The 57,671-nt window shown below is 70.0% G+C and carries 51 protein-coding genes and 1 pseudogene (2 of these 52 cut by a window edge); 34 read left to right on the plus strand and 18 right to left on the minus strand.

Features of this window, described 5'->3' with window-relative positions; translation table 11 throughout:
• The 3 genes from ACFOW8_RS21510 to clpX all read left to right on the plus strand — a co-directional run.
• A protein-coding gene (locus ACFOW8_RS21510) for an ATP-dependent Clp protease proteolytic subunit (RefSeq protein ID WP_229740108.1) crosses the window boundary here: on the plus strand, positions 1-47 show its 3' end. It extends 529 nt beyond the left edge of the window; 47 of the gene's 576 nt are visible here — the last part of the coding sequence; the start codon falls outside the window, past its left edge; it ends in the stop codon at positions 45-47.
• A gap of 43 nt (positions 48-90) precedes the next feature.
• Positions 91-753, plus strand: a complete 663-nt coding sequence (locus tag ACFOW8_RS21515) for an ATP-dependent Clp protease proteolytic subunit (protein WP_378552948.1) — start codon at positions 91-93, stop codon at positions 751-753.
• A 240-nt stretch (positions 754-993) separates the two neighbouring features.
• Positions 994-2,274, plus strand: coding sequence for an ATP-dependent Clp protease ATP-binding subunit ClpX (gene clpX, locus ACFOW8_RS21520; RefSeq protein ID WP_378552950.1), 1,281 nt, complete (start codon positions 994-996; stop codon positions 2,272-2,274).
• A gap of 70 nt (positions 2,275-2,344) precedes the next feature.
• Here clpX and ACFOW8_RS21525 read toward each other — a convergent pair whose 3' ends face one another.
• A complete protein-coding gene (locus ACFOW8_RS21525; RefSeq protein WP_378552952.1) occupies positions 2,345-3,154 on the minus strand; it encodes a hypothetical protein in 810 nt (269 codons plus the stop codon).
• A 451-nt stretch (positions 3,155-3,605) separates the two neighbouring features.
• Between ACFOW8_RS21525 and mihF the strand changes: the two genes are divergently transcribed.
• Entirely contained in the window at positions 3,606-3,920 is a 315-nt protein-coding gene (gene mihF / locus ACFOW8_RS21530; protein ID WP_019045768.1) for an integration host factor, actinobacterial type, read from the plus strand.
• 69 nt (positions 3,921-3,989) lie between these two features.
• Here the strand turns inward: mihF and ACFOW8_RS21535 are convergent, their stop codons facing one another.
• The gene (locus ACFOW8_RS21535; protein ID WP_378552954.1) at positions 3,990-5,165 is read right to left on the minus strand and encodes an FHA domain-containing protein; all 1,176 of its coding nucleotides are present in this window, start codon (positions 5,163-5,165) and stop codon (positions 3,990-3,992) included.
• 236 nt (positions 5,166-5,401) lie between these two features.
• Here ACFOW8_RS21535 and ACFOW8_RS21540 point away from each other — a divergent pair, with 236 nt between their 5' ends.
• Positions 5,402-5,983: a GNAT family N-acetyltransferase gene (locus ACFOW8_RS21540; protein ID WP_378552955.1), complete on the plus strand. Its 582-nt coding sequence runs from the start codon at positions 5,402-5,404 to the stop codon at positions 5,981-5,983.
• 105 nt (positions 5,984-6,088) lie between these two features.
• Here the strand turns inward: ACFOW8_RS21540 and ACFOW8_RS21545 are convergent, their stop codons facing one another.
• Both ACFOW8_RS21545 and ACFOW8_RS21550 read right to left on the minus strand, forming a co-directional pair.
• Positions 6,089-7,642, minus strand: a complete 1,554-nt coding sequence (locus tag ACFOW8_RS21545) for a glycerol-3-phosphate dehydrogenase/oxidase (RefSeq protein WP_378552956.1) — start codon at positions 7,640-7,642, stop codon at positions 6,089-6,091.
• Positions 7,632-8,252, minus strand: a complete 621-nt coding sequence (locus tag ACFOW8_RS21550) for a TetR/AcrR family transcriptional regulator (RefSeq protein ID WP_378552957.1) — start codon at positions 8,250-8,252, stop codon at positions 7,632-7,634. The genes ACFOW8_RS21545 and ACFOW8_RS21550 overlap by 11 nt, the downstream gene beginning before the upstream one ends.
• 129 nt (positions 8,253-8,381) lie before the next feature.
• Between ACFOW8_RS21550 and ACFOW8_RS21555 the strand changes: the two genes are divergently transcribed.
• Entirely contained in the window at positions 8,382-10,010 is a 1,629-nt protein-coding gene (locus ACFOW8_RS21555; RefSeq protein ID WP_378552958.1) for an FAD-binding oxidoreductase, read from the plus strand.
• 55 nt (positions 10,011-10,065) lie between these two features.
• On the plus strand, positions 10,066-11,016 hold the full coding sequence (locus ACFOW8_RS21560) for a YegS/Rv2252/BmrU family lipid kinase (protein WP_378552959.1): 951 nt from the start codon (positions 10,066-10,068) through the stop codon (positions 11,014-11,016).
• Between the two features lie 9 nt (positions 11,017-11,025).
• On the opposite strand, the gene ACFOW8_RS21565 is transcribed toward ACFOW8_RS21560, so the two are convergent.
• Positions 11,026-11,667 (minus strand): AAA family ATPase, encoded by a 642-nt coding sequence (locus ACFOW8_RS21565; protein ID WP_378552960.1) that lies wholly within the window; start codon positions 11,665-11,667, stop codon positions 11,026-11,028.
• A 372-nt stretch (positions 11,668-12,039) separates the two neighbouring features.
• On the opposite strand from ACFOW8_RS21565, the gene ACFOW8_RS21570 reads away from it, so the two are divergent.
• The 10 genes from ACFOW8_RS21570 (at position 12,040) to ACFOW8_RS21615 (ending at position 24,882) form a co-directional block, all read left to right on the plus strand.
• On the plus strand, positions 12,040-14,718 hold the full coding sequence (locus ACFOW8_RS21570; RefSeq protein ID WP_378552961.1) for a valine--tRNA ligase: 2,679 nt from the start codon (positions 12,040-12,042) through the stop codon (positions 14,716-14,718).
• On the plus strand, positions 14,715-16,172 hold the full coding sequence (gene folC, locus ACFOW8_RS21575) for a bifunctional tetrahydrofolate synthase/dihydrofolate synthase (protein WP_378552964.1): 1,458 nt from the start codon (positions 14,715-14,717) through the stop codon (positions 16,170-16,172). Before ACFOW8_RS21570 ends, folC begins: the two co-directional genes overlap by 4 nt.
• Entirely contained in the window at positions 16,169-16,570 is a 402-nt protein-coding gene (locus ACFOW8_RS21580) for a DUF4233 domain-containing protein (protein WP_378552965.1), read from the plus strand. Before folC ends, ACFOW8_RS21580 begins: the two co-directional genes overlap by 4 nt.
• A 43-nt stretch (positions 16,571-16,613) precedes the next feature.
• A complete protein-coding gene (ndk, locus tag ACFOW8_RS21585) occupies positions 16,614-17,030 on the plus strand; it encodes a nucleoside-diphosphate kinase (protein ID WP_378552967.1) in 417 nt (138 codons plus the stop codon).
• 584 nt (positions 17,031-17,614) lie between these two features.
• The gene (locus tag ACFOW8_RS21590; protein ID WP_449289777.1) at positions 17,615-20,710 is read left to right on the plus strand and encodes an Rne/Rng family ribonuclease; all 3,096 of its coding nucleotides are present in this window, start codon (positions 17,615-17,617) and stop codon (positions 20,708-20,710) included.
• A 267-nt stretch (positions 20,711-20,977) separates the two neighbouring features.
• A complete protein-coding gene (gene rplU, locus ACFOW8_RS21595) occupies positions 20,978-21,289 on the plus strand; it encodes a 50S ribosomal protein L21 (RefSeq protein ID WP_110039506.1) in 312 nt (103 codons plus the stop codon).
• Positions 21,290-21,310: 21 nt separating this feature from the next.
• Complete coding sequence (gene rpmA, locus ACFOW8_RS21600) at positions 21,311-21,577, plus strand: 50S ribosomal protein L27 (RefSeq protein WP_022567181.1); 267 nt, start codon at positions 21,311-21,313, stop codon at positions 21,575-21,577.
• 120 nt (positions 21,578-21,697) lie between these two features.
• Positions 21,698-23,152, plus strand: a complete 1,455-nt coding sequence (obgE, locus tag ACFOW8_RS21605) for a GTPase ObgE (RefSeq protein ID WP_378552972.1) — start codon at positions 21,698-21,700, stop codon at positions 23,150-23,152.
• Positions 23,153-23,279: 127 nt separating this feature from the next.
• Positions 23,280-24,395 carry a glutamate 5-kinase gene (gene proB / locus ACFOW8_RS21610; RefSeq protein WP_378552974.1) on the plus strand — a complete coding sequence of 372 codons (1,116 nt, stop codon included), beginning with the start codon at positions 23,280-23,282 and terminating at the stop codon, positions 24,393-24,395.
• A gap of 202 nt (positions 24,396-24,597) precedes the next feature.
• Positions 24,598-24,882 (plus strand): hypothetical protein, encoded by a 285-nt coding sequence (locus ACFOW8_RS21615; RefSeq protein ID WP_378552977.1) that lies wholly within the window; start codon positions 24,598-24,600, stop codon positions 24,880-24,882.
• Positions 24,883-25,082: 200 nt separating this feature from the next.
• On the opposite strand, the gene ACFOW8_RS21620 is transcribed toward ACFOW8_RS21615, so the two are convergent.
• From ACFOW8_RS21620 to ACFOW8_RS21665, 10 genes and pseudogenes are all read right to left on the minus strand, one after another.
• Positions 25,083-26,360, minus strand: a complete 1,278-nt coding sequence (locus ACFOW8_RS21620; protein WP_378552978.1) for a hypothetical protein — start codon at positions 26,358-26,360, stop codon at positions 25,083-25,085.
• A gap of 121 nt (positions 26,361-26,481) precedes the next feature.
• On the minus strand, positions 26,482-26,856 hold the full coding sequence (locus ACFOW8_RS21625) for a hypothetical protein (RefSeq protein WP_378552980.1): 375 nt from the start codon (positions 26,854-26,856) through the stop codon (positions 26,482-26,484).
• 36 nt (positions 26,857-26,892) lie between these two features.
• The gene (locus ACFOW8_RS21630; protein WP_378552982.1) at positions 26,893-27,627 is read right to left on the minus strand and encodes an ESX secretion-associated protein EspG; all 735 of its coding nucleotides are present in this window, start codon (positions 27,625-27,627) and stop codon (positions 26,893-26,895) included.
• Between the two features lie 91 nt (positions 27,628-27,718).
• Positions 27,719-28,669, minus strand: coding sequence for a D-isomer specific 2-hydroxyacid dehydrogenase family protein (locus ACFOW8_RS21635; RefSeq protein WP_378552983.1), 951 nt, complete (start codon positions 28,667-28,669; stop codon positions 27,719-27,721).
• 265 nt (positions 28,670-28,934) lie between these two features.
• Complete coding sequence (gene ligD, locus ACFOW8_RS21640; RefSeq protein WP_378552985.1) at positions 28,935-29,894, minus strand: non-homologous end-joining DNA ligase; 960 nt, start codon at positions 29,892-29,894, stop codon at positions 28,935-28,937.
• Between the two features lie 53 nt (positions 29,895-29,947).
• The gene (locus ACFOW8_RS21645) at positions 29,948-30,337 is read right to left on the minus strand and encodes a hypothetical protein (protein ID WP_378552988.1); all 390 of its coding nucleotides are present in this window, start codon (positions 30,335-30,337) and stop codon (positions 29,948-29,950) included.
• A 63-nt stretch (positions 30,338-30,400) separates the two neighbouring features.
• Positions 30,401-31,501, minus strand: coding sequence for a methyltransferase (locus tag ACFOW8_RS21650; protein ID WP_378552990.1), 1,101 nt, complete (start codon positions 31,499-31,501; stop codon positions 30,401-30,403).
• A 264-nt stretch (positions 31,502-31,765) separates the two neighbouring features.
• The gene (locus ACFOW8_RS21655; RefSeq protein WP_378552993.1) at positions 31,766-33,889 is read right to left on the minus strand and encodes a RecQ family ATP-dependent DNA helicase; all 2,124 of its coding nucleotides are present in this window, start codon (positions 33,887-33,889) and stop codon (positions 31,766-31,768) included.
• Between the two features lie 69 nt (positions 33,890-33,958).
• A pseudogene (locus tag ACFOW8_RS21660) lies at positions 33,959-34,237 on the minus strand (RtcB family protein); the annotation flags it as partial.
• Positions 34,238-35,153: 916 nt separating this feature from the next.
• Positions 35,154-36,029, minus strand: a complete 876-nt coding sequence (locus ACFOW8_RS21665; RefSeq protein WP_378552994.1) for a ribokinase — start codon at positions 36,027-36,029, stop codon at positions 35,154-35,156.
• A gap of 161 nt (positions 36,030-36,190) precedes the next feature.
• Between ACFOW8_RS21665 and ACFOW8_RS21670 the strand changes: the two genes are divergently transcribed.
• From ACFOW8_RS21670 to lexA, 11 genes are all read left to right on the plus strand, one after another.
• On the plus strand, positions 36,191-37,456 hold the full coding sequence (locus ACFOW8_RS21670; RefSeq protein WP_378552996.1) for a glutamate-5-semialdehyde dehydrogenase: 1,266 nt from the start codon (positions 36,191-36,193) through the stop codon (positions 37,454-37,456).
• Complete coding sequence (locus ACFOW8_RS21675) at positions 37,453-38,331, plus strand: AAA family ATPase (protein ID WP_378552998.1); 879 nt, start codon at positions 37,453-37,455, stop codon at positions 38,329-38,331. Before ACFOW8_RS21670 ends, ACFOW8_RS21675 begins: the two co-directional genes overlap by 4 nt.
• A 1-nt stretch (position 38,332) precedes the next feature.
• The gene (locus ACFOW8_RS21680; RefSeq protein ID WP_378553001.1) at positions 38,333-39,724 is read left to right on the plus strand and encodes a vWA domain-containing protein; all 1,392 of its coding nucleotides are present in this window, start codon (positions 38,333-38,335) and stop codon (positions 39,722-39,724) included.
• A 10-nt stretch (positions 39,725-39,734) separates the two neighbouring features.
• Positions 39,735-40,076 (plus strand): MmcQ/YjbR family DNA-binding protein, encoded by a 342-nt coding sequence (locus tag ACFOW8_RS21685; protein WP_378553003.1) that lies wholly within the window; start codon positions 39,735-39,737, stop codon positions 40,074-40,076.
• A 359-nt stretch (positions 40,077-40,435) separates the two neighbouring features.
• A complete protein-coding gene (locus ACFOW8_RS21690) occupies positions 40,436-41,389 on the plus strand; it encodes a hypothetical protein (protein WP_378553005.1) in 954 nt (317 codons plus the stop codon).
• 11 nt (positions 41,390-41,400) lie between these two features.
• Positions 41,401-42,045, plus strand: coding sequence for a nicotinate-nucleotide adenylyltransferase (nadD, locus tag ACFOW8_RS21695; protein WP_378553007.1), 645 nt, complete (start codon positions 41,401-41,403; stop codon positions 42,043-42,045).
• Positions 42,042-42,455, plus strand: a complete 414-nt coding sequence (gene rsfS, locus ACFOW8_RS21700) for a ribosome silencing factor (protein ID WP_378553008.1) — start codon at positions 42,042-42,044, stop codon at positions 42,453-42,455. The genes nadD and rsfS overlap by 4 nt, the downstream gene beginning before the upstream one ends.
• A gap of 71 nt (positions 42,456-42,526) precedes the next feature.
• Entirely contained in the window at positions 42,527-43,186 is a 660-nt protein-coding gene (locus ACFOW8_RS21705) for a histidine phosphatase family protein (RefSeq protein ID WP_378553010.1), read from the plus strand.
• Entirely contained in the window at positions 43,176-45,464 is a 2,289-nt protein-coding gene (gene octT / locus ACFOW8_RS21710; protein WP_378553012.1) for a diglucosylglycerate octanoyltransferase, read from the plus strand. Before ACFOW8_RS21705 ends, octT begins: the two co-directional genes overlap by 11 nt.
• Before the next feature lie 3 nt (positions 45,465-45,467).
• Positions 45,468-46,310: a DegV family protein gene (locus ACFOW8_RS21715; RefSeq protein ID WP_378553014.1), complete on the plus strand. Its 843-nt coding sequence runs from the start codon at positions 45,468-45,470 to the stop codon at positions 46,308-46,310.
• Between the two features lie 69 nt (positions 46,311-46,379).
• Positions 46,380-47,030, plus strand: coding sequence for a transcriptional repressor LexA (gene lexA / locus ACFOW8_RS21720; RefSeq protein WP_378553016.1), 651 nt, complete (start codon positions 46,380-46,382; stop codon positions 47,028-47,030).
• 47 nt (positions 47,031-47,077) lie between these two features.
• Here the strand turns inward: lexA and ACFOW8_RS21725 are convergent, their stop codons facing one another.
• Positions 47,078-47,395, minus strand: a complete 318-nt coding sequence (locus ACFOW8_RS21725) for a hypothetical protein (protein WP_378553017.1) — start codon at positions 47,393-47,395, stop codon at positions 47,078-47,080.
• A 151-nt stretch (positions 47,396-47,546) separates the two neighbouring features.
• Between ACFOW8_RS21725 and ACFOW8_RS21730 the strand changes: the two genes are divergently transcribed.
• The 4 genes from ACFOW8_RS21730 to ACFOW8_RS21745 all read left to right on the plus strand — a co-directional run bounded on the left by ACFOW8_RS21730 (position 47,547) and on the right by ACFOW8_RS21745 (position 55,064).
• A complete protein-coding gene (locus tag ACFOW8_RS21730) occupies positions 47,547-48,503 on the plus strand; it encodes a helix-hairpin-helix domain-containing protein (protein ID WP_378553019.1) in 957 nt (318 codons plus the stop codon).
• A gap of 205 nt (positions 48,504-48,708) precedes the next feature.
• The gene (locus tag ACFOW8_RS21735) at positions 48,709-51,981 is read left to right on the plus strand and encodes a ComEC/Rec2 family competence protein (RefSeq protein ID WP_378553021.1); all 3,273 of its coding nucleotides are present in this window, start codon (positions 48,709-48,711) and stop codon (positions 51,979-51,981) included.
• Entirely contained in the window at positions 51,978-52,949 is a 972-nt protein-coding gene (holA, locus tag ACFOW8_RS21740; protein ID WP_378553023.1) for a DNA polymerase III subunit delta, read from the plus strand. Before ACFOW8_RS21735 ends, holA begins: the two co-directional genes overlap by 4 nt.
• A gap of 705 nt (positions 52,950-53,654) precedes the next feature.
• Complete coding sequence (locus ACFOW8_RS21745; RefSeq protein WP_378553024.1) at positions 53,655-55,064, plus strand: LCP family protein; 1,410 nt, start codon at positions 53,655-53,657, stop codon at positions 55,062-55,064.
• Between the two features lie 6 nt (positions 55,065-55,070).
• On the opposite strand, the gene ACFOW8_RS21750 is transcribed toward ACFOW8_RS21745, so the two are convergent.
• A complete protein-coding gene (locus tag ACFOW8_RS21750) occupies positions 55,071-55,316 on the minus strand; it encodes a hypothetical protein (RefSeq protein ID WP_378553026.1) in 246 nt (81 codons plus the stop codon).
• Positions 55,317-55,411: 95 nt separating this feature from the next.
• Positions 55,412-55,672 (minus strand): 30S ribosomal protein S20, encoded by a 261-nt coding sequence (gene rpsT, locus ACFOW8_RS21755; RefSeq protein WP_280221475.1) that lies wholly within the window; start codon positions 55,670-55,672, stop codon positions 55,412-55,414.
• Between the two features lie 389 nt (positions 55,673-56,061).
• Here rpsT and ACFOW8_RS21760 point away from each other — a divergent pair, with 389 nt between their 5' ends.
• Entirely contained in the window at positions 56,062-57,579 is a 1,518-nt protein-coding gene (locus tag ACFOW8_RS21760) for a circularly permuted type 2 ATP-grasp protein (RefSeq protein ID WP_378553190.1), read from the plus strand.
• A 21-nt stretch (positions 57,580-57,600) separates the two neighbouring features.
• Positions 57,601-57,671: the start of an alpha-E domain-containing protein gene (locus ACFOW8_RS21765; RefSeq protein ID WP_378553028.1), read on the plus strand. Its footprint extends 907 nt past the window's final position; only the first 71 of its 978 coding nucleotides appear in the window; its start codon is at positions 57,601-57,603; its stop codon lies off the right edge, out of view.

Here is a 57,671-nt window from a genome sequence, read left to right on the forward strand (position 1 = left end):
ACGGCTTCATCGACCACGTGGTCAGCCACGCGAACCAGGCGAAGTAGCGCCGGCGCGCCCCACCCACTCGAGACAAGCTTGGAGACAAAGATGGCCAATCTGATCGACCCGCGCGGCCTCGGTGGCGCCGCCGCCGCGAACCCCCAGTCGCGCTATATCCTGCCGCAGTTCACCGAGCAGACGTCGTTCGGGATCAAGACCTCCGACCCGTACAACAAGCTGTTCGAGGAGCGGATCATCTTCCTGGGCAACCAGGTCGACGACGTCTCGGCGAACGACATCATGGCGCAGCTGCTGGTGCTGGAGTCCCAGGACCCCGACCGTGACATCACCATGTACATCAATTCGCCCGGTGGCTCGTTCACCGCGCTGATGGCGATCTACGACACCATGCAGTACGTGCGCCCCGATGTGGTGACCGTCTGCCTCGGCCAGGCCGCCTCGGCCGCGGCCGTGCTGCTGGCCGCCGGTGCGCCGGGTAAGCGGGCCGCGCTGCCCAACGCCCGCGTGCTGATCCACCAGCCGTCCTCGGGCGGTGTACAGGGTCAGGTGTCCGATCTGGAGATCGCCGCCGCCGAGATCGAGCGGATGCGCCGCCTGATGGAGGTGACTCTGTCTCGCCACACCGGCAAGAGCGAGGATCAGATCCGCAAGGACACCGACCGCGACAAGATCCTCACCGCCGAAGAGGCGAAGGAGTACGGCATCGTGGATCAGGTCTTCGACTACCGCAAGCTCAGCACCCAGAAGTGACACGCCCGGGCCCGTCGCCCGATCTGGGCGGCGGGCCCACTATTTTTCCTCCGTGGGCCGCACAATGGTGAGAACCCGCACAACCCCTCACAGAAACATGCGCGAGTTGTCGACCCTTCTCGCGCGTAGCAGGTACGGTCGACTCAGGGACCAATTGCTCTGATTGACGGCACCGAAACGTATTTCCGGCCCAATCGGGGACGACGGTTGCACTCGGACAAGGAAGTAGGGACCTACGAGATGGCGCGCATCGGAGACGGCGGCGATCTGCTCAAGTGCTCGTTCTGCGGAAAGAGCCAGAAGCAGGTCAAGAAGCTCATTGCGGGCCCCGGGGTCTATATCTGCGACGAGTGCATCGATCTGTGCAACGAGATCATCGAGGAGGAGCTCGCCGAGTCGAGCGAGGTCAAGCTCGACGAGCTGCCCAAGCCCTCGGAGATCCGGGACTTCCTGGAGAACTACGTCATCGGCCAGGACACGGCCAAGCGCACCCTCGCGGTCGCGGTGTACAACCACTACAAGCGCATCCAGGCCGGGGACAAGGGGCGCGACAGCCGCGGCGAGACGGTCGAGCTGGCCAAGTCGAACATCCTGATGCTCGGGCCGACCGGCTGCGGCAAGACCTATCTCGCGCAGACCCTGGCCAAGATGCTGAACGTGCCGTTCGCCATCGCCGACGCCACCGCGCTCACCGAGGCCGGCTATGTCGGCGAGGATGTCGAGAACATCCTGCTGAAGCTGATCCAGGCCGCCGACTACGACGTCAAGCGCGCCGAGACCGGCATCATCTACATCGACGAGGTCGACAAGATCGCCCGCAAGAGCGAGAACCCCTCGATCACCCGTGACGTCTCGGGCGAGGGCGTGCAGCAGGCGCTGCTGAAGATCCTGGAGGGCACTCAGGCGAGTGTGCCGCCGCAGGGCGGTCGCAAGCACCCGCACCAGGAGTTCATCCAGATCGACACCACCAACGTGCTGTTCATCGTGGCAGGCGCGTTCGCGGGTCTGGAGAAGATCATCTCCGACCGTACGGGGCACCGTGGCATCGGTTTCGGCGCCGAGGTCCGCTCCAAGGCCGAGGTCGACACCGACGACCACTTCGCCGAGGTGATGCCGGAGGACCTGATCAAGTTCGGGCTGATCCCCGAGTTCATCGGTCGTCTCCCGGTGGTCGCCTCGGTGACCAACCTGGACAAGGACTCGCTGGTCAAGATCCTGTCGGAGCCGAAGAACGCGCTGGTCAAGCAGTACGTGCGGCTGTTCGAGATGGACGGCGTCGACCTCGAGTTCACCACCGACGCCCTCGAAGCGGTCGCCGACCAGGCGATCCTGCGCGGGACCGGTGCCCGCGGCCTGCGCGCCATCATGGAGGAAGTCCTGCTCCCGGTGATGTACGACATCCCCGGCCGCGACGACGTCGCCAAGGTGGTCGTCAACGCCGACACGGTCACCGAGAACGTTCTGCCCACGATCGTGCCACGCAAGACCCAGCGCACCGAGCGCCGCGAGAAGTCGGCGTAGGACGCACACAGCCACACGAACGAGGGCTCGTACTCCCGGATGGGGTACGAGCCCTCGTTCGTGTGGAGCTTCAGGCGGTACGGAAGGCGGGGGCCGCCGACAGCAGGTCTTCCGCGTCGTCGGTGGGGATCTCGGCGGTGGCGCGGGCGATGGCGGTGCTGTAGCGGGCGCTGGCGGCATTGTGGATCATCAGGGCCACACCGATCATGACCGGGGCTACGGCGTGGACGGCGGCGTCGTACCAGTTGCCCGCGCTGAGGTGCGGGAAGGTGTTGAGGGCGATGGTGAGGCTGAGCAGGAACAGTTCGGCGACCAGCACCTGGGTGCGGTTACCCATCACGCCCCACTCGGATACGCGGGTGGTGCCGATCATGATGATCACCAGGCAGACGCTGATCATCGCTTCCAGGCCGAAACTGGCCCAGTACAGCGGGTCGCCCGGCCCGCCGGGGGCGATGTTGTGCTGGACGTTCACCGCCGACCACAGCATGCCCGCGATCACGACCCCGGCCAGGGCGCGCAGCGACCAAGTGCGGTGCTGGTACAGCGAGGCCAGCCGGGCGCGCGGATCGGATTCGCGGCGCTGCGCGGCGATGGCCTTGCGGGCCAGCATCACATCGGCCATCTCGGCCCGCTCCATCTCGGCCGTGGTCTCCCGCAACCGGTCGGCGTGGGTGGAGGCGGCCTTGATTTGCTTCCAGCGCTGATCGCGCTCATAGCTGCGGATCTTCTCGGCCAGTTCCCGCTCGGCCCGCAGCTCGTCCTCGGACAGCGCGTCGGTCAGTGCCGGATCGGATTGGTACTCGATGCGCCTGCGAGCGTGTTCCACGCGGGCAGGCAGTGCGATGACCTCGTCATCGAGCGGGTGTTCCTCGCGCATCGCAACTCCAGACAGCTCAGGGTTCGCCGGGTCGCGGGCCATTCTTGCGCATCGCGCCGCCGCGGGCACAACTGCGGGCCGATTTACCCTCGGCCCGCGGCGGCCGGAAACCGCTGGCGCACAACTGTGTAGCTGTTCTCGCTGGCACCGGGGGTCTGGTGACGACCGTCGCCGACGGTCGCGCCCGGATCGAGGAGCGTCGTTGATCCTCCGTGGTTCGCCGTTGAACCTTCGATCCCGTAATGGTGCTTCTGCTGATGTTTCGCCCGAGACAGGCCACGTGTTACGTCCGTTTGGTCCGTCTTGCAGGGCGTTCACCCATAACGACGGGCCCGGCGCGCAAAACTCATCGGCGTATCCTCGCGGTGTGTCGGACTGGTGGCACCGTGCGGGTGCTGTTTACTCGGTCCGTCAATCAGATGTTCGAGTGACGAGTGGAAGCGGAGGAGACATGGCACTGCCTACGATGACCGCCGAACAGCGCACCGAGGCGTTGGCCAAAGCGGCTGCCGTGCGCAAGGCGCGCTCGGAACTGATCGGCAAGGTGAAGGAAGGCAAGGTCACCGTCGCCGATCTGCTCAAGAAGGCCGACAGCGACGACCTGGTCAAGAAGACCAAGGTCGCCGCGGTGATCAAGGCGCTGCCGGGCGTCGGCCCGGTGAAGGCGGCCAAGCTGATGGATCAGGCCGAGATCCCGGAGGATCGCCGGATCGGCGGCCTCGGTGCTCGGCAGCGCGCGGCGCTGCTCGACGCCCTCGAGGCCTGAGCCGGATCGCGAACCGACGCCCGTGGGTGGACCACGGGCGTCGGGACAGTTCGGCCTGACCGGATTCGGTCAGACGCAGTAGGTGAGCAGAAAATCGTTGATCCGCAGGCGCCAGCCCGGCTGGAGCTCGATGGGCAGCGTGCCGACCCGCGACCAGCGGTCGGAATCGGGGGCGGCGAAGAACGTGCCGGAGGTCGCGGGCGCCTCGCGGACGAACACCTTGCCACGGTCGGGGGCGACGAAGGCATGGACCCGGGAGACCAGCCGGTCCCGCTCGATCAGGATCGGGGTCGCCGCGGCGGCCCGCACCGAATCGTCACCGGAGGGGTTGCGACCGAGCACATAGGACCGGTCCAGCGGGTAGCTGAGCCCGTCCTCGGTGACCAGCGCGCCCCGTGGACTGCTCTGCCCGGATTTTCCCAGCGCGATCGGCTCCGCCAGTTTCGCGGCATCGATCGCCTGTGACCAGGCCACCGGGGCGCTGGTGGCGGGGGAGTTGCGCGGGCCGGTGCTCACGGTGGCGCCCTCGCCGGTGGCCGGGCGCGAACCCGCGCTCACCGTTTCGCCGTCGGGGCTGCTCGCCTCGGCCTGCGGAGCGAAACCGGTTGCCGTCCCGGAGGTCCCGGCCTCGGCGAGGGGCGCGGTGGCGGGGCGGGCGTCACCGTTGTCGCTGCGACCGGGATCGCGCAGGGCGCGGAATCCGGTGGCCTCGGTCGGTGGCGGTTCGTCGATCGCCTCGACCCGGCGCGGGGCCGGGTTGCGCCTGCGGCCCATTGTCAGCACGAACCCGTTGCCGTTCACAATGCCCGCGCGCAGGTCGGTGCGCGGGTTGGCACTGGTCGGGTCGGCCATCTCGGCCCCGATCGCGATCCGCCGGACCGGTTCGCGGATGATCTCGTCCACCCAGGTGAAGGCCCGGTCACCGGCCACCCGGCGATTGCCCTCGGCGCCGGAGACCTCCGCGATCACCGCGCCACGCAACAGGATGAGTGTCCCGTCGGAGGTGGGGGCGAGGACGCCGAACGGCGGCGGCGCCGAAGCACCGCCGAAGACGACACCGGCGAGCCGCTGGGCCAGTGCCGCGCCGGGCGCCGAGGCCGCGGTGCTCAATGCGACGGTCTCGACGGCGCCGAGTAACCGATCGGTGGACGGGGTCTCGCCGGCGAGATAGATGACGACGTCGCCGAATCTGGCGACGATCCCGGTACCGGGCACGATGGCCACGGTAGACGAATGCGCGCGCATCACTGCCTCCTTGTCGGGCTGGCCTTAGCCAGCATAGATCGACTGGCGCACGGGGATAAGGGTTGTGCCGTGGAACAGGTGGTGAGCTGGGAAATCGGCGCGGAATCCAGCAGCGGCCCAGCGGGTCTCGCCGCGCGGTGCGTCCGGGCGCGGCGCCGGCCGCCGTAGGATCGGCACATGCCCCTCGCCCTGGTGAGCCGCCCCGCCGCGCCACGCCTGACCCCGGCGTGGGCCGGATGACCCGCCCCGAACGGCAGGCCCGGCCCGCAGCCCTGGGGCCGATGGCGCCCGCCGCGTCGATTCGCGGTGCCCGGGTCGAGGAGATCCCGGTGCTGCAGGAGATCGAGCGGCGGGCCGGTGCCCCGTTCGCCGCGATCGACATGGCGGCGGTGGCCGACGACGAGCCGCCTGCCGCCGACACCCTGCGCGCGTTCATCGCCGACGGCCGCGCCTGGGTATGGGCCGACGCGAACGACACCCCGGTCGGCTACCTCGTGCTCGGCCTGGTCGATGGTCAACCGCACATCGACCAGGTGTCGGTCGACCCGGCCCACGCGGGCAACCGCATCGGCAAACGGCTCATCGACCACGCCGTGTCGTGGGCGAAAGCGTGTGGCCTGCACACGATCACCCTCACCACGTTCACCGAGGTCCCGTGGAACGGCCCGTACTACGCCCGCCTCGGCTTCACCTACATCCCCCGCGCGGACGAGTCGGCGGCCCTGCGCGCGATCCGCGCCGACGAGGCCGCCAACGGCCTCGACACCTGGCCGCGCGCCTGCATGCGCGCCGAGATCGAGACCTGGCGCGCAGGCTGATCGCGGCCGGTCCCGACCCTCCACACCCGGCCGGGCTGCGCCGGTGGTCGCGGCCGATCTGCCTGCGCCGGATCCCGGACGGCTCGACCGGGACCGGTGCGGCGGTCAGTGGGCGACGGTGGCGCGGGCGAACGCGGCTTCGGCGGCGGGGAGGGCGGCGGCGCGGTCCGCGGCGACCAAGCCGATCCTGGTACGGCGGTCGAGCAGGTCGTCGACGGTGAGCGCGCCCTCCCGCGCGATGGCGAAGTCGAATTCGGCGGCGGTGACGTCGATTCCAGGGGCCACGGGTTCGCGCAGGGCCGGGTCGGCCAGCCACGCGGACACGATCCGGCTCGCCTCGCTGCCGTAGCGCTCGATGAGCACCGGCGGCGCGTCGATCCGGTCCCGCGCCGCGCCCGCGACGGCACCGACCAGCGGCAGCCGGGTGGTCCGGCAGGCCGCGGCGGGCAGACCGGCGCTTGCGACGGCGGCGTCGACGGCGTCCTCGGCCATTTGCCGGTAGGTGGTCAGCTTGCCGCCGACCACGGTGATGAGCCCGTCGGGTGAGGTGCGGACCGCGTGCTCGCGGGAGATGTCGGCGGTGCTGTCCTCGGCGGTCTTCAGCAGCGGGCGCAGTCCGGCGAAGCGGCCGCGGATGTCGGCGCGGGTGAGTGGTTCGCGCAGCGCGGTGTTGATGGTGTCGAGCAGGAAGTCGATCTCGGATTCGTTCGGTTGCGGCTCGTCGGGGATCGGGCCGGGGGCGTCCTCGTCGGTGAGGCCGAGGTAGACGCGGCCGTGCGCGGCCGGGAGCGCGAAGACGAAGCGGCTGATGCTGCCGGGCACCGGCACGGTCAGGGCCGCGCCGAGCCCGCCGAACGCGACGGCGTCGAACACCAGGTGAGTGCCCCGGCTCGGCCGCAGCTCGATACTGCGGTCGACCTCACCGGCCCACACTCCGGTCGCGTTGATCACCGCGCGAGCGCGCACGGTCAGCGACGCACCGGTGCCGGTATCGCGCAGCTCGACCGAATCGCCGGTCGCAGCAACGGCCTCGACACGGGTGAGCACGGTGGCGCCCGCGCCCGCCGCGGTCCGGGCGAGCGCGACGACCAGGCGCGCATCGTCGACGAGCTGACCGTCCCACGCCTGCAGCCCACCGCGCAGTCCGGCCCTGCGCACCGTCGGGGCCAGCCGCAGCGCCTCCGCGGCGGCGACGCGGCGCGACCGGGGCAGCGTGTCCGCCGACGTCCGCGCGGCGACCCGCAGCGCGTCACCCGCGGCGAACCCCGCCCTGATCAGCGAACTCTGCGCGCGCGAGATCCCGGGTAGCAGCGGAACCAGCTGGGGGAGCGGGCGCACCAGATGCGGTGCGGTGGTGCGCAGCAGCACGCCGCGTTCCACTGCGCTCTCGTGGGCGATCCCGACCCGGCCACCGGCCAGGTACCGCAGCCCGCCGTGCACCAGCTTCGAGCTCCAGCGGCTGGTCCCGAACGCGAAGTCGGCCCGCTCGACGAGCACCGTGCGCAATCCGCGCGCCGCCGCGTCGAGCGCTGTGCCGGTGCCGGTCACGCCACCACCGATCACCAGCACATCGACCTCGGGGCGATCGCCGAGCGCGGTCAGGTCGGCGGCGCGGCGGGCGGCGCTGAGCGCGGTGGCGGGATGGGCGTCATGAGTCATCACAGTCCTTGTCGGGTAGCGGAGTCAGGTAACCCTCGATCGCCCTCGACAGTTCCGCGTCGAATTCCGCTCCTGCCAGCAGCGGCGCCACCGTGCCCGCGGACTGCACCGCGGACTGGGTGATGAGCAGCAGCATGGTCGCCATGTGCTCGGCCTCGCCCGCCCGGATCGAGCCGTCTTCGTGGCCGAGCGCGATCCCGGCGGTGAACAGCTCGATCAGGGTGCGCTGATTGCGGCCGAGCCTGCCGAACACATAGGTGAGCATGAGGTCGGTGTCGGTGCGGAAGATCTTGGCGAACACCGCGTTCGCCCGGATCGCCGCGGCACCGGCCACGATCCCGCGCACCAGCCGGTCCCGGCCGAGCCCGACATCGGGCATCGTCTCGCCGACGATGGTGCGCAGTTCGCGCACCAGCAGTTCCGCGATCAGCGATCCGGTGTCGGGCCAGCGCCGGTAGACCGTCGGCCTGCTGACCCCGGCCCGGCGCGCCACCTCGGTGAGTGTGGTGCGGCGGACGCCGAAATCGACGACGCAGGCCCGGGTGGCATCGAGAATCGCCACGTCGGTGGACGAGAGCTGCTCGTCCGGCTGGGTCGCGAGTTCGATCATCGTGGCTTCACCCCGGTGAGTTCGGCGGCGCGCTGGATTCGGCGCCGTGGTCGAGCTGGAACGCTCAGGGTAGCGAGCGGAGGGCATCAAGTTGGTTACTGCTTGACACTATATGTCAGGATGTAAAGCATGGTCGAGACGCAAACCGAAAAGTCCGCGCCCGCCACCATGCGGCCGAGTATGGTGTGGGACGCCTGGGGTGTCCCCGCGGGACACCAGCCCCTCTCGGCGCAGATCCGGGGCCTGCTCGCGCAGGTGTTCGGGCTTTCGGGCGAGCCGGTGGCGCGTCGCGACGAGGGCGACGTGCCACTGCGCCCGTCCGCGCTCACCGATACCGACCGCGCCGGACTCGCCGCTATCGTCGGTGACGAACATCTCACCGACGCCGACCTGGCCCGGCTCCGCCACGCGGGCGGCAAGAGCACCCCCGACCTCCTGCGCCGCCGTGCCGACGGCCCACAGGACGCCCCCGACGCGATCGTCTATCCGGCCGACCACGCGCAGGTCCTGGCCGTGCTGGCCTACTGCGCCGAACACGGCGTCGCCGTCGTCCCGTTCGGCGGTGGTACCAGCGTGGTCGGCGGGCTCGACCCGGTCCGCGGACGATTCGCGACGGTTGTCGCGCTCGATCTGCGGCGCCTCGATGCGCTCACCGAGGTCGACCCGGTCAGCGGCACCGCCACCCTCGGTGCCGGCCTTTCCGGGCCGCAGGCCGAAGAACTGCTCGGCGCGCACGGACTCTCGCTGGGGCACTTCCCGCAGAGTTTCGAGTTCGCCACCATCGGCGGTTTCGCGGCGACGAGGTCGTCGGGCCAGGCGTCGGCGGGATACGGGCGATTCGACGACATGGTCGAGCGGCTGCTGGTCGCGACTCCGCAGGGCACCGTCGACCTCGGCCGGGCGCCTGCGTCGGCGGCCGGACCCGATCTGCGCGAATTGTTCGTCGGTTCCGAGGGCACTCTCGGCATCATCACCGCGGTCACGGTGCGCGTGCATCCTGTCCCGGAAACCGTTGCCTACCAGGCCTGGTCGTTCCCCGACTTCGCCACCGGCGCGGCCGCGCTGCGCACCCTGGTGCAGACCGGCGCTGCGCCGACGGTGCTTCGCCTGTCCGACGAGGCCGAGACCGGGCTGAACCTGGCCCGCTCCGGCGACGTCGGCGGCGCTCCGGTCTCGGGCTGTCTGGCCATCACCACCTACGAGGGCACCGAGGCGCACGTCGCGGCCCGCGCATCGGAAGCGAGCGCGCTGCTCACCGCCTCGGGCGGCACCGCGCTCGGCGAAGAGCCCGCCAGGCAGTGGGAACACGGCCGCTTCGCCGCGCCCTATCTGCGCGACGCGCTGCTGGACACCGGGGTGCTGTGCGAGACCTTGGAAACCGCGACCGCCTGGGCGAATCTGGCGAACCTCAAGACGAAGGTCACCGGGGCGCTGATGGATTCGCTCGGCGCGCAGGGCACTCCCGCGCTGGTGATGTGCCACATCTCACACACCTACCCGACCGGCGCCTCGCTGTATTTCACGATCGTCGCCAAGCAGCTCGACGATCCGATCGCCCAGTGGCGGATCGCCAAGACCGCCGCCGGTGACGCGATCGCCGTCGCGGGCGGCACCATCACCCACCATCACGCCGTCGGTGCCGACCACCTGCCGTGGATGACCGCCGAGATCGGCGACCTCGGCGTGCGGGTGCTGCGTGCGGTCAAACGCGAACTCGACCCCGCGGGTGTGCTCAATCCTGGAAAGCTGGTGCCGTGAGGGAATTCTGGCGGACTCCGGAAGCGAACGGCCGTGCGGGCGGCGAGGTACTGGCATGAGTGAGATCACGGTGCGGCGCGTCCTTGTCGTCACCAACCCGCACTCGGGTGCCGGGCGTGGCGACGGTGTGGCCGAGGCCGTGGTGGAACGGCTGCTCGCGCAGGGTGTCGAGGTGGCCGAGGTGCGGGCGCCGAGCGCGGCCGAATCGGTCGACCAGGTGCGCGCCGCGGTGACGAGCGAGCTCCGGCGGCCCGACGCGGTGCTCTGCGTCGGCGGCGACGGGCTGATGAACGTGCTGCTGGCCGCGGTCGCGCACAGTACCGTGCCGCTCGGTCTCGTCCCCGCCGGTACCGGCAACGATCTGGCCAGGGAGCTCGGCATCCCGACCGGCAATCCCGCCGCGGCCACCGACATCGTGCTGCGCGGTCGCGTCCGCCACATCGATCTCGGCCGGATCGAATCGACCTACGCGGCGCCGACCTGGTTCGCCACCGTGGTCGGCACCGGTTTCGACGCGCGAGTCACCCTGCGTGCCAACAAGATGCGTTACCCGCGTGGTCCGCTGCGCTACACCGTCGCCGCGGTGGCCGAGCTGATGCGAGGCTATACGCTGCCGTTCACGATCGAGTTGTCCGGGCTGGCGCCCGGCGCGCAGGACAATCCCGACGGCGAGCACGCGGTGATCCACACCGACGCCGTGATGGCCCCGGTCGGCAACACCCGCACCTACGGTGGCGGCATGCTGGTGTGCCCCGACGCGCTGGCCGACGACGGCTACCTCGACATCACCGTGGTCGGGGCGGTCTCCCGGCTCGAGATGGCGCGGCTGCTGCCCGCGTTGTCGGCGGGCAAGCGGATCGACCATCCGTCTACCAAGCGCTACCGGGCGCGGCGGATCACCGTCACCGCCGACGGTGGTTACGCCACCGCCGATGGCGAACCGGCCGGCATGCTCCCGGTCACGGTGCAGGCGATGCCGGGAGCGCTCACGGTGCTCGTGCCTTAGCGCGGCGGGTCAGGCCGCGTCGAAGGCGATCAGCGAGACTCCGCTCAGCGTCGTGCGGTCGACGATGACCACCGAGGCCGACGCGAGCGGCTCCTCGATCTCGGGCAGCGGCCCGTCACCGCGCGCGCCGAGGTCGAGCATCAGCTGTTCCCAGCGCCTGCAGTGCGCGGTGAACGCCAGACCGTTGACCCGCCTGCCCCTGGTGATCTGCCCGTGCCTGGCCTGCGTCGCGGGCACATCGATCAGCACCATGTGCAGTTCACGACGCCCGGCCCTGGCCCAGCGCGCGATCAGCCTGCGGCTCCAGCCGAAGGTCGCGCAGTCGTGGATCGCGACCGGTCCGTCGGTGGTGCGAAGCGCGGTGCGAATCGCGCGGTAGTGCGCCAGGTGCACCAGCGGCCGCCACAGCGGGTACGGGATCAGGCCGAGCCGGTGCCGCAGCCGGTTGCGGGTGTGGTTCGAGTCGAGCACCAGCGCGCCCGAGTCGGTGCGCACCGGTTTCTCGGCGTCGGGGCCCACGGCGAAGAAACGGTGCAGTGCGGTGGACTTGCCCGCGCCGGGTACGCCGGCGAAGACGAGCACGCTGGTGGCCGGGTAGTGCAGTTCGTCGACCGCGCCGCAGCGTAGGTCGACGAGCGCTGCGGGAGCCACGCTCCGGGTCGGCGTGGCACGGGGCGCGGGGCTTGCGGCGGAATCGAGCGGTGGTGTCACCCTCTCCAGACTCCAAGAAAACGGACAATTCGGCAATCCGGGACAACCCGGATCTTTTCCCCGGAGGCCAAGGCTCACAACGATTTCCGCGTGTCTTTTGTGCGCCGATGACAAAGACCGGCCACCTGGTCCGGCGAAGCTGAGAATTGCCTGATGATTCCCCGATCCGAGGTGGATCGCCGGTAGTATCACAGGTGTAGACGGAGTCTTCGGTGTCCCTCATCCACCGAAGATTCCGTCTCTGTTTTTCTCCGGGACTCCCCGTCGGAGGCGGTGGTGAGTCGCGTCGGTGGTGCCCCTTAGGATTGGTGCGTGACCAGCGCAGCCCCAGACAACTCGCGTAATCGTGCCGATGCCCTGCCCAAGAGCTGGAACCCCAGCGAGGTTGAGGCCGACCTGTACGAGGGCTGGGTAGCCGCCGGATACTTCGGCGCCGACGCGACCAGCGGCAAGCCCGCCTACTCGATCGTGCTGCCGCCGCCGAACGTCACCGGCACCCTGCACATGGGCCACGCGCTCGACCACACCCTCATGGACACCCTCACCCGCCGCAAGCGGATGCAGGGCTACGAGGTGCTGTGGCTGCCCGGCATGGACCACGCCGGTATCGCCACCCAGACCGTGGTGGAGAAGCAGCTCGCCGCCGACGGCAAGACCAAAGAGGACTTCGGCCGCGAGCTGTTCATCGACAAGGTCTGGGACTGGAAGCGCGAGTCCGGTGGCGCGATCCAGGCGCAGATGCGCCGCCTCGGCGACGGTGTCGACTGGAGCCGCGACCGCTTCACCATGGACGATGGCCTCTCGCGCGCGGTCCGCACGATCTTCAAGAAGATGTACGACGCCGGCCTGATCTACCGGGCCGAGCGCCTGGTGAACTGGTCACCGGTGCTGAAGACCGGCATCTCCGACCTCGAGGTCGACTACAAGGATGTCGAGGGCGAGCTCGTCTCGTTGCGCTACGGCTCGCTCGACGACAACGAACCGCACGTCGTGGTGGCCACCACTCGCGTCGAGACGATGCTCGGTGACACCGCCGTGGCCGTGCACCCCGACGATCCGCGCTACGCCGCGATGATCGGCAGCACCGTCTACCACCCGATCACCGGCCACCAGATCCCGATCATCGCCGACGACTACGTCGATCCCGAGTTCGGCACCGGCGCGGTGAAGATCACCCCGGCGCACGACCCCAACGACTTCGAGATGGGCCTGCGGCACAACCTGCCGATGCCGACGATCATGGACTCCGGCGGCCGGATCACCGGCACCGGAACCGAATTCGACGGCATGGACCGCTTCGAGGCGCGCGTGAAGGTGCGCGAGCGCCTCGCCGCCGAGGGCCGCGTGGTCGCCGAGAAGCGGCCGTACACGCACAGCGTCGGCCACTCCGAGCGGTCCGGCGAGCCGATCGAGCCGCGCCTGTCCATGCAGTGGTGGGTCAAGGTCGAGTCGCTGGCCAAGGCCGCCGGTGACGCCGTCCGCGAGGGCGAGGTGAAGATCCACCCGGCAAGCCAGGAACCGCGCTGGTTCGACTGGGTCGACGACATGCACGACTGGTGCATCTCGCGGCAGCTGTGGTGGGGTCACCGCATCCCGATCTGGTACGGCCCCGAGGGCGAGATCGTGTGCCTCGGACCGGACGAGGAAGCGCCCGAGGGCTGGGTGCAGGACCCCGACGTGCTCGACACCTGGTTCTCCTCGGGCCTGTGGCCGTTCTCCACGATGGGCTGGCCCGAAGCCACTCCCGAGCTGGCCAAGTTCTATCCGACCAGCGTGCTCGTCACCGGTTACGACATCCTGTTCTTCTGGGTGGCCAGGATGATGATGTTCGGCATGTTCGTCAGCGACGAGCCGGCGCTCACAGCGGGCAAGGGTGGGCAGCGGCAGGTGCCGTTCGAGGACGTCTTCCTGCACGGCCTGATCCGCGACCAGTTCGGCAAGAAGATGTCGAAGTCGCGCGGCAACGGTATCGACCCGCTGGACTGGATCAACTCCTACGGCGCCGACGCGCTGCGCTTCACGCTGGCCCGCGGCGCCCAGCCCGGCGGCGACCTCTCGGTCGGTGAACCGCACGCGCTCGCCTCACGCAGCTTCGTCACCAAGCTGTTCAACGCCACCAAGTTCGCGCTGATGAACGGCGCGCGCACCGGCGAGCTGCCCCCCCGCGAGACGCTCACCGACACCGATCGCTGGATCGTCGACCGGCTCGACGAGGTGCGCGCCGAGGTCGACGCAGCGTTCGACGCCTACGAGTTCGGCAAGGCCTGCGAGGCGCTCTACCACTTCGCCTGGGACGAACTGTGCGACTGGTACCTGGAGCTGTCGAAGGTGCAGTTCGCCGAGTCCGACGCGCGCGCCGAGAGCACCGCGGTGGTGCTCGGCACCGTGCTCGACGCGGTGCTGCGCCTGCTGCACCCGGTGATCCCGTTCGTCACCGAGACCCTGTGGAAGGCGCTCACCGGCGGGGAGTCCGTGGTCGTCGCCCCGTGGCCGACCGCGAGCGGCGTGCCCGCCGACACGGTCGCGGCCCAGCGCGTCGCCGACACCCAGCGCCTCATCACCGAGGTCCGCCGCTTCCGCAGCGACCAGGGTCTGGCCGACAAACAGAAGGTGAAGGCCACGCTGGTCGGCCTGGACGAGGCCGGACTCGGCGCGTTCGCAGGCTCGGTCGCCAACCTGGCCCGGCTCACCGAGCCCGGTGACGACTTCGCCACCACCGCCGAGGTGCAGGTCCGCCTGTCCGGCGCGACGGTCACCGTGCAGCTCGACACCTCCGGCGCCATCGATCTCGACGCCGAACGCCGCAGACTGGAAAAGGATCTCGCGGTCGCGCAGAAGGACCTCGACACCACAACGGCCAAGCTCGGCAACGAGGCTTTCCTGGCCAAGGCGCCGCAGCAGGTCGTCGACAAGATCACCGCCCGGCGGGATGTGGCCGCGGCCGAAGTCGCGCGCATCGGGGCCCGGCTGGCGGAGCTGAGCGGCAAGTGAACGACGAGCCGGAGCCGCAGTACGAGGCCGACGACCGCCCGGCTCCGCTCGGTGCCGGACCGTCGCCGGTGGACCTGGCCGAGCTGGCGCTGGTCGAGGCCGAGCTCGACAAGCGCTGGCCGGAGACCAAGATCGAGCCGTCGCTGACCAGGATCGCCACCCTGATGGATCTGCTCGGCAATCCGCAGCGTAACTACCCGGCGATCCATGTCGCTGGGACCAACGGCAAGACCTCGGTGACCAGGATGATCGACGCCCTGCTCACCGCGCTGCACCGGCGCACCGGCCGGATCACCAGCCCGCACCTGCAGCTGGCGACCGAGCGGATCAGCATCGACAATGCCCCGATCAGCCCCGCGAAGTACGTGGAGACCTTCCACGAACTCGAGCCCTACATCGGGATGATCGACCAGCAGTCCGCGGCGGCGGGCGGCCCGGCCATGAGCAAGTTCGAGGTGCTCACCGGCATGGCTTACGCGGCCTTCGCCGAGGCGCCGGTCGACGTGGCCGTGGTGGAGACCGGCATGGGCGGCACCTGGGACGCCACCAACGTGATCGACGGACAGGTTGCGGTGATCACCCCGATCGGCCTCGACCACACCGAATATCTCGGTCCGGATCTGGCCTCGATCGCCAAGGAGAAGGCCGGGATCATCAAACGCGCACCGGAATCGCTGGTGCCCACCGACACCGTCGCGGTCATCGCCGAGCAGCAGCCCGAGGTGATGGACGTGCTGTTGCGCCGGGCCGTCGAGGCCGACGCGGCGGTGGCCCGCGAGGGCGCGGAGTTCCGGGTGCTCGAACGCGCGGTCGCCGTGGGCGGACAGCTGCTCACGCTGCAGGGGCTCGGCGGTGTCTACGGCGAGATCTTCCTGCCCCTGCACGGCGAACATCAGGCGCGCAACGCCTCGCTCGCGCTGGCCGCGGTGGAGGCGTTCTTCGGCGCAGGCGCCGATCGTCAGCTCGACGTGGAGGCCATCCGCGCCGGCTTCGCCGGTGCGGCGAGTCCGGGCCGGATGGAACGCATGCGCAACGCGCCGACCATCTTCGTCGACGCCGCCCACAATCCCGCGGGCGCTCGGGCCCTGGCCGACACCCTCACCGGCGAGTTCGACTTCCGCAAGCTGGTCGGCGTTGTCGCCGTGCTCGGTGACAAGGACGCCGCGGGCATCCTGGACGCGCTGGAACCGGTGTTCGACGAGATCGTGGTCACCACGAACGGCTCACCGCGGGCGATGGACGTCGACCGGCTGTCCGATCTGGCCGTGCAGCGGTTCGGCGACGAGCGGGTGATCACCGCCGAGACCCTGCCCGACGCCCTGGAATCGGCGATCGCGCTGGCCGAGCAGGCAGGCGACGACGGCGAGATGATCTCCGGCGCAGGCATCGTGGTGACCGGTTCGGTGGTCACCGCGGGCGCCGCGCGCGCACTCTTCGGAAAGGCTCCCTCATGAGCGAAGACCAGGTTCCACCCCCCGCCGCCGACCCGTGGAAGGGTTTGCGCGGTGTGATGGCGGGGACCCTGGTCCTCGAGTCGATCGTGGTGCTGCTCGCGCTGCCGGTGGTCGCCGACGTGGGCGGCGGCATCACGTGGTTTTCCGGCACCTATCTGATCGCGCTTGCGGTGCTGATGATTCTCGGGGCGGGCCTGCAGCGCAAGCCGTGGGCCATCCCCTTCGATCTCGGCCTGCAGGTGCTGTTGCTGGCAGGCACGTTCATCCATCTGTCGATCGGGATCATCGGCGTGGTGTTCGCCGCGGTGTGGGCGTTCATCCTCGTCCTGCGCGCGGATGTGCAGCGCCGGATGGACGCGGGACTGCTGCCGAGCCAGCGGATGCGCCGGGAGAACTGAGACGAGTTCGGTCCGTGGTCGCGCCGCCGGATAGAGTGTCGCCGTGACTGAGCAGACTTTGGTACTCATCAAGCCCGACGGCGTGTCCCGCGGCCTCGTCGGCGAGGTGCTCGCCCGGATCGAGCGCAAGGGCCTGACCCTGAAGGCGCTGGAACTGAAGAACGTGTCAGTGGAGCTGGCGAAGGAGCACTACGCCGAGCACGCCGAGCGACCGTTCTTCGGCTCGCTGATCGAGTTCATCACCTCCGGCCCGGTCGTCGCGGCCGTGCTGGAGGGTCCGCGCGCGATCGCGGCATTCCGTCAGCTCGCCGGTGGCACCGATCCGGTCGAGAAGGCCACCCCCGGCACCATTCGTGGTGACTTCGGTCTGGAGACCCAGTACAACCTCGTCCACGGCTCCGACTCGCCCGAGTCGGCCAAGCGCGAGATCGCCCTCTGGTTCCCCGAGTTTCCCGCCTGATCCGCGCTGTACTCGCTCGTCGCGTCCGGTGCGGGCGCGGCGAGCTCGAGCGGCGCACACCCCCGTACGCGGGCGCCGATGGCGATCGCCGCGCGAACCGTATGGGATACTGACAATGGATGTGTTCGACGCCGATGCTCAAACAGGGCGGTTGGTGACAGCCTGTCGCGCAGGTACGCGACGGCGGCGCCGGACATGACCGGATGACACCGCGGTTGGATGCCGATCATCGCTGCCACGGACGACCCTGTTGCTGGGGTTGCCCGCGCAGGCACGCTGGATGAGCGCTCGGAGCGCGGCGTCACGCCGTACAGCCAGGCGCCGCGTGACCGGTTGGCCCGCCAGAAGATCGATCGAGGTGCGACCGGACACGCGGGGCGAGACCAGATGACCCTCGTACCTACGGTGCGAGGTGCACGGACGATGCCCCCGCGTCGGCCGCGTCACTCCCGTACCGGGGATGGACGCGCCCGGGGGCCCGAGGAGACTTCGTGGCCGATACAGAGCCGCTGGACACAACACAACAGGATGCCGATCAATTGCCGGAGCGAATTCGAGTTCATGCACTGGCCAAGCGGCTGGGGGTGACCAGCAAACGGATCCTGGCCAAACTGGCCGAACTGGGGGCCGAAGCGCGCAGCGTGCAATCCAATGTGGATCGCGCGGTCGCCGAAACGGTGCGCGACGCCATCGCCGCGGCCGATGCCGAGACCGGCGAATCCCCGGCAGCCGCACCGGCGACGGCAGGGCAACCGCCCGCCGCCCCGGTGGCCGAGCCGCCGTCGGCCCCCGCCGCGCCGCCCGCCCCCGTCGCCGAGCAGCCGGCGACCACCGAAACCGCCGCGCCTGCGCCGATGTTCTCGGCGCCCGTCGTCGCGCCACACACCGACCTGTTCACCCACGCCCCGGTGGAGGCCCCTGCACCCGAGCCGGTGAGCTTCGAGGCGCCCACCGTCGCGGCGCCACTGTTCCTGTCCCCTGACGTCGCCGCGGCCGAGGAGGCGCGCAAGCGTCGCAAGGCCGAGCGGTCGGCCAAGCGCGCCGAGGAACCCGTCGAGGAGGTCGAGCCCGACACCGAGACCGCCGAGGACGAGACCGACACCACCGGCGACAACGATGCCGACGGTCAGCCGCGGCGCCGTCGTCGTGGCCGTCGTGGCCGTGGCCGTGGTCGTGGCGAGCAGGCCGGCGACGGCGAGGACGGCGAGACCGAGGGCGCCGAGTCCGACACCGACGCCGAGCAGGCGCCCGACGCCGCCGCCGAGGAGCAGGCCAAGCCCGCCGAGTCCGACACCGAGGACGAGGACGACGCGCAGCCAGAGGGCGCGAGCCGCCGTCGCCGTCGCCGTCGTCGCCGCAAGGTCGGTGGCGAGTCCGGTGAGGACACCGCCGCCGACGACGACCCGCCGAACACCGTCGTGCACGAGCGCGAGCCGCGCAACAAGAGCCGGGGCCGCGCCGGGTCCGACGAGGTGCAGGGCATCTCCGGGTCCACCCGGCTGGAGGCCAAGCGGCAGCGCCGCCGGGACGGACGTGAGGCAGGCCGCCGCCGTCCGCCGATCCTGACCGAGTCGGAATTCCTGGCCCGTCGCGAGGCGGTCGACCGGGTGATGGTCGTGCGGGAGAAGGCATTCGACGCCACCGAGCACGCGGGCCACCAGACCACCACCCAGGTGGCGGTGCTCGAGGACAACATCCTGGTCGAGCACTTCGTCACCAGCTCCGGCCAGGCGTCGATGGTCGGCAACGTCTACCTCGGCAAGGTGCAGAACGTGCTGCCGAGCATGGAGGCCGCGTTCATCGACATCGGCCGCGGCCGCAACGGTGTGCTCTACGCCGGTGAGGTGAACTGGGAGGCCGCCGGTCTCGGCGGCAAGGAGCGCAAGATCGAGCAGGCGCTCAAGCCCGGCGATCAGGTGCTGGTGCAGGTGTCCAAGGACCCGGTGGGTCACAAGGGCGCCCGGCTGACCACCCAGATCTCGCTGGCCGGTCGCTTCCTGGTGTACGTACCCGGTGGCACCTCCACCGGGATCAGCCGCAAGCTGCCCGACACCGAGCGCAAGCGGCTCAAGGAGATCCTGCGCGAGATCGTGCCCGCCGATGCCGGGGTGATCATCCGCACCGCGTCCGAGGGCGTCAGTGAGCCGGAGCTGGCCCGTGATGTCGAGCGCCTGCAGGCCACCTGGCGGACCATCGAGGATGCCGCGGCGAAGGAGTCCAACGCGCCCAAGGCTCTCTACGAAGAGCCCGACCTGCTGGTCAAGGTGATCCGCGATCTGTTCAACGAGGACTTCTCCAAGCTGGTCATCGAGGGTGACCGTGCCTGGAGCACCGTCGAGAACTACGTGCGTACCGTCGCGCCCGATCTGCTGGAGCGGGTGAACCGGCACGAGAACAACGGTGTCGACGTGTTCACCGCCTTCCGCATCGACGAGCAGCTGGCCAAGGCGCTCGACCGCAAGGTGTGGCTGCCCTCCGGCGGGACCCTGGTGATCGATCGCACCGAGGCGATGACCGTGGTCGACGTCAACACCGGCAAGTTCACCGGGTCCGGGTCGAGCAATCTGGAGGAGACCGTCACCAGGAACAACCTGGAGGCGGCCGAGGAGATCGTGCGCCAGATGCGGCTACGCGACATCGGCGGCATGATCGTTGTCGACTTCATCGACATGGTCCTCGAATCCAACCGTGACCTGGTGCTGCGCCGGCTCACCGAGGCACTCGGGCGTGACCGGACCCGCCATCAGGTGTCCGAGGTGACCTCGCTCGGCCTGGTCCAGATGACCCGCAAGAAGCTGGGCACCGGACTGGTCGAGGCGTTCTCCACCACCTGTGAGCATTGCCACGGCCGCGGCATTCTCGTGCACTCCTATCCGGTCGATGCCGCCTCGGGTGCCGACGAGCAGGCAGGCCGGGCCAAGGAGGGCGGCTCGCGCCGTCGCCGCGGCAAGGACAAGGGGCAGGACAAAGCTCCCGCCGCGGCGTCGACCAACGGCACCGCGCCCGCCGAGCACGGTGAGGAGGACATCGCGGTCAAGCGGGCCCATCCGGTCGCGCTGGCGATGGCAGCCCACCACGGCGAGGACGAGGCCGCGGGGGAGCCCGCGGTGATCGAGCAGACGGCGGTGGCCGACGAGGCACCGGCTGAGCCGACCAGGTCGCGGTCTCGATCGCGGACCCGCAGGGCGAGCAGGGCCGCGGCCAAGGCCGAGGCCGAGGCCGCGGCGGAGAGCCCGGCGCTGACCGGCGTGATCCCGGCGGAGGACGAGTCCGTCGTCGCGCAGGCCGAGGTGGTCGCCGAAGTCGCGGTCGCCGAGGCGGCGCCGGTTGTCGAGCCGAGCGCGGTTGTCGAGACGGCACCGGTCGAGGAACCGGCGCCGGTCGCGGCTGCCGAGCCGGAACAGGGTCCGGTGGCGGAACCGGTCGCCGAGCCTGCTGCCGAGCCAGCACCGGCCACCGAGGAGCCCGCGCGAGCGCCGCGCAGGCGCCGGGTGGCGCGATCTACGGCGGCGCCCAAAGCCGACAGTGCCGGCGCGGTGTTCGTCCTCTCGGCGGCCGAGCAGCCCGCCGCCCCTGCGGCGGCCGAGCTCGACGCCGAGCCGGTGATCGTCCCGGAGCGCAAGCCGCGTCGGCGCGCGGTGGCCCGTCCGGCCGGCGCGCCGAGCCCCGAGGGCAACTGATCCTGACGCTCGCGGACGCGGCGATCATCGCGTCCGCGAGCCCGATTCGGGCCTGACCGGCCGAATTGGGGGACGGGGTACGGTTCTGGTAACCTGGGTCGGTCGCTGCCCAGCGATTGGGCACCTGGCTGACCAGTCGGGTGATACCGCAGGCAAGCGACCATCGCCCTCCCCGCCTGTAGGGCGGGGATGAGCCCCAGCCAAGAACGACGTCGCGGCTGCGACGTGAAGCGAGCACGACCAACCATGAGTGGAGGAAGCCGACCGATGGCAGCGTACGCAATCGTCAAGACCGGCGGAAAGCAGTACAAGGTCGCGGTCGGTGACCTGGTCAAGGTCGAGAAGATCGAGGGTGAGCCCGGCACCGCCGTGGCCCTGACCCCGGTTCTCGTCGTCGACGGCGCCGATCTGACCACCGACGCCGACAAGCTGGCCAAGATCTCCGTGGCCGCCGAGGTCGTCGACCAGACCAAGGGCCCGAAGATCCGGATCCACAAGTTCAAGAACAAGACCGGCTACCACAAGCGCCAGGGTCACCGTCAGCCGCTGACGGTCATCAAGGTCACCGGCATCAAGTAAGACACCCGAGGAGACGAAGCAATGGCACATAAGAAGGGTGCATCCAGCTCCCGGAACGGTCGTGATTCGAACGCCCAGCGCCTCGGCGTGAAGCGCTTCGGTGGCCAGAAGGTCAGCGCGGGCGAGATCCTGGTCCGTCAGCGCGGAACCCACTTCCACCCCGGCGTGAACGTCGGTCGTGGCGGCGACGACACCCTGTTCGCCCTGGCGGCGGGCGCGGTCGAGTTCGGCACCAAGCGTGGCCGCAAGACCGTCAACATCGTCGTCCCGGAGCCGGCCCAGGCCTGACCGCCTGGAGCGTCAGCTCCCCACGGACACCGGAGCGGGTCAGGGTTCATTCCCTGACCCGCTCCGTCGTGTTCGCCCACCCTTACGCAATCGACCAGTCAAAAGGAGGAGGATCAACCCATGTCCAAATTCATCGACCGTGTCGTACTGCATGTTCGTGCCGGTAGAGGTGGACACGGTTGCGCCTCGGTGCATCGTGAGAAGTTCAAGCCGCTCGGTGGCCCCGACGGCGGCAACGGCGGCAACGGCGGGGACGTGATCCTCGAGGTCGACGCCAATGTGCACACCCTGCTCGACTTCCACTTCCACCCGAATGCCAAGGCGGGCAACGGCAAGCCCGGCGAGGGTGGCAACCGTGACGGCAAGATGGGCGCCGATCTGGTGCTGAAGGTGCCCGACGGCACCGTCGTCGTCGACAAGAACGGCGTTGTCGTCGTCGACCTGGTCGGGGTCGGCAACCGCTTCGTCGTCGCCAAGGGCGGTCGCGGCGGTCTCGGTAACGCCTCGCTGGCGTCCAAGGCGCGCAAAGCACCCGGATTCGCGCTGCTCGGCGAGGAGGGCGAAGAGCTCGATCTGGTCCTCGAGCTGAAGTCGGTCGCCGATGTCGGGCTGGTCGGGTTCCCGTCGGCGGGTAAGTCGTCGCTGGTCTCGGTGCTCTCGGCCGCCAAGCCCAAGATCGCCGACTATCCGTTCACCACGCTGGTGCCGAACCTGGGTGTGGTCGCCAGCGGCGACACCACCTTCACCGTCGCCGACGTGCCTGGCCTGATTCCCGGCGCCAGCGACGGCCGGGGCCTGGGCCTGGACTTCCTGCGACATCTGGAGCGCTGTGCGGTGCTCGCGCACGTCGTCGACTGCGCGACCCTGGAACCCGGCCGCGACCCGGTCTCCGATGTCGACGCGCTCGAGGCCGAACTCGCCGCCTACAAGCCGGCGCTGGCCGGTGACGCCGGGCTCGGCGACCTCGCCGATCGCCCGCGCGTGGTGATCCTCAACAAGACCGACGTGCCCGACGCCGCCGAGCTGGCCGAGATGGTCACCCCCGAATTCACCGAGCGAGGGTGGCCGGTGTTCGAGATCTCCGCGGTGAGCCGCGCCGGGCTGCGCCCGCTCACCTTCGCCCTGGCCGACATGGTCCGCCAGTATCGCGAAGATCACCCCAAGGCCGCCCCGAAGCGTCCGGTGATCCGTCCGATCGCCGCCGACGAGACCGGGTTCAGCGTGATCGCCGATCCGCAGGAGCCCGGTGGCTTCATCGTGCGCGGCACCCGCCCGGAGCGCTGGGTGCGCCAGACCCAGTTCGACAACGACGAGGCCGTCGGCTACCTGGCCGACCGGCTTGCCCGGCTCGGTGTCGAGGAGGAGCTGGTGAAACAGGGCGCCGAGCCAGGCTGCCCGGTGACCATCGGCGACGTGACCTTCGAATGGGAGCCACAGGTCTCCGCCGGTGTGGATATCGTGCCCACCGGCCGCGGCACCGATGTGCGGCTGGAACGCAACGAGCGGGTCGGGGCGGCCGAGCGCAAACACGCGTCGCGGGCCCGGCGTGGGCTGCTCGACGAGAACGAGAAGTAGGTCCGGCCGCGCAGGCACCGGTCGAAAACCGGTGTCGGCGGCGGTCGGTCGATCGGCATACTGCGGTAGGTCACCGGCGTGCGCCGGGACCGTCGACGGCGGTGATCGCGGTGCAGGGAGTAAAGCAATGCGGGTGAGTTCGGAGCTGAGTCAGGCGCGCCAGGCCATCGTGTCGGCGCGCGCGGTCGTGGTGAAGATCGGGTCGTCGGCGTTGACCAGCCTCGAAGGCGGTCTCGACACCGATCGGCTCGACCGGCTGGCCGACGCCGTCGAGGCGCGGATGCGCGCGGGGTCTGATGTGGTCGTCGTGTCCTCGGGTGCCATCGGTGCCGGTATCGCGCCGCTCGGGCTGGCCCGCAGGCCGAAGGATCTCGCCACCAAGCAGGCGGCCGCGAGTGTCGGCCAGCTGGCGCTCGCCCATGCCTGGGGCACCTCGTTCGCCCGGTACCAGCGCACCGTCGGCCAGGTGTTGCTCTCGGCCGACGACTTCGCCCGGCGGGAGCATCATCGCAATGCCCAGCGCACGCTCGACCGGCTGCGATCCTTGGGTGCGGTCGCCGTGGTCAACGAGAACGACACCGTGGCGACCGAGGAGATCCGGTTCGGCGACAACGACCGGCTCGCCGCACTGGTCGCGCATCTGGTCGGTGCCGAGGCGCTGATCCTGCTCTCCGATGTGGCCGGGCTCTACGACGGCGACCCCCGCAAGGGCGACGCGAATTTCATTCCAGAGGTGCGTAGCAGCGCCGACCTCGACGGTGTCATCGCGGGCAGCGGCGGTGCGCTCGGCACCGGCGGGATGGCCTCCAAGTTGTCGGCCGCCCGCCTCGCCGCCGACGCGGGCATCCCCGTTCTGCTCGCCGCGGCCGCCGAGGCCGCGACCGCGCTGGCCGACGGCACCGTCGGTACCGCTTTCGCCGCCCGCCCGGTCCGCCTGTCCGGCCGCAAGTTCTGGGTCCGCCACGCCGCCGACACCCGTGGCGCCGTCCTGCTCGACGAGGGCGCCGTCGCTGCCGTCGGCGCGCGCCGCTCCCTGCTCGCCGCGGGCATCACGGGTATCCGCGGCCGCTTCTTCGGGGGCGACGTCGTCGACCTGATCGGCCCCGACGATCGCGTGGTCGCCCGCGGCGTCATCGAATACGACAGCACCGAAGTGGCCACCATGCTCGGCCGGTCCACCACCGAGCTCCCCGACACCATGCAGCGACCGGTCATCCACGCCGACGACCTGGTCAAGGTCTGAGCCGAAGCCAACGGCTCGACAAGGGATTCCGCCGCCCGGTGCAGAATGGGAGTACCCGAGTGCCGCGTCGGCGTTGATCGCCGTGCTGTGTGCTGATCCTCCGCGCCGGGAACTCCGGCCGGTTCGAACGGACCTGGCGCCGGTGTGCCTTTTGCCGAGTATGGTCAGCTGGGGAGCAGAGGCCAGCGGGGGAGGGTGATTCGTGCACTGGGTATTCGGCGTGGCCGGACTGATCATCGCGTTAGTAGTCGTCGATCTGATCGCCGTATGGGCGGAAAGACGGGGCTGGATCTACTGGCGTCATCGGCCGAGGACTGCCGGGGTCGGTTCGGGTGTGTTCGGTGAGCTGGAGTCGCTGATGTCGCCGTCCTATCGGCATGTCGTCGAGGAAACGCAGTCGCGGCAGATGGTGCGGATCGACCAGGCCGTCGGCGAGAAGCGGGGTCCGGTGGTCGTGGTGTTGCCTGATGACCGGTCGTCGCCGTAGGTGATTGTGGCGTGCCCGCCGCGGACGGAGCGCCTGCGCGGTGGCTGACCGGCGTGACGGAGGCAGCCAGGTGGTGTGGCCGAGACGTCACCGCTTCCAGCCGGATACCGGCGCCGGTCCCGCTCCGCCGACGTGGAGGTCCGGCAGGAGAACTGGTGTCAGGGCCGTGACTTCACTGCCTCGACGTGAGCTTCAGCAGGTCAACGCCGTGGCGGGATGACACCGGGTTGGTCCATGTCGATGTGGGGTGGCGGCGGTGCGCTGTAGGGCGCAGCTGCACCGGGAATGGGTCCGGTGACCCCCGGCTGGCCGCCGGGGTCGGACAGGCCGGGCGAGTCAGGGAGAGGGGGTGCTTGCGGGGCCGGCGGGGCTTGTTCCGGCTGCGGTGCAGGCGCCGGTGGTTCGGGTTGTTCCGGGACCGGCTGTTCCGAAGTAGGGACGGGCGCCGGGTTTTCGGTGGTGGGCGCGGGCTGTTCCTCGGCGGGAGCCGGGCCGCTCGGTGCCGGTCGTTCGGTCGGCGGCGCGGGCTGGTCCGACGTGGGAGCAGGAGCAGTCGATGGTGCCGGGTCCGCGGTCGGCGCGGGTGCTGTCGATGGGGCTGCGGGTTGCCCGGTCGTCGACGGCGGCGCTCGGTGCTCGCCGGGCTGCTCGGGCGCCGGGGCCGGCTGTTCCGAAGTGGGAACGGGCGCCGGGTTTTCGGTGGTGGGTGCGGGCTGTTCCGGGGCGGGGGCCGGGCCGCTCGGTGGCGTCGGCGTGGACGTATCGGTACCGGGGTCGGGCTGTTCGGGGGTGTGCGGTGCCTGCGCGTTCGAGTCCTGTTGTGCCGGTGGCGGTTCGGACGGTGCGGGGCCAGGCGTGCTCTGCGCCTGACCGCCTGGCGAAACACCGCCCGGCGCCGTCCCGTTCGAATCACCCTGCGGTGCCGTTACTTCCGGCGCAGCACCCGCGACACCGGGTGCGGGGGGCAGGGCGGGGACGGCGGTCCCGGCCAGGGTGTAGGCCGGCTTGTAGATCATGTTCATCGCCAGCACGGCTTCCTGGCGTAGTGCCTCGGCCGCCATCTGCGCGTCGATCACATGGGCCGCCTCCAGCAGTCGCGCGATGGTCCCGATCGGTCCGGCGCCACCGGGCGGCGCCACCGCGAATTTCACCGCCTCGCCTGCCGCGGCGACGGCCCCGAGCCGGGCCCCGACCTCACCGAATACGGCGGCGAGCTCGTCGACAGCGTCGGCGAAGCTGCGGGTACCGGCGAACGCGGCGTCGGCGGCGGCGCCCTCCCAACCGGCGTCCTCGATCAGCCGGTCGGCCGTGGCATGACCGAGCGAGGTGCTCAGCGTCGCCGCCGATTCCAGCCACGCCATCGACGCGCCGAGTACCTGCGCGGCGTCGATCTCCTGGGTGCGGGCATAGATCTGCTCGTGCGGGATGGACTCGAAATGCTCCATCGCACTGATGTAGGTCGGATCGGTTCCACTCATGCGACCACCCCGCCTGTGCTCGGCTGCGGCACGCGCCTGTACCGAACTCGCCTCGCACGCGGTGACCGCGACGGTCCTCCGCCGCGGCAGCTGCCCCCGCGCCGGACCCGGTTTCGTTCGCTCATCGGCGCGGCCTCGTGTCCACGGCACGCAGCGCGGCGGCCGCGGCGGCGTCGGCCTCGTCGTAGAGCCCGCCGCTGACCAGGAACGCTTCTTTCATCCGGTAGGCGGCCGCGATGTAGTGGTCGAGCAGGTCCGCCGCATCGCGCGCCTTGTGGGCGAAGCCTGCCTGCAACTGCTGGGCGGAGACGAAACCGCCGAAACCGGTGGCCTCGGAGGCGGATTCGAGACGTTGACGCAGCTGGGCGAGCAGGTCGGCCTGCTGTTCGTAGAGGTCGGCGCAGCGTCGGGCGGCGTCGGGTTCGAACTTCACCGTTCCCGCCGCGGCGGCGCTGCGGAACCGGGCGATCTCGGCTCCGCTGCTGTCGATCGTCATCGCCTTTCCCCTCCAGATCGTGCGTCGGCGTCCAGGCTAGCCGGACCTTCTCGTCTGCGAACCGTGCCCCGGTGCCAGCCTGCGCTGCAGCTGCGCCGCGAGCTGACCCGGCGCCGCGGGCACCACATGCACTGTTTCCCCTGCCCGCAGCAGATACCGGCCGTCACCCGCTACGTCGATCCAGCTGTAGTGCACCGGTGGGGCGGGGGTGGGCCGGTCCAGCCCGGTCTCGATCCGGATGTGGCCCTCCGCGGTGTGTGGGCGGCGCAGCAGCCGCTGGATTCTCGGCACGGCGGGGTGCGCCGCCATCACCGTCTCCTCGTCGCGCACGGCCTCGGCGTCGGCCTCGCGCGCCGGTTCCTTGCCGGGCGGGGTGTCGGGCAGGCAGGCGGCGACGCGGGCGCCGATTCCGGCGGTGTGCCCGATCGAAACCCGCACGCTGCCGCCGTAATCGGGCCGGGTCCCCGGCTCCTGGACCACGAGCACCGCGTGGTCGAACACCGCGCAGGCGAGCAGCCGGATCTCACTACCCGGCGTGTGCGCGCCGCCGACCAGCACGATTCTGGCATTCGGGGCCGCGATGATCCGCAGACAGGCGGCGAGGTCGGGATCGCCGCCGCTGGGTAGTCGGTCGTCCAGTCCGGCGCGCAGCCGGGCGGCTTCGTCCTCGGTGCGCGGGGATTCGAGCACCCGGATCGGGAACGGCATGCGGTCCTGTCCGGATTCGCGCCACACGTGCGCGAACTCGTCGCCGCTGAAAGTCCATCGCATTGCCGATCCCATCCTTACCTAGCCAGGACGAGGACAGCGTAACCGCCGGGTTCGATTCCGGCGCACCGTTCATAGCTCCGAATGGAAACGTTCAGTACCCGCGCTGCGGTTCGATGACGGCGGCCAACGGTTCCCCGGCGACGAATCTGGCCACGTTCGCGCCGACATGATCGGCGAAGGCGGCCAGCCGCAACTGCGGCGGATTCGAATCATGCGGGGTGATGATCGCGTTCGGCAAACTCCACAGCGGATGCCCGTCCGGCAGCGGTTCCGGCTCGGTGACGTCGAGTCCGGCGCCGCCGATCGCGCCCCGTGACAGCGCCTCGACCAGCGCGTCGGTGTCGATCAGGCTGCCGCGCGCCACATTGATCACCCACGACGACGGCCGCAGCCGAGCCAGCTCGTCGGCACCGATCAGATGCCGGGTCCGCGGGGTCGCCGGTGCCGCGACGACCACGTGATCTGTGTGCGACCAGACCCGGCCGAGCTGGTCTGCGGGTACCGTCTCCACGCCGGCCGGGATGCCGTCGCCGGTCACCGGCCTCCCCGAACGGTTCACCGCGATCACGTTCGCGCCGAGCGGTGTCAGCATCGGGATCAGCGCGCGCCCGATCCCGCCTGCGCCGACGATGGTCACCGTCTTGCCACGCAACGACCCGACGTGCGGGAAGAACTCGCGCTGCTGCCAGGTGCTCGCTCGCAGGTGTTCGGGCAGGTAGCGCACGCCGGCCAGCAGCAGCATCAGCGCGTGTTCGGCGACGCTGTGCGCGAACGCGCCCGCCGCCGAGGTGAACAGCACGTCGGGATGGGTGGCGAACACGCCCGCCTCGAAGAAATCCTCCACGCCGGCCGCGGGCAACTGGACCCAGCGCACGCCAGCGGGCAGTGCGGCGGGGAAGTCGCCCGGGGTGCCGGTCCAGATCATGGCGTCGGCGGCGGCGAGCTCGCCGACCTGCGCGCCCGCGCCGACGACCGCCTTCTCGAGCAGGCGGGGTGCCTGCGGGTCAGGGCCGATCGCGATCGTCGTCGCGGTGTCCTGCACGGAGACCTCCTGTTGGTCGGCTGGCGGCGAGGCCGGTGTCCTCGGCGTCGACTTCATGGCTCCCCCGATTCTTCCCTCCCGCGCGAACGTCGGTGGCCCCGCCCCTGGTTGGCGCGGTTGTCCGAACCGAACCGCCGGGATCGGTCGGTGACGTGACGATTCTCGGCACAACGCAATCCACTCGCCGGGTCGGCCGCCGTTGCGCCGTGCTCGGCGCGAATGTCACCGACGTGCCGCTCGCCCGCCCGCGGTGGGTCGTGGGTGTTCACGATTCGTCGAGGTCGACCGGTTCGTCGACGCCGTGCCGATCGGCGAGCTCGAGCAGCGGGGCGATGTCGAAGACGGCGTCGTCCATGCCGGCCTGGATGTCGCCGAGTTCGGTGTAGCGGGCGGGGACGGTCTCGATGGTGAAGTCGCGCGGGTGGATGTCGTCGATCTCGGCCCAGCGCACCGGTGTCGACACTGTCGCCGCCGGGTTGCCGCGCACCGAGTAGGCGGCGGCGATGGTGTGGTCGCGCGCGTTCTGGTTGTAGTCGACGAACAGCTGAGCCGGGTCCCGATCCCGCCGCCACCAGGCGGTGGTCACGTCCCGGGGCGCCCGGCGCTGCACTTCCTGCGCGAAGGCCAGCGCGGCCCGCCGCACATCCTTGAACCCGAATTCGGGCGCGATCCGCACATACACGTGCAGACCGGAGCCGCCGGAGGTCTTCGGCCAGCCGACAGCGCCGAGTTCGTCGAGCACCTCGTGCACCACCCCGGCGACCCGCCGCACCCGAGACCACGGGCAGTCCGGCATGGGGTCGAGGTCGATCCGCCACTCGTCGGGGGACTCGGTGTCGCTCGCCCGCGAGTTCCACGGATGAAATTCCACGGTGGACATCTGCACCGCCCAGATCACGTCGGCCAGTTCCCGCACGCACAGTTCGTCGGCGTGCCTGCCGTAGCGCGGAAAGTACACACGCACGGTCGGAATCCAGTCCGGCGCTCCGCCGGGCAGCCGCTTCTGATGGACCTTCCCGCCGGGCAGGCCCTTGGGGAACCGGTGCAACATGCACGGCCGGTCCCACAGCGCGTTGACGATCCCGTCACCCACGCTCAGGTAGTACCGCACCAGATCCAGCTTGGTCGCGCCGAGTTCGGGGAAGTACACCCGGTCCGGGTTGCTGATCCGCACCGAGCGCTCACCCACCGGCAGTTCGACAGCCGGAGTCGCAGACTTGGCCACCCGCGCAACGATAGCCGAGCCGGTCCGCTCCCGAGGGGGAGCGGACCGTCGGACTACAGCTCGTAGACGCCGAACGCCCGGTGCTGGATGCACATCGGCATCACGTGAACCCGTTCGGTCCACTCGTACTTGGCCGCCGCCTCGACGGTGCCGCGCTCGTCCACGCAGACGCTCGCGGTGCCCGGCATGGTCAGCGGGTTCACCACGGCCAGCGGGATCCCGGCGTGGATATTGCTGTAGAGGCCGCCGCTGAAGCACAGCGGGGTGATGGCGATGCCACGGCGTGCGCTCTCGCGGTCGGCGGCGGCCTGGGCGCCGGGGACGCCGGAACAGTCGAGCGGGTTCTCGTTCGTCGCCTGCGCCGGCGCGGTGAGAAGGGTGAATCCGGCCGCACAGCCCGCGGCGACGGCCATCAGGGATCGAGCAAATGAGGTCCTGGTCATAGCCGCATTGAAACATCGGTGACCGCCGGCACCCACAATCGCCAACCGGCGTGTCGGGCGCGATCAGCGCGGGCGGGCCTCCAGAACGGATTCCGGAGCGGCGGTGGGCACGGTCCGCAGCAGGGTGAAGCCGCTGCGCGCGAGCAGCTCGCGGAACTGCGTCTCGGTGCGTTCGAGGCCACCGTCGGTGTTGATCAGCATCTCCAGGTCGATGAAGTTGCCCGGATGCGGTCGCTGATGCTCGGGCAGCACGAGTTCGATGACGAGCAGCCGGGCCGCCGGGTCCATCGCGGCCTTGACGGTGCGCAGGATCTGCTCGGCCTTCTCGTCGGACCAATCATGCAGGACATGCTTGAGCAGGTAGGCGTCACCGCCCCGAGGTACTTCGGTGAAGAACGAACCAGCCTGCGCCGTGCAGCGTCCGGTGAGCCCGCGGGTGGCGAATTCGGCATCGAGGTGCTCGACCACATCCGGGAGGTCGAACACGATACCCTTCGCGGTCTCGTTGCGGTCCAGGATCTCCACCAGCAGGCTGCCGTGTCCGCCGCCGACATCGACCAGGGTGGCGAACCTGCTGAAATCGTAAGCAGCGAGGATCGGCCCGATCGACAGCGTCGCCACGCTGGTCATCGCGCTGTCGAACAGGTCGCCGATCTCGCGGTGGGTCGCGACGTACTCGAAGAAGCCGGCGCCGTCGAGAGCGGGACCGACGGATTCGCCGGTGCGGATCGCGTCGGTCAGGTGGGTCCAATGGTTGCGGTGGAAGGGCGATCCGAAGAACCGCGCCGCATCACGCATCGTCACCTCGCCATCGCTGCGCAAGGCCGAACTCATCCGGGTGAGCGCGTAGGTCCCGTCGCGATGCCGAGCGAACACACCGAAACTCACCAGCAGCCGCATCAGCCTGCGGACACCGTCCTCGTCGGCGCCCACCGCGGCGGCCAGCTCACCCGCGCTGCGTCGTCCACCGGCCAATTCGTCGGCGATCCCGAGTTCGGCGGCGGCACTGATCGCCTGCGAAAGGAAACCGGCCATCTGCAGTTCCAGTAGGGCGATGTGGCCTGGCACGAGCTTGCGCTGCAGTGCCCCGAGGCCGTTGCGGATTCGTTCGACGGTGCGGAGCACCGGCGTCGGCGGGAGCTTCTTCGGTGCTGTGGACGTCATCGTGACTCCATCCTCGGCCCGGTCGACCTGCGCGTACCGGGGCAGTCTATGTCGGAGCGTGGATGCGGGGGCGTTGATCGGCGGCGATCGGCGGAGGTGGGCGTGGCGGGCGCCGCGGCGCGGCCGATCGGGCCTGCGGTATGGACGGTCACCGCACGCGCCCCGCTCCGCCACGGGTACAGCCGGCGGCACGTCCGGGACGACGCGGCGGCCGATCTGCGGCGTCGATCGCCCGGCGCGGTGCCGACGACGGCGCAGGCGCACTCACGTCGGTGTCGCGAGTGCGAAGGGCAGAACCGCGTCGGCACCACTCGCGCGCAGGGCGTTGGCGGCCACGGTCATGGTCCAGCCGGTGTCGGTGAGCGCGTCGACCAGCAGGATCGGGCCGTCGACGCCGGTCAGATCGGGCACTTCCCACGAGTCGAACAGCCCGGCCACCCGGTGCGCCGAATTCGCCGCGGACACCGGCGGCCGGTCCGGCCGTCTCCGCAGGATGCCCAGGTTGTCGAGTCTGCCGATCTGCGCCAGCCGCGCCGCCGTGCTGGCCGTGAGCTGTGGATGACGCGGCGAGTCAAGCGCCAGTACCGCGGTCGGGCGGGCGGCCCAGTCCCATTCGCGCAGCACGGCGATACACGCGTCGAAGACGGCGTCGGGTACCGGTGCGTCGGGTTCGTCGAGCAGCGTGCGCAGCCGCTGTCCCCAGCCGAGGTCGGTCAGTCTGCCCACTACCCGGCCGGTCTCGGCGCCGTCGGTGATCTTGCCGGACAACGGGATTCCCAGCTTGGCCATGCCTGTCGGCCACTGCTTGCGCGGAGCCAGATCGAGTCCGGGCCGGTCCAGCCGGGCCCGGGTAGCGTCGATGGCGACCGCGTCGACTGTGGTGTCGGGGCCGGTGCCGGTGCAGTTGTCGCACCGTCCGCAATCGGGGGTCGCCGCGTCGGGGGCGCCGAGTCCTGGATCGTCGAGCTGGCGGCGCAGGAAGGTCATCCGGCAGGCGGTGGTCGCCTGGTAGTCGATCATCGCCTGCTGTTCGGTATCGCGGGCCGCGGCGAGCCGTTCGTAGCGTTCGGTGTCGTAGTTCCACGGCTCGCCGGTGGACAGCCAGCCGCCGCGGACCCGGCGGACCGCGCCGTCCACATCGAGCACCTTGAGCACCATCTCCAGCCGTGACCGGTTCAGTTCGACGAGCGGTTCGAGCGCAGGGGTCGACATCGGTCGCTCGGTGTCGAGCGCGGCGAGGACCGCGCGCACGATGTGCTCGCGCGGGAAGGCCACCGAGGCGAAGTAACTCCAGATCCGCGCGTCCTCGGGGCCGGGCAACAGCACGACCTCGGCCCGGTCGGTGCCGCGGCCTGCTCGCCCGACCTGCTGGTAGTAGGCGATGGGTGAGGACGGTGCGCCCACATGCACTACGAAACCCAGGTCGGGCTTGTCGAAACCCATGCCGAGCGCCGAGGTCGCGATCAGTGCCTTGACCTCGTTGTTCAGCAGTGCCGCCTCGAGTGCCTCGCGCTCGGCCGGGTCGGTCTGCCCGGTGTAGGCGGCGACGGTGTGACCGTGCGCGGCGAGTAGATCGGCCAGGTCGTGCGCGGCGGCCACAGTGAGGCAGTAGACGATGCCGGAACCGGGGAGCCGGTCGAGCTGTCCGGCCAGCCAGGCCGTGCGCCGCACCGTGTCGTCGAAGCGCACCACCGACAGGTGCAGCGATTCGCGATCGAGCGTGCCGCGCAGGACCAGGGTGTCGGTGCCGATCTGCCCGGCGACATCGGTGACGACGCGGTCGTTGGCGGTGGCCGTGGTCGCCAGCACCGGAATGCCGGAGCCGAGGTCGGCGATCAGGGTGCGGATGCGCCGGTAGTCGGGACGGAAATCATGACCCCAGTCCGACACGCAATGCGCCTCGTCGATCACGACCAGTCCGGCATCGGCGGCCAGCCGCGGCAGCACCTGATCGCGGAAGTCCGGATTGTTCAGCCGTTCCGGGCTCACCAGCAGCACGTCGACCGCGCCGTCGGCCACCCGCTGATGGATCTCGTCCCACTCGGTGACATTGCCCGAGTTGATCGTGGCCGCCACCACCCCGGCCCGCTCGGCCGCCGCCACCTGATTGCGCATCAGTGCCAGCAGCGGCGACACGATCACCGTCGGTCCGCGCCCGGCCCTGCGCAGCAGCTTCGCCGCGATGAAGTACACCGCCGATTTACCCCAGCCGGTGCGTTGCACGACCAACGCCCGCCTGCGCCGCACCACCAGCGCTTCGATCGCGGTCCACTGGTCCGCCCGCAAGCGCGCCGACGGCCCGGCGAGCTCACGGAGCAACTCCTCCGCGCGTTCACGCAGGTCGGGAGCCGTCAGGTCGAGCAAGTCGGTGCCGGTCGGTGTGGTCATGCAGACCATGGTGCCCGACCCCACCGACAAGGCGGATCCGGTAGCCGCCCATCCGGCGTCGAGGCAGGCTCAGCCCTTCACGCACAGCACCTGGCGCAGCGTCGCCACCACATCGACCAGGTCGGCTTGCGCCGCGATCACCTCGTCGATGTCCTTGTACGCCGCCGGGATCTCGTCGACGACTCCCGCGTCCTTGCGTGACTCCACGCCGTCGGTCTGGGCGACCAGGTCGGCGACCGTGTACTGCTTCTTGGCGGCGGTGCGGCTCAACCGCCGTCCCGCGCTGTGCGACGCGGACTGGAACGACGCCGGATTCCCCTTGCCCCGCACCACATATGAGCGGGTGCCGTCGATCCGGGGTCAGCGCGAGCTTGCCGTTCAGGCGGGTGGCATCATGGCAGCACATGGATTTCGCGGGAAGTCGAATGGGGGTCGCAGTTGTGAATACACGCAACGGTGTCGAGAAACTGATCGACCCGGAAGTTCCGGCAATGGCCTACGCGCTCGGTTTGCTTCAGGCCGACGGAGCACATGATGGGAACCCTGATGGGAAGAAGGGACGAATTTCCCTCGAGCTCGCTGTTCGAGACGAGAGTGTACTTCGGGAACTCGCCGACGTATTACCGTGCTATTCCTCGATTGGCCATCGTAGCCGGACGACCAACTTTTCTCTTTGCTCGAACACTGCAACCCTGCGTTTCTACGACCGTCACGTCCGACGAGAGTTCGCTGATCTGGGAGTGATGGTTGGGCAAAAGGCGTCTTGTATCCGCCCGCCGCTCCAAGCTTTTGCGGCGGCCGACTACTTGCGCGGATTGCTGGATGGTGACGGGTCGATCGGTTTCACTCGCAAAGGCGAACCATTCGTGAGTTTCGTGACAGCAAGTCCGGCCGTCGCGGACTTTTTCTGTGACACAGTGCGGGCCGTCTGTGGGGTGACGCGTACCGCGCGACCGAACCGGCGGGACGGCGTTTGCAACGTGATGGTGCTGAATCGAGCAGCCTCACAGCTTGCGGCGTGGGTGTGGTACTCGCCGGATGTGCTCGGACTCGAAAGGAAGCGTTCGATTGCGGCCAAGGTCGCGCAATGGGCACCATCATCGGACAGAGCGAGCCGGTACGGGGTCCCGCGAAAGCGGTGGACAGCAGCCGAGGACGAGATCGTTCGATCGCTTGGGACCGCAGAAGCGGCGCACCGACTCAACCGGTCCGTGTCCAGTGTTTCTGCTCGCCAGTGGAGGCTACGGAATAGTCAAGTGTCGGCTCATTCATCAAGCAACGCCGCGGTGATTTCTTCCAGGTGAGGGATCGATGAGCTTGCTCCCAGTTTGGCTGTCGCTAGCGCGCCGGCGGCATTGGCCCAGATCACTGAAACGCCTGGACTATCGCACCATTTCGCGCAAAGTGCGCCGGTGAAGGCGTCACCCGCGCCGGTGGTATCCACGACCGACACCGCCAGCCCGGCGACCGCGAACTCGGTGCCGTCGTCGGCCCGGTAGCTGGCACCTTCGCTGCCGAGGGTCCGCACCACGTGCGGAACGTGGTCGAGTTCGACCGAATATCGCTGTGCCTCCGCCGAATTCACGACGGCGATGTCGATGTCTGCCCACAGGTCGGCGGGCAGTGGGCGGACGGGCGAAGGGTTCAATGCGACGGTGGTGCCGGAGGCGCGCGCGTGCCGGGCCGCGGCAGCGACGGTGCCGAGCGGAATCTCCAGCTGGCACAGCAGCAGGTCGGCATCCGCGATCGCCGTGAGCTCATCTGCGGTCAGCTCGGTGACCCGGCCGTTCGCGCCGGCGACGACGATGATGCTGTTCTCGCCGGTGCCGTCGACCACGATCGCCGCCACTCCGCTCGGTCCGTCGACCGTGCGCAGCAGTGAGGTGTCGACCCCGGCGTCGTCGAGCGTCGCGCGCAGGGTGGTCCCGAAGTCGTCGTTTCCGACGGCTCCGAGGAAGCGCACCAGCGCGCCCGACCGCGCCGCCGCGATCGCCTGGTTGGCGCCCTTGCCGCCGGGCACCGTGGTGAAGCTCGATCCGAGGATGGTCTCGCCCGGCTCGGGCCTGCGATCGGTCGTCGTGATCAGATCCATGTTGACGCTGCCGAGGACGACGACGGTCGGCGCGGCGGAACTGTCCATGGTCGCCAACCTAGGCGATCGCACCGATCGGCCGCGGGCGGTTACGGCAGGCGAGACCACCGGAAATCCTGTGGATAACCGCGTCCCGCCGCCGGTCGGGGCGGTATTCCCGGGTCCGGGCGGCGGCGAGCCGGACGACCGGGCTGCGTAGTCTGATACCCATGACGGTAGAAGTGACCCCCGAGCTCGACATCCGCGCCGCGGTGCACGACGCCGCCCGCAGGGCTCGCGTCGCGTCCCGCGTGCTGGCTCAGCTCACCACGGCACAGAAGAACGAGGCACTGCACGCAGCGGCCGACGCCCTGCTCGCCGCCGCCGATCGCGTGCTCGCGGCCAACGCCGAAGACATCGCGACCGCGCGGGCCGCCGGCACCGAGGAGAACCTGCTCGACCGGCTGCGGCTCACCGAGGATCGCATCGATGGCATCGCCTCCGGTCTGCGTCAGGTGGCCGGGCTGCCCGATCCGGTCGGTGTCGTCGTGCGCGGCTCCACGCTGCCCAACGGGCTCGAGATCCGCCAGACCCGGGTACCGCTCGGGGTGGTCGGCATGGTGTACGAGGCCAGGCCCAATGTCACCGTCGATGCCTTCGGTCTCGCGCTCAAGTCGGGCAACGCAGCGTTGCTGCGCGGGTCGTCCTCGGCGTCCGACTCCAATGCCACCCTGGTCGACGTGCTGCGCGAAGCGCTTGTGGCCCAGGGTCTCCCGGCCGACGCGGTGCAGCTGCTGCCGAGCCACGACCGGTCCAGCGTCACCCATCTGATCCAGGCCCGCGGTCTGGTCGACGTGGTCATCCCGCGTGGAGGCGCCGGGCTGATCAACGCCGTCGTGCGCGATGCACAGGTGCCGACCATCGAGACCGGCACCGGCAACTGCCACGTCTACGTGCACGCCGCGGCCGATCTCGAGATGGCAGAGGCCATCCTGCTCAACGCCAAGACCCGCAGGCCCAGCGTCTGCAACGCGGCCGAGACGGTGCTCGTCGACGCCGCAGTTGCCGAGACCGCGGTGCCGCGGCTGAGCAAGGCGCTCGCGGAGGCCGGTGTCACCATCCACGGCGACCAGCCCGGCCAGATACCGGCGACCGATGCCGATTGGGGCGAGGAGTACCTCACCATGGACATCGCCATGAAGGTCGTCGACGGTCTGGACGCCGCCGTCGAGCACATCAACACCTGGGGCACCGGCCACACCGAGGCCATCGTCACCGCCGACCTGGCCGCGGCCAGGGAGTTCACCACCCGCGTCGATGCCGCGGCCGTCATGGTGAACGCGTCCACCGCGTTCACCGACGGCGAGCAGTTCGGCTTCGGCGCCGAGATCGGCATCTCCACCCAGAAGCTGCACGCCCGCGGCCCGATGGCACTGCCCGAACTCACCTCCACCAAGTGGATCGTGTGGGGCGACGGCCAGACTCGGCCGGTGTGATCGTGACCCTGGTAGCGGAACCGATCTTCACGTCGGTAGACGATGTCATCACCCGGCTCGCCGAGACCGGATACCTGGCCGACAAGGCCACGGCCACCTCGGTCTTCCTGGCCGACCGCCTCGGCAAACCCCTGCTCATCGAGGGCCCGGCCGGTGTCGGCAAGACCGAGTTGTCGCGCGCGGTAGCCCAGGTGGCCGACGCAGAACTGGTGCGGTTGCAGTGTTACGAGGGTGTCGACGAGGCACGCGCCCTCTACGAGTGGAATCACGCCAAGCAGATCCTGCGCATCCAGGCGTCGAGCGAGAACGATTGGGCCGAAACCAAAGCCGACGTCTTCACCGAGGAATTCCTGCTGGCCCGCCCGCTGCTCACCGCCATCCGGCGCAGCGATCCGACCGTGCTGCTGATCGACGAGACCGACAAGGCCGATGTCGAGATCGAGGGCCTGCTGCTGGAGGTGCTCAGCGATTTCGCGGTGACCGTGCCCGAACTCGGCACCATCACCGCCACTCGCAGGCCGTTCGTCGTGCTCACCTCCAACGCCACCCGCGAACTGTCCGAGGCGCTCAAACGCCGCTGCCTGTACCTGCATCTGGACTTCCCCGACGAAGACCTCGAACGCCGCATCCTGGCCAGCCGGGTGCCCGAACTGTCGGCGTCGGTGGCCGAGCAGCTGGTGCGGGTCGTGCACGTGCTGCGCGGGATGCAGCTCAAGAAGCTGCCGTCGGTCGCCGAATCGATCGACTGGGGTCACACCCTGCTCGCGCTGGGTGCCGAGGATCTCGACGACGCCACCGTGCGCGCCACCCTCGGCGTGGTGCTCAAGCACCGCAGCGACCACCAGCGTGCGCTGGCCGAGCTGAAGCTGGCCTGAGATGAGCGCGCCTGCCCCGCACGGGCTCGGCGGGCACGTCGCCGGATTCGTCGCGGCGCTGCGTGCCCGCGGCGTTCCGGTCGGGCCGTCGGAGACCGTCGATGCGGGCCGGGTACTCACGGTGCTCGACCTGCTCGACCGAGAGTCGGTGCGTGAGGGGCTGGCGTGCGCGCTGCTGCGCCGCCCCACCCACCGCGCCACCTTCGACGGACTGTTCGACCTGTGGTTTCCGGTCGCAGTGGGCGAGCGCACCGCCACGGTCCCCGAGGTGCCGCGCACCCCCGACGGGCAGGTCGATCTGACCGCCCTGCGTGAGCAGCTGGCCGAACTGCTGACCACCGAGGACAGCGGACCCCGGTTGCAGCTGCTGGCCGGGCAGATCGTCGAACAGCTCGGGCAGTACCAGTCGGCGCGCGGGCCCTCGTTCTCCGCATACCAGGCACTGAAAGATCTTGCGCCACAGACATTGCTGTCGCGGGTGCTCGCCGGGCTCGGCCTGCCACCGGATGCGAGCGACCGGGATACCGAGGTCGCACAGCGCCTGGTGCGCGAACGGATCGCGGGCTTCCGCAAGACCGTGGAGGCCGAAACCAACCGCCGCGTCGCCGAGCAGATCGGCCGCGATCGGGTCGCCACCTACGGCGTAGCCCGCCAGGCCGAGGACGCCGACTTCCTGCGCGCCTCCGAACGCGAACTCGCCGAGCTGCGCCGCGGCACCCAGCGGTTGGCCAGGATTCTTGCCGCACGGCTCGCGGTGCGACGCAGGCGGTCCCGTCGCGGCGAGATCGACCTGCGCAAGACCTTGCGCGCATCGATGTCCACCGGCGGCGTCCCGATCGACCTGGTGAACCGCAAGCCGAGACCAGGCCGCCCGGAACTGGTACTGCTGTGCGATATCTCGGGGTCGGTGGCCGGGTTCAGCAACTTCACCCTGCTGCTGGTGAGCGCGCTGCGCGAGCAGTTCTCCCGGGTGCGGATCTTCGCCTTCGTCGACCGCACCGACGAGGTCACCGAGTTCTTCGGCCCGGAGATCGGGCTCGACGACGTGCTCACCCGGATCTTCACCGAGTCCCGCATCATCGACGCCGACGGACACTCCGACTACGGACAGGCGCTGACCACCTTCGCCGACGGGTTCGCCGACGCGATCACCAGTCGCAGCTCACTGCTCGTCCTCGGCGACGGCCGCACCAACTACCGCAATCCGCAGCTGGATACCCTGCGCGGTCTGGTCGACACCGCCAAGCACGCGCACTGGCTGAATCCGGAACCGCGGAACCTGTGGGGCACCGGTGATTCGGCGGCCCGCGAGTACGGCGAAGTCATCGAGATGCACGAATGCCGGTCCGCCCGGCAGCTCACCGAGGTGGTCTCCCGGCTGCTGCCCGTCTGAAGGAGTGGTGATGGGTGACGATCTGCTGCGCTACTGCCTGGCCAAACCCGGTGCCTGGCAAGACGAACCATGGGAGGGCGATGTCGTCGCCAAGGTCGGCGACAAGATCTTCGCCTTCCTCGGCACCGGCACCGCGATCAGCCTCAAATGCGGCCGCGACCGCACCGAGGCCGACGAACTCGTCCGCATCTATCCCGACGACGTGAGCGCCTCCGCCTATATCGGCCGCTACGGCTGGAACAGCATCGCCGTCGGCGGCGCGGTCCCCCCGGACGAGATCCGTGAGCTGATCGATGCCTCCTACGATGCGGTCGTCGCCAAGCTCCCGAAGTCGAAGCGCCCCAGCGCCTGACACTTTCAGCGAACGTTAAGCCGCTGAAAGGCGCTGCCGACCAAGATCGCCGCCATGCTGGCTGGGGCGTCGCGCGACGATGAGCGATCGGTTCGGACTCCGATGATGGAGGAGGTCCGCTCGACGCGAGTCGGGGTCCGTTGGTCCCGGTCCGCCCGGTGAACGATCCGGTCGGCGATGAGCCCGTACCAGATGGAGCCGGTGCGGCCGATGTCGTCGGTGCCGCCGATCGACCCGGTGCCGCCGGTCGGCTCGATGACACCGACGGTCGTGGTGTGGCTGGTGGATCGAGCTTCGCGGTGGCCAGTCCCGGTGCAGCGAGCGGAACCGGGCCGGTGGGCGCACCCGCGGATCAGGGCGTGAACCTGTCCGTGGCATCCGGGCTGATCGAGCTGTGCGCGACGGAAGCAGGTCCGGCGGACGGGCCGCGGGCGTTGCCGAACGGGTCCGGCGCCAAGGTGGCGCGGCGGCTGGCCGAGATCGCGGCGGCGCGGCTCCTTGACGCTCCGGCGGCGGCGGAGGAGCAGCTGCGGCGGGCACTCGTCGTCGGCTACGGCGAACTCGAACCGCGGGAGCGCGCCCAGCTTCGCTCCCGGCTCGTCACCGCGATCGCGGCGCAACCCGGTCGTGACCGTGATCTGGCCGGAGCCGCCGCCGCTGCCGCGGCCTGCTGGCAGCCGATCTCGGCGGCCGATTCGGCGCATCTGTGGCTGGTCGCGGGCCGGGCCTGGCATCGGGCGGGCAGACATGCCAGAGCCGCCGCCGCGTTCGATCGCATTCTGTTCGGCGTCGACGTCGCCTACCCGCGCGGTGAGCTGGCGCTGGTCCGGTCCGAGTTCGCCGAGTCGCTGCTGCGGCTCGGCCGCTATCGGCAGGCCGCCTGGCAGTTCACCGAGGCGGCCCGGCTGCTCGACGGCTCGGCAGCCGACCGGCACCAGCACGCCGACCTGGTGTGGTCGGCGGCTGTCGCCAGGGAATGCTGTGGTCAGGAATCGGCCGCGATCGGCGGCTACCTGCGGGCCGCGGGACTGTGGGGTGAGCTGGGCAAGATCGTGCCCCGTGCCCGCTGCCTGCGGGCGGCCGCGTGGCTGCAGCTGCGCGGGCCAGGAGGCCGGATCCGCGGGCCGTGGTGGCTCACGATCGCAGTGCTGCTGACCGAGCTCCACCAGCTGATCGCCGTCGAGCCTGCCGCACATCTCGCCGAGGAGCTCGATCGCACTCGCGGCCAGTTCGCCCAGATGTGCGCACAGGCTTCGGGCCGCCGTGCCGATCCCGAGCACTCCGGTCCGCTCCATGGCCATCACCCCCGTTAAGCTCGGACCTCATGCACGAGACAGCTCGGCCGCGCCGCAAGCTCGGCGTCATGGGCGGCACCTTCGATCCCGTCCACCACGGACACCTGGTCGCGGCGAGCGAGGTCGCCAACCGGTTCGAGCTCGACGAGGTCATCTTCGTGCCGACCGGCCAGCCGTGGCAGAAGGCGAACAAGCAGGTCAGCCCTGCCGAGGACCGCTACCTGATGACCGTCATCGCCACCGCGTCCAACCCCAGGTTCTCGGTGAGCCGGGCCGATATCGAACGCAACAAGGTCACCTACACCGTCGACACCCTGCGGGAGATGCAGACCGCGCACCCCGACGCGGAGCTGTACTTCATCACCGGTGCGGACGCGCTGGCCAACATCCTGACATGGCAGGATTGGACCGAACTGTTCGAACTGGCGAAGTTCGTCGGGGTGAGCCGTCCGGGGTACGAGCTGAACACCGACCATCTCGAGGAGCATCTGCGGGACTTTCCCGCCGACGCCGTGACGATGATCGAGATCCCCGCGCTGGCCATTTCGTCGAGCGAATGCCGCCGCCGCGCCGCGGAGGGTCGGCCGGTCTGGTACCTCGTCCCCGACGGCGTGGTGCAGTACATATCGAAGCGGCACCTGTATGGGCCCGCAGAAACGGAAGGTAAGGCATGAGTGCCACCGCGGAAGCGGTCGAGATGGCCAAGGTCGCGGCACTCGCGGCCGACGACAAACTCGCCACCGATGTCGTCGTCCTCGACGTGTCCGAACAGCTGGTGATCACCGACTGCTTCGTGATCGCCTCGGCGCCCAACGAGCGCCAGGTCAATGCGATCGTCGACAATGTCGAGGAGAAGCTGCGCGCGGCCGGGCACAAGCCGGTCCGCCGCGAAGGTACTCGCGAGGGCCGCTGGGCGCTGCTCGACTACGTCGACATCGTGGTGCACATCCAGCACAACGACGAGCGCAATTTCTATGCGCTGGAGCGGCTGTGGCGGGACTGCCCGACTGTCGCCGTCGAAGGTATCGCCGCACCGGCGGCTCCGGCCGCCGCCGACGCACAGGCAGAGGGCGACACGGAGTGAGCGGTCAGGGCCCGGAGGCGGGAGCGGAGCGTGAACACGCAGGGCCACCGCTCACGACAGAGAATCCGCGCGTGGGCAAGTACGCCCATGTGCGCACGCTGATCCTGCTGCGGCACGGGCAGACCGAATGGAACGCGGCCGACCGGATGCAGGGTCAGATCGATACCGATCTCACCGACCTCGGCAGGCAACAGGCCAAAGAGGCGGCGCGCGAACTGGTTTCCCGCAATGCCATCGCGGTCCACGCGTCCGATCTGCGCCGGGCCAAGGAGACGGCACAGGCCCTCGGTGACATGAGCGACCTGCCGGTCGTCACCGATACCCGGCTGCGGGAAACCCACCTGGGTGACTGGGAGGGGCTGACCCACCTCGAGGTCGACGCCGACTACCCCGGCGCGCGGGTGCAGTGGCGCCTCGATGCCACCTATCGGCCGCCCGGCGGCGAGAGCAAACTCGAGGTCGGTGCGCGGTCGCTGCCGGTGGTGCGCGAACTGTACAACGAGCGGCAGGATTGGCCGGGCCGGACTATTATCCTCGTTGCGCACGGCGGGCTGATCGCTGCCCTCACGGCCGCGTTGCTGGATCTGCCACCGGCGAATTGGCCCGCCCTGGGTGGGCTGGCCAATACGAGCTGGGTGCAGCTGTCCAGCCACGGCCCTGACATCGACCGACCCGGCTGGCGCCTCGATGTTTGGAACGCAGCGGCGAAGGTAGCTCCCGATGTCCTCTGAAGAGCCCGTCCGATCGGTACCGGACGAACTGTTCCAGCAGGTGACGGCCAAGGCCGGACGGCAATTGCCGGACGCGCTGTTCGGCCCGCCACCTGCTCGGCCCGCACGCCAAGAGCGTGAGGAGCCGATCCGTTCGGTACCGGACGAACTCTTCAAGCAGGTCACCGCGCGCAGCGAACGGTCGCTGCCGGATGCCCTGTTCGGCCCTGCCCCCGCCCCGGTCGCCGCGGAGCCCGTCCAGGGTGATTCCGCCGCCGACACGGCGTCCGGCGATGGTGGCGGTGCGCCGGACGAGGTCGCAGGCGATGCCGAGGACGACCGACCCGCGACAGGTGTAGCGGCGGGCCCGCCTGTCGCGGCGAGCGAGGCCGCCGCACCGGTAGCGAAATCCGCTGCCACCCAGCCGGATACCGCGGCGGTTTCCGGCTCCGGTGCCGCAAGCGAACAGCGCGCGCCCCACGCTCCGGTCGCGTCCGACGCTACCGCCGAACTCAACGCCGACGCGGTCGTCACCGTGTCGGTCGATCAGGCGCGGGGGACCGACACGGCTGCCCCGGTGACCGTGGCCGGGTCCTCCGGGTCGACCACTGTCGGTGCTTCCTCGGCCGACGTGGCGAGTTCTTCCGCGGAGACTGTGGCGAGTCCGAGTGCGGTGAGCGAGGCAGGCTCCGGTGGGTCGAGCGTGGCCAGCCCTTCCACGGAGAGCGTGGTCGGGTCTTCCGCGGAGAGCGCGGCTGTGCCCGCGTCGGCCACTGAGTCCGACCCTGCTGCGGCAACCGAGGCAGGGCAGTCTGCGGAGACCGGTGCAGTGTCCACTCGGTCGACCGCGGCCAGTCCTTCTGGTGCGAGCGTGGCCGGTCCTTCCACGGAGAATACGGCTGCGCAGGCGTTGGCGACCGTGGCCGGACTGACCGCACGGGAGCACGCGGCTGTGACCGCGGCGCAGAACGAGGCAGGGCCGACCGCCGCGACTGCGGCCGGGACCGCTGAGCGCACGGAGGACGATTCGGCTGCGGCGACTGAGGTCGGATCCCCTGCGGTGACCGAGGTCGGGTCGGCGGTGGAAACCGGGGCGGGCTCTGCTACGGGCACGGCGACCGTTCCGAGGGCCGAGAGCGTGGTGGCGTCCGGTGCGGAGCGCGAGGGCGTTGCGGCAGCGGTTCGCGGCGAGACTGCCGGAATCATGGCGACCGGCGATGTTGTCGCCTCGGCGACCGCCGTCGATTCCGCCGGTACCGGAGCGGTGACCGAGGTGGTCGGCGCGACCAGTTCTTCGGGCGCCGAACCGGTTGGTGTTGTGGATGTCGCGCCGGGCGCGGTCTCCGCCGGACGGACCGCCGCGGAAGTGCCCGGTTCGGTCGACGCTGCGGCAGCGAGCGTCTCCGCGGTGGGGATTGCCGATGGCCCGGTATCGGATTCGGCGCCCGGGTCCGAGGTTGTCACCGCCGCGATCGGCGTACCGAACGTGGCGACCCTGACCGCGGTGGCCGTCGACGGGCAGCGGGAGCCGGTGCGCGCCGAGGATCCGCCGGTGGCGGAATCGGCCGAACCGCGTGCGGTGGAATCCGCGTCGCCGCGACCGGTGCTGCTCGTGATCGCCGATTCCCTCGCGTACTTCGGGCCGAAGGGCGGACTGCCCGCCGACGATCCCCGGATCTGGCCGAATATGGTGGCCGCCGAACTGGATTGGGATGTGGAGCTGATCGCGCGGATCGGCTGGACCTGCCGCGACGCCTACTGGGCGCTGATCGGCGATCCCCGGGTGTGGGCCGCGGTCCCGCGGGCGGGCGCGGTCGTCTTCGCGGTCGGCGGCATGGATACGCTGCCCTCTCCGCTGCCCACCGCGCTGCGCGAGATGATCCGCTACATCCGGCCGCCGAAGCTGCGCCGCGGCGTGCGGGCCACCTACAACTGGCTGCAGCCGAAACTGTCGAAACTCGGTCGGCCCGTGGCACTTCCGCCGAAAGTGAGCGTCGACTACCTGGAACAGTCGCGCGAGGCGCTCGCGCAGTTGCGCCCCGAGCTGCCCGTGGTGTCGGTGCTGCCGTCGGTCCACAAGTGCGACGCGTATGGCCGAGTGCATCGGGGCCGGGCTCGTGCGGTCAAGGCGCTGCGGGCATGGTCGGGTCGCACCGCGGTGCCACTGGTCGACCTCGGCGAGGCGGTGCGCGACGACATCGAGTCGGGCGCGGCGAATCCGGACGGGATCCACTGGGGCTGGGCCGGACACGCCGCGGTGGCGACGGCGATGACCAAGACGCTGCAGGAGGTCAGGTAGTCCGTGCCCGTTGTGGTGGTCACCGATTCGGCGTCCGGCCTGCCCGCCGATGTCGTCGCCGAGCTCGGTATCGAAGTGGTGCCGTTGCATGTGTTCGTCGGCGACCGGCAGATTCGGGAGGGCGTCGATCCCGTCGAGATCGACTACGCGACGGACACGGTGAGCACCTCGGCCGCCTCGCCCGGTGAGCTGCGGGCAGCCTATGAACGAGCGTTGACGCACAGCGACGGGGACGGTGTTGTCGCCGTGCACTTGTCCCGGACCCTGTCGGCGACCTGGGAAGCGGGACGGCAGGCGGTGCGTGACATGGATGCCGAAGACCGGGTGCGCCTGGTCGATTCGCTCGGCGCGGGCCTGGCGACCGGCCTGCCGGTGCTCGCGGCGGCCCGCCGGGCACGCGCTGGCGCCGCGCTGGACGCGGTCTACGAGCGGGCCGTGGTGGCGGCGGCGCGCGCACGCACGTTCATCCTGGTCAATCGCACCGAACAACTGCGTAGGGGCGGCCGGCTGAGCAGTGCCGCCACCTTCTTCGGCAGCGAGCTGGTGACGAAGCCATTGCTGCAGCTGGTGGAGGGCAAGCTCGAGCTGCGCGAGAAGGTGCGGACCCGGTCGCGTGCCTACACGAAGCTGGTCGCGGCGGCAGTGGAGGCCGCGGGCCGAGACGGTGCGGCGCTGGGTGTTCAGCATCTCGGCGCCGCTGATGCCGCCGAGTCCGTCGCGGCCCAGCTGCGCGAGCAGGTGCCCGGTATCGAGGAGCTCCACGTCACCGAGTTCGGTCCCACCCTGGGAATCCACCTCGGGGTCGGTGCGCTCGGCGTGCTCGTCGTGCCCGGCGGGTGCTCGTGACACTCGCCGCCGCTGACGCGCCGGAGCCTGCGCACCCGCACTGACCCGGCGGACCTCTACGATTCCCCGGTGACCGGATACGACGACTTCGATTTCCCCGACACCACGCACCTGCCGCCGCGCAGACAACACATTCTGGCCGTGATCCGGGATTCGGTACTCGCGCACGGCTATCCGCCGAGTGCGCGGGAGATCGCCGACGCGGTCGGGTTGCGTTCCACGTCCACGGTCTCGAAGCATCTGAGGGCACTGGAGGAGGACGGTTTCCTGCGTCGCGGCTCCACGATGACCCGCCCGATTGATGTGCGGCTGTTTCTGCGCGATTCCCCCGCGGCGAATTCCGCGGCGTCGGTGACCGTGCCGGTGGTCGGCGACATCGCGGCGGGCACGCCGATCCTGGCCGCTCAGCACGCCGACGACCAGCTTTCGCTGCCACGGGAACTCGTCGGCCGCGGTGAGGTTTTCGGCCTCCGGGTGCGCGGTGACTCGATGATCGACGCCGCGATCTGCGACGGCGACCTCGTCGTCGTCCGCAGCCAGCGGGAGGCGAACAACGGCGACATCGTGGCCGCCATGATCGACGAGGAAGCCACCGTCAAGGTGTTCCGCCGCCGCAACGGACACATCCACCTCGAACCACGTAACCCCGCCTATTCCGTCATCGACGGCGACGAGGCCGTCATCCTCGGCAAAGTCGTCTCCGTGATGCGCCGGCTCTGAACCTGATCCGGGTGCTGCGCCGCGCCCGGCTCGGTACATCGTGCCGTTCATGGCAGGAGATACAAGCGTTCGTTGGGCAGGCGGGGGAGTCCGTCGCAGTGCCGGGAATCGACCGCGACAGCGCACGGACGTCTGGCCGCGATGTCCTGGACGAAGGCCAGTGCGGCCGTGCGGCACGCCGCGAATTCCATCCGCACGGCGGCGAACCGCACCAGCACCCTGATATCGGGTTCTTCCGGCCGCGGAGAGCGGGCGGTGGGCGCGATCGGTGTCTTGTGCGCTGGCGCGCAGGTGATCGGGTGGCTGCGCGGCCTGCTCGCCCGGCAGGCTGTCCGGAACCGAGGTCCGTGAGGTGTGTTCGGCATTGGCGCACCGTATGTCAACGACGCGAACGCACGCCGCGTCCGACCGGCATCCGACCGAGAGTTGTCCACAGGCAACGGGTTATCCACAGGTTTGATTCCGGTGCTGGTCACCCTGGCGTTCGGGATCGGCAGCGGTCGTAGTTTCGGTGGCATGTCACGACACGAAGAACACGAGCGGGTACGGCAACGGCTTGGTGGGCTGGCGGTACGCGAGCGGTCCGAAGCGGGGGCCGCGCCGGCCGGGCCCGCGTGCGGGATTGCCGACCGCGATACCGAAGGGCGCTGGGACGACGACGAACTGGTGCCGCGGCCCGGGGACGTGCGGCCGCCGGGCTGGCTCGAACCGGGGTCGCAACCCCGTGGTCTGCAACGGCTCGTGCCCGAACGGTTCCGGGGCGCACGAGTCGATCCAGGGCGCCGCGGTGCGCTGGCGCTCGGCGCGGTCGGCGTGCTGGCCGTGGTGTGTACCGGCGTGCTGGTGTTGCGCGACCGGCCGGTCCAGCAGTCGGTGCCGCCGGTGCCCGTCGTCCGCGCCGAGAACCTCGCCGTACCCGGCGAGCAGTCTGCGGTGATTCCCGCGGCGGCGGTGGCCTCGCAGGCGGAGAACACGGAAGTCGTCGTCAGCGTGGTCGGTCTGGTCGAACGGCCCGGCCTGCACCGTCTTCCAGGCGGGTCGAGGATCGCCGATGCCATCGAGATCGCGGGTGGGGCGGGTCGTGGCGCCGACCTGGCCGGGGTGAACCTCGCGCAACGGCTCGCCGACGGCGACCAGGTCGTGATCGGCACTGTCGGACCCGACACGGGTACGCCGCGCCAGGGCAGCGTCATCATCGGCGCTGGCGGCTCGGCGCCCGCCCCGGTGTCCGGCGCACCGCCCGCTGCGGGGTCGACGACCGCGGGTGCCGGCGCGGCAGGCGCGCGCGTCGACCTGAATACGGCGACAGCGGCCGAACTCGATGCGTTGCCCGGTGTCGGCCCCGTGACGGCAAAGGCCATCCTCGACTGGCGCACGGCCAACGGCTCCTTCACCGACGTCGCCCAGCTGAGCGAAGTGGACGGCATCGGCCCGGCCCGCCTCGCCCGCCTTCGCGACCTGGTGACGACATGACCGATCGCGATCCCGCAGGCCGCGGCCGCGGTGCCGGATCTCGCCGCGGTACCGGCGCGGAAGGAACGGATCGTGAGTTCACCGAGTGCTATCCCGACTGCGTCGAACACTCCTACAGCAGTGCGGAATTCGGTTGCTTCGGGCTCACCTCTGTGCTCGGCCCGCGTGGCGACGGGTGCAGGCCCGAGGCCGGCTCGGTCGGCGGATGAGGGCGGCGAACGACGCGGCGGTGGTGGAGCGGGCCCGGCAGGTACTCGACATGCGGTTGGTGCCCGCGGCTGTGGCGTGCTGGGTGGCGACGATTGTCGCGGTGTCGGTGGGGTGGACGGCGGGTGTGGCGCTCGCGATCGGGGCGGTCGTGCTGGCGATCGGGTTGTGGGTGGTGCTGCTGTGGGCGATCGCGCACGAACGGGAGCGGTGGCGGGTAGTCGCGGTGGTCGGACTGGCGACCATGCTGCTCGGAGCGGGATTCGCCGCGGCGGGGGCCTGGCGCGAGCATCAGGTGCAGTCACATCCGCTCCGGGAGTCGTTCGGACGATCGGTGACGGTGCTCGCCACCGTCACCGACGATGCGAAGCCCCTGCGGGCGAGCGGGTTCGGTGGCCAGCGACGGTGGATCGTGCAGGCCGGGCTCCAGGAATTCGGAGGTGGCTCAGCGATCACGCGCGCCGGCGGTACGGTGGTGATTCTCGCGAGTGATGCCCGGTGGGCGAATCTCTCACCGGGACAGGTCATCCGGTTCCGTGCCAGAGTGACCGAACCGAACCGCGCGGATCTCACTGTCGCGACCCTGAACGCCGTCGCCACCCCGGAACGTATCGGCATGCCGCCGTGGTGGCAGCGTGCGGCGACCGCGGTCAGATCCGACCTGGCCGCGGCGGCGGCGCGCGCACTACCTCCTGACGCGGCGGGCCTACTGCCCGCGCTCGTCGTCGGCGACACCTCCGCGCTGTCCGTCGAGGTGCGGGATACGTTCGAAATCGCTGGGCTCCAGCACCTGTGTGTGGTGAGCGGGGCCAACTTCACGATTCTGCTGACCGCGCTACTGGCCTTGACTCGGCTCCTCACGGCGGGCCCGCGGATGGCCGCCGCCGGCGCGGCGGGAGTGGTTGTGCTGTTCGTGGTGCTGGCCCGTCCCGACCCGAGTGTGTTGCGCGCGGCGGCGATGGGTGCGGTGACGGTGCTGGCGCTGCTGACGGGCAGGCGCAAACAGGCGTTGCCCGCGCTCTGCGCCGCGGTGATCGGTTTGCTCGGGGTGGCACCGCAATTGGCGGTGAGCGCCGGATTCGCCTTGTCGGTGCTCGCCACCGCCGGGTTGATCCTGCTCGCGCCGAGCTGGGCGGATTGGCTGCGGGCACGTGGATGGTGGCGGGCGCCCGCGGAGGTTCTCGCGGTGTCGGCGGCGGCGTTCGTTGTCACGGTGCCGCTGATGGTGGCGTTGTCGGGCCGGGTGAGTGTGGTCGCGATCCTCGCCAATGCGCTGGTCGCGCCGGTGGTCGGCGTCATCACGGTGATCGGTGCCGTCGGTACGGTCGTCGCCTGCCTCTGGGCCGATGCCGCGGTGCCGGTGCTGTGGTGCGCGCGGCCACCGCTGCGCTGGTTGCTCTGGGTCGCCGAGCAAGCGGCCGCGATCCCGGGTGCCATGGCGACGGTACCTTCGGGGGCAGCCGCGGGAGTGCTCGCCGCCGCGATAATGGTCGCGGTAGTCGCCTGCCTGTCCTGGGCGAAGACCCGGCGGTTGCTGACCGCGGCGGTGCTCGGCGTGGCGATGGTGCTTGTCCCGGTGCGGCTCTGGCATCCGGGCTGGCCACCGGACGGTTGGGTGCTCGCCATGTGTGATGTCGGGCAGGGGGACGGACTGGCACTGTCCGCCGGTCCCGGCTCGGCGGTCGTGGTCGACACCGGCCCCGACCCCCGCGCGATGCGCCGCTGCCTGAACGAGCTACGCATCGATCGCATCCCGCTCCTCGTCCTCACCCACCCGCACGCCGACCATATCGACGGCCTCGCCGGTGCCCTCCGTGGCCGCACGGTCGACGCCATCGCCACCGCACCCGGCGAACTCCGCACCTCGGGTGGCGTAGTAGCCGAACAGTCCTCGGACTGTCCGGCGTTCGTCCCCCGGATCCTCTCCGGACGGGTGACGTCGGCCGGGCAGTCGGCCGAACCGCTCGATCAAGGCCGACCACCGGATCGGGAGTGGGTGCAACAGCACCGGCAGTCTGACGCAGAGATCCGGCCTGCGGGCCCGCGCGCGATCGATCCGCACGGGTCGGCGGGGCACGAGGTGGTCGACGAGCACCGCCCAGCGGGTTCTTGGTGGGCTGGTCCGCGTCGGTCTGCGCGTGGTGGGCTGGTTGATCCGGCTGGGTGGGCGGGGTCGGTCGGTCTGAGACGATCGCTGGGTCCTGGCGCGTTCGATGTGCGCCGGTCATCTGGTTCGGCGGGGCACGAGGTGGTCGACGAGCACCGTCCAGCGGGTTCTTGGTGGGCTGGTCCGCGTCGGTCTGCGCGTGGTGGGCTGGTTGATCCGGCTGGGTGGGCGGGGTCGGCGGGTCTGAGGCGGCCGCTGGGTCCAGGTACGGTCGATGTGCACCGGTCATCTGGTCCGGCGGCGGTTGGTGCACAGGCGGGCACACGATGGGTTGGCTCGCGCTCGCCCGCGAGTTCCGTGTGGGCCGGAACACGCCTGCGTCCAGGGCCGGACTCTGCCGATCGTCAGCGACAGCCGGGAAAGCGGGTCGTTCGGACCGTACGTTCGAATGTCGAACAGACACAGGAGGATTCCCCGTGCTGGGGCTTCGGCACCGAAGCGGAGGGTCGGTCGGCGGGTCGAGCTGCGCGGGAAGGATCGGCGTCCGGCTCGGAAGGTGATGGCATCGAACGGGTACGCCGCCTCGCCGAATCGGCGCGTATTCCGCTGATGGAACTGCACGCCGGGCTGGAATTGCGGTTCGGGGCCATGGAATTGACGGTGCTGGCTCCGGGGCGGGAGAGCCCGTCCGGATTCGATCTCGACGAGGCGAACGATCGCTCGCTGGTACTGAAGGCTCGTACTGCCGCGGGAACCGTCCTGCTGACCGGTGACATCGAGGGCGCGGCGCAGTCCCGGCTGCTCGGGGGCGGCGATCTGCGCGCCGATATCCTCAAGGTCCCGCACCACGGGTCGCGGACCACCACCCCGGAGTTCCTACGGGCCGTGCGTCCACGGCTGGCGTTGATCAGTTCCGGCTCGGACAACACCTTCGGCCATCCACACCCAGCTGTTGTCACCGCCCTGGCCGCCCTCGGCGCCACCGTTGCCCGCACCGACCAACATGGTGACATCGTGGTGCTCGGCCCCGCGGCCGAGCTGCGCACCGTCACCTCCCGCCGCAGGCGGCCTGCTCGCCTGACTCCGCGACGAACCCCGAGCACCGCGGCCGGAAGAACGGCGGCCGATCCCGTGTCGGTGCCCGAACGTAGGATCGCGTGGTGAGCGAAAGCCCTGCCCCGGTACATCTGGTTCTCGGCGACGAGGAACTGCTGATCGAACGCGCGGTCGCGCGGGTGATCGGGCAGGTGCGCGCCGGTGCGCCCGACCCCGAATCGGTGCCGGTCGACCGGTTGCGCGCCGGTGACGCGAGCACGGCCGAACTGGCGGAGCTGCTCAGCCCGTCGCTGTTCGCCGAGGACCGGGTGATCGTGCTGGAATCGGCAGCCGAAGCAGGCAAGGACGCCGTCGCGGTGATCACCGCGGCCGCGGCCGATCCACCCGCGGGGGTGGTGCTGCTCGTGCTGCACTCCGGCGGTGGCAGGGCGAAGGCGCTCGCCCCCGCGCTGCAGAAGCAGGGCGCGCAGGTCCACGATTGCGCCAAGCTCACCAAGGCCGCCGAGCGGGTGGAGTTCGTTCGGGCCGAATTCCGTGCGGCCGGGGTCAAGGTCGCGCCCGACGCGGTGCAGATCCTGCTCGAGTCGGTCGGATCCGAACTGCGTGAACTGGCCGCCGCCTGTTCCCAGCTGGTGGCCGATACCGGGGGCAAGGTCGACGCGAACGCGGTCCGCCGCTACTACTCCGGTCGCGCCGAGGTGACGGGTTTCGACGTCGCCGAACTCGCCGTGGCAGGCGACCGACCGGCCGCCATGGAAGCGCTGCGCTGGGCCACCGACCGTGGCGTGCCACACGTCCTGCTCGCCGACGCCCTCGCCGATTCGGTGCACACGATCGCCCGGGTCGGCTCCGCGGGTCGGGGTGACCCGTTCAAGCTCGCCCAGCAACTCGGCATGCCCCCGTGGAAGGTCAAGAAGGCCCAGGCCCAGGCTCGCGGCTGGACACCGGCGACCATCGGCACCGCCCTCCAGGTCGTCGCCACCCTGAACGCCGACGTCAAGGGCGGCGCGGCCGACGCCACCTATGCGGTGGAACACGCCCTCGCTCGAATCCTCGAGCTTCGCGCCGCAGGGTGACCCGCGAGCGCCGGGCCTGCGTCGCCGAGCGCGCATCGAGCCCGCTGCCGTCGGGTCCGAATGCCCGGACCGCAGCGATCGCCGACACCGGTCTGCGCGCACACTTATTCGCCGATCGGCCGCAATCGCGACCATTTCGGCGAATAGTGTGCGCGCAGCGCTGATCGTCCGGCAGTCCTGACCGCGCGCGAGCGAGGAGGGTTGCCCGCTGTGGCGCGCTCTCCGCATCGTGGACCGGCCCGGAATCCTCGGCATGGGCCACGGTTCGCCGGGTTCGGACCTGGATTACAGGGTCGGCCGTGGCGGGTGAACCGCGGCAGCTTCGGCCGCGTGTCGGTGGCAGCGCGTCGAGCATCGACGGCACTACACGCAGTGTCGTGACGCGGTGATCGCATCAGGTCATCGAGGTCGAGACACCACGTGCGCGCTCAGATGCTGCGTCGCGTGGCTCGACCAGCGCCAGGTCCTCGGTACGCCCGACGGGCCAGGGGGCCGACCACGCAGTGCCCTCAGGCGCACCGTCGTCGGACACAGCGGCCGACGGGAGACCCCCGCCACGGAGACGGCCGACGTGGTCGGCAGGCGGATTCCGATCGCGGGTCGACCGGCAGCAGACCACACCCGAGCGACGCGCCGGATCGCCGTGCAATCGGGACCTGATCGCGATCCCGCACACCGGTCCCCGCTGGCAGAGTTGAGCACGCCATGGATGACCACGCGGTTGGCCGAAATGGGGAGCGCGGGCGCGCTCTCGGTTCGGCGAGGCGCTGGGGCAGCGGAGTCGTCCGTGGGCTGGCGGCGGGGCTGTCCGCGGCCGTGCTCGCAGTCACCGCGTACGGCTGGTCCACCGCGGGCAGTTTCGACGCGGGGTTCCTGCGGTCCAAGGCGATCGAGAGCGATGCGCCCCATTCCCTCGGGGGTGACCTGAACATCCTGCTGATCGGCCTCGACACCCGGCGCGACCAGCACGGCGACGCGCTACCCGGCGAGATCCTCGACCAGTTGCACGCCGGCGACGGCGACGAGGGCGGGTACAACGCGAACACCCTGATCCTGGTCCACATTCCGGCCGCCATGGACAGGATCGTCGCGGTGTCCGTCCCGCGCGACAACTACGTGCCGGTGAGCGGGATCCCCGGCTACACCCATGCCAAGATCAAGGAGGCCTACGGGCTGAAGAAGCAGGCCGTGCAGGAACAGCTGATCGCCCGCGGCGTCACCGACCGGCGCAGGCTCGAACAGGCGGGCAGGGAGGCGGGGCGGGCGTCGATCGTGCGGGCGGTGCGGGACCTGACGGGGGTGCCGATCGACCGATTCGCCGAGGTCACCCTGGCGGGCTTCTACGATCTGGCCGCCGCGCTCGGCGGCGTGGAGGTGTGCCTCAACAATCCGGTGCGGGACCTGGAGTTCTCGGGCGCCGACTTCCCGGCGGGCCGTCAGCACCTCGACCCAGCCCAGGCCTTGGCCTTCGTCCGGCAACGTCACGGCCTCGAGCACGGTGATCTGGACCGCACCCACCGTCAGCAGGCGTTCCTCACCTCGGTCGCCCGGCAGTTGCGTGGTGCGGGCACGCTCACCGATCCAGCGAAACTCGCGCGGCTCATGGACGTGGCCCACCGTAATATCGTGCTCTCCGACGGCTGGGATATGACCGAGTTCGTGCGCACCCTCGGCACCGCAAGCGATCCGCGGCTGGAATTCCGCACCCTGCCGATCCTGCGCTACGACGTGATCAACGGCCAGGACGTGAACATCGTCGACCGGGTGGCGATCCGCCGTGAGGTGGCGATCGCGTTCGGCACGGCCGCGCCGACGACCACCCGACCAGCCCCGGCACCGGCCGACACGACCGCACCGGCGGACGCGAGGGCACCGGCGGACACGACAGCGCCGACGGACAGGCGGGCACCGGCCGACACCACGGCACCGGTCGGCACGAGAACGCCGATCGACACGAGTGCACCGATCACCACGACGGCACCAGCCGACCCGAGGACGCAGATCGCCACGCCACACGCCCGGCGCACGCTCCCCACAACCGCTCAGGGAACCCCGGATGCGGGCGAGCCGGTCCGCACCGACCTCACCTCCGGCGGGATCCCCTGTGTGGATTGAATGACGCTATTCGCCGACGAGGGACAGCTGCTCGTCGTCGTCCTCGAGGTCCTCGTAGCGTCCGTCCCACTCGTCGTAGTGCGGGACCTCTTCCTCGCGGGTGACGATCCACGCCGCGGTGAGCGCACCGTCCTCGTCGGGGACGAGCACGTTCTCGATCTTGAGGCCGATTCCCAGGATCTCCGCCGCGCGGACCACCTCGGCCAGGTCTTCGCCTCGTACCACCGTCTGATTCGCGTACACCGTCAGCATGGGCGGAATGGTAGCCGACGACAAAAGCCGCCGTGGTCGTCGAGGCCACGGCGGCTGCGTCTTGCGTCATGCGGAGCGGGACAAGCCCGCCCTGATCAGATCTTGTTCAGAGCCAGCGCGAGCGCGGACTTCTTGTTGGCCGCCTGGTTGGCGTGGATGACGCCCTTGGAGGCGGCCTTGTCGAGCTTGCGGCTCGCGAACTGCAGCTGCTCGGCAGCCTTTTCCTTGTCGCCGGCGGCAGCGGCTTCGCGGAAGTTGCGGATCGCGGTGCGCAGCGCGGACTTGACCGACTGGTTGCGCTTGCGCGCCGCCTCGTTGGTACGGATCCGCTTCATCTGGGACTTGATGTTGGCCACGCCTGTATCCTCTGGTTTCCTGTCGCTGGGTGGTATGTCTCGAAAGCTCGTCGGGCGCGCGCCCACGATGCAGCAGATGGTGCTGAACTACGGGTAACACCGCGCCGAAGATCGAGGTTACCAGCTCAGCACCGTGCGACGAAATCGGGCATCGAAAGCCTGGACCGGGCACGGCGGATTTCACCTGAATCAGGTGATGCGAGAAATTTACCTGTGTCTCACACGACCCTGCCCCTGGGTGATGCACAGTTTTTCTCATGACATCCACCACAGCGCCGAGTAAGGCTCGATCTGCATCACCGGCGGTGGTGAGAACCAACGGTCACGCCTCCCACGCCGGCCTGTTCGAGGGGTACGGTCCCGGCCGCTTCGCGGAGGCTTTCGACGAGATGTTCGACGCGGCGGGGCGGGTCCGCGCGCCCTACAAGGGCATTCACGCCGCGATGGCCGCCAATGACGTCGACGACCTGGCCAAGCGCTCGGACGCGCTGGACCGGGCGTTCATCGATCAGGGCATCACCTTCTCGCTGTCCGGGCAGGAGCGGCCGTTCCCGCTCGACCTGGTGCCGCGGGTGATCGCGGCCGCAGAGTGGACCAAGCTGGAGCGCGGTATCAAACAGCGGGTCACCGCGCTGGAGCTGTTCCTCGCCGACGTCTACGGCGAGCAGAACATCCTGCGTGATCAGGTGATTCCCAAGCGGCTGGTCACCTCGTGTGAGCATTTCCACCGGGAGGCCGCGGGCCTGGTCCCACCCAACGGGGTACGCATCCACGTGTCGGGTATCGACCTGGTGCGCGACGAGCGCGGCGACTTCCGGGTGCTCGAGGACAATCTGCGCTCACCGTCGGGTGTCTCCTATGTGATGGAGAACCGGCGCACGATGGCCAGGGTCTTCCCCGACCTGTTCTCCTCGCACCGGGTGCGCGCGGTCGGCGACTACCCGGCCCACCTGCTGCGCGCGCTGCGCGCCTCGGCGGCGCCGAACGAGGCCGACCCGACCGTGGTGGTACTCACGCCGGGTGTGCACAACTCGGCCTACTTCGAGCACTCGCTGCTGGCCAGGCAGATGGGCGTGGAGCTGGTGGAGGGTCGCGACCTGTTCTGCCGCGACAATGTCGTCTATATGCGCACCACCGCGGGGGAGCGGCAGGTCGACGTGATCTACCGGCGCATCGACGACACCTTCCTCGACCCCATGCACTTCCGGCCCGATTCGGTGCTCGGCGTCGCCGGGGTGCTCAACGCCGCCCGCGCGGGCAATGTGGTGATCTCCAGCGCGGTCGGCAACGGTGTCGGCGACGACAAGCTCATCTACACCTACGTGCCGACGATCATCGAGTACTACCTGGGCGAGAAGCCGATCCTGCCCAATGTCGACACCTTCCGCTGCTGGCTCGACGACGAACGCGAGCAGGTGCTCGACCGGGTCGCCGAGCTGGTGGTCAAACCGGTCGAGGGGTCGGGCGGGTACGGCATCGTGATCGGGCCCGACGCGTCCGCGCGCGAGCTGGAGGCGGTCAGGCGCAAGGTCAAGGCCGATCCGCGGGGCTGGATCGCGCAGCCGGTGGTGCAGCTGTCGACGGTGCCGACCAAGATCGGCAACGAGCTGGTTCCCCGGCACGTGGACCTACGCCCGTTCGCGGTCAACGACGGTGACGACATCTGGGTGCTGCCCGGCGGGCTCACCAGGGTCGCGCTGCCTGAGGGCTCGCTGGTGGTGAACTCGAGCCAGGGCGGCGGCAGCAAGGACACCTGGGTACTGGCCGGTCGCTCCGGCCCGGTCGACCGCGAACTGGCAGGCCCGGAACTGGTGAGCGATCCACCGCAGGCCGATTCGTTCGAACTCGGCCGCGAGCTCAGCACGCCGCAGGCCAATCAGCAACAGCAGCAACAACAACAGACGTAACGTCGATCGGGGACTGGACACATGCTTGCTCGCAATGCCGAATCCCTGTACTGGATCGGCCGATACGTCGAGCGCGCCGACGACACCGCGCG

It is taken from the genome of Nocardia rhizosphaerae (assembly GCF_042650365.1).
GTDB lineage: Bacteria > Actinomycetota > Actinomycetes > Mycobacteriales > Mycobacteriaceae > Nocardia > Nocardia rhizosphaerae.

Coding starts and splice junctions, on each gene's coding strand:
- ACFOW8_RS21515 (WP_378552948.1), top strand. CDS start 91: ATGGCCAATCTGATCGACCCGCGCGGCCTCGGTGGCGCCGCCGCCGCG.
- clpX (WP_378552950.1), top strand. CDS start 994: ATGGCGCGCATCGGAGACGGCGGCGATCTGCTCAAGTGCTCGTTCTGC.
- ACFOW8_RS21525 (WP_378552952.1), bottom strand. CDS start 3,154: ATGCGCGAGGAACACCCGCTCGATGACGAGGTCATCGCACTGCCTGCC.
- mihF (WP_019045768.1), top strand. CDS start 3,606: ATGGCACTGCCTACGATGACCGCCGAACAGCGCACCGAGGCGTTGGCC.
- ACFOW8_RS21535 (WP_378552954.1), bottom strand. CDS start 5,165: ATGCGCGCGCATTCGTCTACCGTGGCCATCGTGCCCGGTACCGGGATC.
- ACFOW8_RS21540 (WP_378552955.1), top strand. CDS start 5,402: ATGACCCGCCCCGAACGGCAGGCCCGGCCCGCAGCCCTGGGGCCGATG.
- ACFOW8_RS21545 (WP_378552956.1), bottom strand. CDS start 7,642: ATGACTCATGACGCCCATCCCGCCACCGCGCTCAGCGCCGCCCGCCGC.
- ACFOW8_RS21550 (WP_378552957.1), bottom strand. CDS start 8,252: ATGATCGAACTCGCGACCCAGCCGGACGAGCAGCTCTCGTCCACCGAC.
- ACFOW8_RS21555 (WP_378552958.1), top strand. CDS start 8,382: ATGGTCGAGACGCAAACCGAAAAGTCCGCGCCCGCCACCATGCGGCCG.
- ACFOW8_RS21560 (WP_378552959.1), top strand. CDS start 10,066: ATGAGTGAGATCACGGTGCGGCGCGTCCTTGTCGTCACCAACCCGCAC.
- ACFOW8_RS21580 (WP_378552965.1), top strand. CDS start 16,169: ATGAGCGAAGACCAGGTTCCACCCCCCGCCGCCGACCCGTGGAAGGGT.
- rplU (WP_110039506.1), top strand. CDS start 20,978: ATGGCAGCGTACGCAATCGTCAAGACCGGCGGAAAGCAGTACAAGGTC.
- rpmA (WP_022567181.1), top strand. CDS start 21,311: ATGGCACATAAGAAGGGTGCATCCAGCTCCCGGAACGGTCGTGATTCG.
- obgE (WP_378552972.1), top strand. CDS start 21,698: ATGTCCAAATTCATCGACCGTGTCGTACTGCATGTTCGTGCCGGTAGA.
- proB (WP_378552974.1), top strand. CDS start 23,280: ATGCGGGTGAGTTCGGAGCTGAGTCAGGCGCGCCAGGCCATCGTGTCG.
- ACFOW8_RS21620 (WP_378552978.1), bottom strand. CDS start 26,360: ATGAGTGGAACCGATCCGACCTACATCAGTGCGATGGAGCATTTCGAG.
- ACFOW8_RS21625 (WP_378552980.1), bottom strand. CDS start 26,856: ATGACGATCGACAGCAGCGGAGCCGAGATCGCCCGGTTCCGCAGCGCC.
- ACFOW8_RS21630 (WP_378552982.1), bottom strand. CDS start 27,627: ATGCGATGGACTTTCAGCGGCGACGAGTTCGCGCACGTGTGGCGCGAA.
- ACFOW8_RS21645 (WP_378552988.1), bottom strand. CDS start 30,337: ATGACCAGGACCTCATTTGCTCGATCCCTGATGGCCGTCGCCGCGGGC.
- ACFOW8_RS21650 (WP_378552990.1), bottom strand. CDS start 31,501: ATGACGTCCACAGCACCGAAGAAGCTCCCGCCGACGCCGGTGCTCCGC.
- ACFOW8_RS21655 (WP_378552993.1), bottom strand. CDS start 33,889: ATGACCACACCGACCGGCACCGACTTGCTCGACCTGACGGCTCCCGAC.
- ACFOW8_RS21665 (WP_378552994.1), bottom strand. CDS start 36,029: ATGGACAGTTCCGCCGCGCCGACCGTCGTCGTCCTCGGCAGCGTCAAC.
- ACFOW8_RS21670 (WP_378552996.1), top strand. CDS start 36,191: ATGACGGTAGAAGTGACCCCCGAGCTCGACATCCGCGCCGCGGTGCAC.
- ACFOW8_RS21680 (WP_378553001.1), top strand. CDS start 38,333: ATGAGCGCGCCTGCCCCGCACGGGCTCGGCGGGCACGTCGCCGGATTC.
- ACFOW8_RS21685 (WP_378553003.1), top strand. CDS start 39,735: ATGGGTGACGATCTGCTGCGCTACTGCCTGGCCAAACCCGGTGCCTGG.
- nadD (WP_378553007.1), top strand. CDS start 41,401: ATGCACGAGACAGCTCGGCCGCGCCGCAAGCTCGGCGTCATGGGCGGC.
- rsfS (WP_378553008.1), top strand. CDS start 42,042: ATGAGTGCCACCGCGGAAGCGGTCGAGATGGCCAAGGTCGCGGCACTC.
- octT (WP_378553012.1), top strand. CDS start 43,176: ATGTCCTCTGAAGAGCCCGTCCGATCGGTACCGGACGAACTGTTCCAG.
- ACFOW8_RS21725 (WP_378553017.1), bottom strand. CDS start 47,395: ATGCCGAACACACCTCACGGACCTCGGTTCCGGACAGCCTGCCGGGCG.
- ACFOW8_RS21730 (WP_378553019.1), top strand. CDS start 47,547: ATGTCACGACACGAAGAACACGAGCGGGTACGGCAACGGCTTGGTGGG.
- ACFOW8_RS21735 (WP_378553021.1), top strand. CDS start 48,709: ATGAGGGCGGCGAACGACGCGGCGGTGGTGGAGCGGGCCCGGCAGGTA.
- ACFOW8_RS21745 (WP_378553024.1), top strand. CDS start 53,655: ATGGATGACCACGCGGTTGGCCGAAATGGGGAGCGCGGGCGCGCTCTC.
- ACFOW8_RS21750 (WP_378553026.1), bottom strand. CDS start 55,316: ATGCTGACGGTGTACGCGAATCAGACGGTGGTACGAGGCGAAGACCTG.
- ACFOW8_RS21760 (WP_378553190.1), top strand. CDS start 56,062: ATGTTCGACGCGGCGGGGCGGGTCCGCGCGCCCTACAAGGGCATTCAC.